The organism is Arthrobacter pascens (assembly GCF_017052465.1).
GTDB classification, from domain to species: domain Bacteria; phylum Actinomycetota; class Actinomycetes; order Actinomycetales; family Micrococcaceae; genus Arthrobacter; species Arthrobacter pascens.
This window is the reverse complement of the sequence record NZ_JAFHKT010000111.1, coordinates 1-57,671: the sequence shown is the minus strand read 5'-3', so window position 1 is coordinate 57,671 and position 57,671 is coordinate 1. Positions and strand designations below refer to the sequence as shown.

Below are 57,671 nucleotides of genomic sequence, written 5' to 3'. Positions count from 1 at the left end.
TGCCTTTCCCTGCTGACCCCGGAGGTTGCTGACTCCTCCCGAGGTTGTCTGACCCCTTAGGAGGTTGCAGGTGGGTGCGTGGGAAGCAGCTTTCCCCACACCCATGCGCCGTCCCCGCACATCGGCCGGCGCCAGCGAAAGGCAATACCACCATGAACACCCCAGCCCTCCACGCCCTCAAGACAAGCGCGGTTCTCGCCGCAACAGCCGGCCTGGCCATCCTCGGTGCCGGAGCCGCGTCCGCCCACGTGAACGTGGACCCCGCCTCAACCTCCGAGGGCGGCTACTCCCAGCTGACCTTCCGGGTTCCCAATGAGTCCGAGACGGCCAAGACGTCCAAGCTCACCGTCACGCTGCCGAGGGACACCCCCTTCACGTCCGTTTCGGTCAAGCCCATGGACGGCTGGAAGGCCGAGATCAAGGAAGCCGACCTTCCCAAGCCCGTAACGGCCAACGGTGCAACCATCACCAAGGCTGCCGCCACCGTGACCTGGACGGCCGACGCCGCCCACCAGATTTCACAGCACGAGTACCAGACGTTCTCCATTTCCGTGGGCCGGCTTCCTAAGGCGGGCACCACGGTGGTGCTGCCCGCCGCCCAGGCCTACACGGACGGCACTGTCGTGAACTGGAACCAGGCCGAAGTCGCCGGGCAGGCAGAGCCGGATCACCCGGCGCCGTCGTTCGTCACCACGGCACCGGCCGGCGAGCACGGCGCCGGTGCGCACGCCGCCGAGGCAGCGCCTGCCGCAGACACCACTCCGGCGTCCGCCACCTCGCCCGCGGAAGACTCCACGCCTGCCGCCCTGGGATGGGCCGGGCTTGGTGCAGGACTCCTGGGGCTGGCCGCCGGCGTGACCGCCCTGATGCGGACCCGGAGCGTCGCAAAGGGCTAGGACCCACCACTGTGGGGGATCGTTGCTGGGGGTGGCTGCAAGGTTATCCCAAGGTTTTCCTGACCGGCCGGGTCCATTATGGGGCAATCGCTCTTTGAAACACGCGGACGCCCACCAGGCAGAAACCTGACAGTCCAATGCATCGTCCATTCAAGAAGTACGACGCCGGTTCGGTCACCTCCCAAGGTGACCGGGCCGGCGTCGTACGTCTTCCGTTAACAGACACCGACGGCGGGAGTAGCGCCGGCGTTGCCGCCAGCCGTCCCGTCGAGCGGGCGGCCGCCCCGCACCCGTGGAGCAGATATGTGGCCCTGGGGGATTCGTTCACCGAAGGCGTGGGAGATCCCGAGCCGCGCAGCCCGGGCGGCCTGCGGGGCTGGGCGGACCGTGTGGCGGAGGAGCTGAGCGTGGGGCATGAGGATTTCGCCTACGCGAACCTGGCCGTGCGGGGCCTGTTGCTGGAGCAGATCCTGGACCAGCAGGCAGCGCCGGCGCTGGCCCTGAACCCGGACCTGATCACACTCTCAGGGGGCGGGAACGATCTTGTCTTCCGGGGCACCGATCCGGACAAGCTTGCCGCCAAGTTGGATGCCGGCGTGGAACGGCTGAGTGCCACGGGAGCGACGATCGTGCTGTTCGCCGGGCCTGACTGGGGAGGGACCCCGGTGATTGGGCACAACAGGGCGAAGATCGCCATCTTCAACGAGAACATCCGCACAGTTGCCCACCGGCACGACGCCGTGATCGCGGACCTGTGGGCGCTGCAGGAGCTCGCCGATCCGCGCATGTGGGATCCGGACCGGCTGCATTTTTCGCCGCTGGGGTACCACACCATCGCCAAGATGGTGTTGGACACCCTCAACGTCCCGCACACACTCCAGCCCAACCTGCCCAAAGACTTGCCGGAGAGCAGTTGGCGCCATGCCCGCGCCGAGGACCTGGTCTGGGCGCGCAACTACCTGGTCCCCTGGGTGCTGAAGCGGATCCGGCACCAGACGGAGGAGGAGCTCAGGGCCAAGAGGCCAGTGGCGGGACCGGTCTTCGGATCGGAACTGCCGGGTTAGAGTCCCAGGCCTCCGAGCTTGTCCCCGGGCCCGCCGGGAAGCTTCGGCGTGGCGTCCCTGGACAGCACCCAGATGTTCGTTCCGTCCTGGCGCGTGAACGTCACGGTCGTGACGAGGGCACGGATGAGCGCCAGGCCGCGGCCGGACTCGGCGTCTTCCGCGGGCATCCCCACTTCCGTCCCGTGGAGCTCGGGGTGGGCGGCGCCGAAGGCACTGATGGTGGCGGTCAGGCTCGACTGCCGGACGCTGATGTCCACGCCCAGTTCAACGGGGGCTGCGGATTCCGGCACGGCATGCTGGACCACGTTGGTGGCCGCCTCGATCACGGCCGTGGCAAACGTCATGCGGTCCATGTCCGGGACGAACGGCGCGTCATCCCACAGGCCGTCCAGCTCCGCGTGGACGGCCTCGACCGCCTCGGGCACAGCGCGGTCGCGAAAGGTCCGGCGGGCGAGGACGCTAGTCATCGCCGAACGCCTCGTCAGCGGAGGCATATGCAGTGAGGACGCGGTCCATGCTGGTCAGCTCCAGCACCATCTGGACCTGGGGCTGGACCACGGCTATGCGCAGGTCTCCGCCCGCCTGCCGGGCCACCTTCAGGCAGCCGATGAGCGCGCCAAGGCCGGAGGAATCCATGAACGGGGTCTCCCCAAGGTTGACCACGATGCGGCTGGAGCCGGAGGCCACCACGCCGGCCACGAACTCCCGCAGCTTCGGGGCGGAGACCATGTTGAGGCGTCCCGCCGCCCTGATTTCGGCGTATGAGTCCTTGACCTCATAGCTAAGTTCCACTGGTCTTCCTCTCGTCGATCAAACCCTCGGCCGGAACGGTGTCCGGTTCAAATCCCTTGTACAGGACAGCCCTGACCAGGATGCTCATCACGGTGATGTCATAGACCACCCAGGCCACGTTGACCAGCGTACCGATGGGTTCCGACAGGCCGGCGGCAAGGCGCGCCAGGCCCACCACCGCAGAAACCACCAGCAGCACGGAGACCACGATCTGCGGCCGGATCAGGCTCCAGCTGGGGCCGCCGGTCTGGCGGTCCTTCGGGGTGACGGCGAACCCCAGGGGGCGTCCGAACCAGACGTTCCGGGCCGCCGTCGTACACGCCTTGATCCACGTGGGAAACAGCGCGAGGCTGTACTGCTGCCCGCGCCAGGTTGGAATGCCGCGGCCCGCGACGGCGAACAGCAGCTGGTTGACCACCATGAACGGAATGAAGCGGATGAAAAAGTCGGTGCTGAGGCTGGTGACCGGCAGAACCCCGAGCAGCAGGTAGACAATGGGGGCGGCGAAGTAGATTACCGCGGCGAATCCGCTCAGATACGTCCACATGGTGGCGAAGTACATGAGCCGCTGGCCCCATTTGAGGCCGCGCTGCACCAGCGGGTTTTCGCGGAGCATCACCTGTATGGTGCCCTGCGCCCAGCGCAGGCGCTGCGTCAGCATGGTGGCCAGGTCCTCCGGAGCGAGGCCGTAGGCGAGGACTTCGTGGTGGTAGACGCTGCGCCACCCCATCCCGTGCATGCGCATGGCAGTGGCCATGTCCTCTGTCACGGAGATGGTGGCCAACGGCATGACGGGCTGGGCCTCGCCGGTGCGCTCCACCGACAGCGCATCCAGCACGGCCTGCACGGATTCGATGGCACCGAGCGGAGACCAGTCCCGGGCGGACATGCGTTTCACGGCATCGTCGGCCACCACGGGAACGCCCGACTCGCCCACATGCGCCAGTTCCATGGCGGCGATTTCCTCGAGGTCGGCCTGCAGCGCGGACACATCCGCCTGGACGAGTGCCTGGACGGCCTGGTCCACCCTCCGGCGGACCCGGTACGTGATCTCGCTGAGCGACTCGCCGCCGTCCAGCTGCTGCCGCGCCTCCCGGGTGGCGGCCTCCACCTCGTCGAGCATCTGCGCCACCAGCGGTGACGCGGAATCGGCCGACTTGCGCGCCTTGCGGATGGCCGACTGGGACGCCGCGAGGGCACGCCGGATGCTCTTTTCCGTCTCCTTGACGTAGCCCACGAGGCCAAGCTGCATGAGGGCCTCGCGGCGGAGGACGGCGTTGGAGCCGCAGAAGAACGCCGCGTTCCAGCCGTCCTTGCCCTGCTGGATGGGTCCGTAGAAGAGCGGCGCCTGGCTGCCCAGGGGATCGTCGGTGGGGACGTTGCTGAAGTACTGGGGTGTCTGCACCAGCGCCACGTCCCGGCTGTTGAAGTACCCCAGCGTCCGCTCGAGGATTTCCGGCTCGGGGATCTGGTCGGCGTCGAGAATCAGCAGGAACTCGCCCTCGGTGACCATCAGGGCGTTGTTGAGGTTCCCGGCCTTGGCGTGCCGGGGCATGTCCTTCCAGTCCTCGCTGCGCGTGACGTACCCCAGCCCGTGCTGCGCGGCGAGGCGGCGCAGCTCGGGGCGGGCGCCGTCGTCGAGAATCCAGGTGCTGTGCGGATGCCGGATGTGCTTCGCGGCGAGGGCGGTGGTCATCACCAGGTCCAGCGGCTCGTTGTAGGTGGTGATGAAGACGTCCACGGTGGCGCCGGGAGGTGCCGGGGGAGCACCCTCACGGAGCTTCAGGCGCCACACGGTCATGCCGAACAGTACGACGTCGATCAGGCTGTACGTCTCCGCCGCCACCAACGGCACCGCTATCCACCAGGCGTCCCAGTTCAGTGATTCCGCCCAGCGCCAGGCGACGTAGTTGATGCCGAGGACGATTGTCAGGACGACGATAAGCCGCGTCCAGAATCGGGTCACGGATGGGCTCCGCCTGCAAGGCGCCGCACCACCACGGCCGTAGCGTCATCCTCGGCGGTTTCCGCGGGGGCCAGCGCCAGCAGCGCGGCGCAGGTGGCCCCGGCCGTGGGCTGGTTGAGTGTTGCCTGCTGGACGGCTGCGGTGAAGTCCTCCAGGGAGGGAAAAGCGTCGAGTATCCCGTCGCTGACGATCACGAGTGAATCCCCGGGGGCAAGCTGCAGTTCCGCTTCCTGCCAGCGGGAGTCCGGCCAGGCCCCGACCGGCGGCCCGGCGGACTTGAGGCGCCGGACCTCACTGCCGGCCCCGACGTGAAGGGCCAGGCCGTGGCCGGCATCGACATAGTGGACCGTGCCGGACGCGGCGTCCACGCGTGCGTGGAACAGGGTGACGAAGGAGCCCAGGGCATCGAGGTCCGAAGCGATCGACTTGCTGGCAACCTTGAAGGCTGTGTCCAGGTCAGGCACGTAGCGCACGGAGCGCATCACGGCACGGGTGGTCGCAGCGACCAGGGCCGCGCCCATGCCCTTGCCCATCGCGTCGGCAAAGGTCAGGTGAAGGCCGTCGGGCATCTCGTACCAGTCGTAGAAGTCACCGCCCACGGCGCGGGACGGGCGGAACGCACCGGCGACGTCGAAACCCTCCAGCTGCACTTTTTCCTTGGGGAGCAGGCTCTGCTGCACCTCGCCGGCATGGATGAGGTCGCTCTGTGCCTGGGCATCCGCGGCAGGGGTGCGCGAGCGGCGGAACAGGGCATTGACGCGGGACTGGAATTCGCGGGGGCTGAACGGCTTGTTGATGTAGTCGTCGGCTCCACTGTCCAGGCCCGTCAGCTTGTCCAGTTCGTCCATCCGGGCGGTGAGCATGATGATGAAGGCTTCGGAGAATTCGCGCAGCTGCTTGCATACCTCAAGTCCATCCAGGTCGGGGAGGTTGAGGTCGAGTGTGACGAGGTCCGGCTTTGTTGCACGGACGGCCGCGATGCCCGCGAGGCCGTCGCCCGCCCCCGTTACCTCGAAGCCCTGTTTCTTGAGGATGCGGATGAGCAGGCCGCGGATATCCGGATCGTCTTCGATTACGACGGCACGGCGAAGCTCGGGGGAAGGCATGACTCCATTAAGTACTCTTGCGCCACACTTGTCACGCTGGAAGCAGCGTTCACACCAGCAACGCGTGTGCACTGGCCGGCTCAGGGGAGCGGGGCGGGGCAGAGAGTCTCGTTCGGTGAATTTTCGCCATTATGCGGAATTCTTGACCAAACGAAAGCGTTACCTCAGTAACGCCCCAAGCTGCTGGGGAGCCTGCGGGCGGCGAGGGAGAGGAAGAAGCGATGAACGCCGTCGGCCGCTTTACCCCCAGCGGTTCCGGCACGCGTCAGGCTCCGCACCCCTGGAGCCGGTACGTAGCCATGGGAGATTCGTTTACCGAAGGTGTGGGTGACCCCGAAGAGCGCAGCCCTAACGGTTTGCGCGGATGGGCAGACCGCGTGGCCGAGGAACTGAGCGCGGGCCACGAGGATTTCTCCTACGCCAACCTGGCCGTGCGCGGCCTGCTGCTCCAGGAGATCCTGGACCGGCAGACGGAGCCGGTCCTGGCGCTGAAGCCGGACCTCATTACACTTTCCGCCGGCGGAAACGACATGGTGTTCCACAACAGCAACCCGGACAAGCTTGCCGCACGGCTGGACGCCGGAGTGGAGCGGCTGAGCACCACCGGGGCCACCATCGTGCTCTTCACCGGGCCTGACTGGTGGCACACGCCCGTACTGGGCCGGAACCGGGCCAAGATCGCGATTTACAACGAGAACGTGCGCGCCATCGCCTACCGGCACCACTGCATCGTCGCCGACCTGTGGGCGCTGCGCGAACTGCGGGACCCGCAGATGTGGGACCCGGACCGGCTGCATTTCTCGCCGCTGGGCCACCACACCATCGCCATGATGGTGCTGGACACCCTGAACGTGCCCCACACCCTCCAGCCCCTCGAGCCGCGGGAACTGCCGGAGAGGAGCTGGCGGCAGGCCGGAGCCGGCGACCTGGTCTGGGCGAGGACCTACTTCCTGCCGTGGGTGCTGCGGTGGCTGCAGCAACAGCCGCCCATTATTCGGCGGAAATACGGGCCTCGGCCTGAGGTGCTGCGGCCGAAGCGGCCGGCGGCGGCGCCGGTGTTGCCTGCCGGACTGCGCTCGCAGAAGCGGCGGACGTTGCCGGCGGCCGGGACCGTGGGCCCGGACGCCCAATACAAGGACGGGCTCAAACAGGCCTAGGCACTGATCGCCACGCCCCCCCAGACAACGGGGGGGCTCTCCAAGGTTTTCTAAAGCTCGCCGACGCACGATGAATTGCTATTGCAGTTCCCGTGGGCCCGGTCATGAGTTGGATGCGGCTTTCACTGATTCCGGAACCCGGCGCTGCCCGATCCGGATGAGGAGACGTTCACTCCCCGACTGAACGGCGACAAAGATGCAAAAGACTCTCCGCTGGCTGAGCCAACTGATCGTTCTATCCGTCGCCGCCGCGGGAGCGTTGCTCGGCGCCGGCCCGGCCCAGGCTGCCACGGTCGGCACACCCAGCATCACGTATTCCGGTGTGAGCAACCCACCGACGGCGGACAAGCCGCAGAGCAAGCTGTGGTGGAACGACGGGTCGTGGTGGGCGAACATGTGGACCACCGGCAGCGGGTGGAGCATTTACCGGTTGGACCGGGGCGCCGCCACGTGGGTAGACACCGGGGTCCGGAGCGACACCAGGGGCACGACGTCGTCGGACACGCTGTGGGACGGGACCCACCTGTACATCGCCTCGAACGTGGTGACCCTTGGCAATTCCGCGGCCGGGCAGCCGGCGCGCCTGTACCGCTACAGCTACTCGGACGGCACGTACACGCTGGACAGCGGGTTCCCCGAGACCATCTCGAACAACAGCAGTGAGTCGCTGACCATTGCCCAGGATTCCACCGGCGCGCTCTGGGCCACCTGGACCCAGGTGGCCGGCGCCACCAGCACCGTCTTCGTCAACAGCTCCGTCCCGGGCGGCAGCGATTGGGGGGCTCCGTTCGTGGTGCCCGGGGCCGCGGACCCGAACCCGACGCCGGATGACCTCTCGGCCATCGTTGCCTTCAAAGGCGATGAAATCGGGATCATGTGGACCGACCAGGCCACGGGGACGGCGTACTGGGCGACCCACGAAGACGGTGAAAGTCCGCAGAGCGCCTCCTCATGGCAGATCAGGGAAGCCATCAAGGGCAACAAGCTGGTTGATGACCACCTGAATATCAAAACGCTCCAGGCCGACCCCACCGGCCGGGTCTACGCGGCCGTGAAGACCAGTTTCAATGACGGCTCGTCCGACCCGAACCTGGCCCAGCTGGTGCTGGTGGTTTTCAAACCCGCCACCGGCTCCTTTGAGCAGACCACGATTGCCCGGACCGGTGATTGCGTCTCCCGCCCGCAGATCATGCTCGACACCCAGAACAACCTGGTCCGTGCGTTCCACACCGCACCCTCCACTTCGGTCGCCGGCTGCACCTTCACCGGAGTGGCCGGAAGCATCTACGAAAAAACCGCCTCCATGGACAACCCCGTCTTCGAGAACGGCCGCGGCACGCCGGTGATCGAGGACGCGAACTCGGCGAACATGAACGACGTGACCAGCACCAAGCAGAGCGTGAACGCCGCGACCGGGCTGGTGGTCATGGCCAGCGACCACGTTGCCAAGCGCAACTGGTTCTCGGACCGCAGCCTCGGCACGGTGCCGCCCGACGGCACTGCGCCGGTCGCGTCATTCAGCGCCAATCCGACATCGGGCACGGCGCCTCTGACGGTGGCCTTCACGGATGCCTCCACCGGCGACCCGACCTCGTGGGCGTGGGAGTTCGGCGACGGCGAAACAGCCACCGCGCAGAACCCCTCCCACACCTACACCGCGGCCGGGACCTACACGGCAACGCTGACCGCGGCCAACGAAGCAGGCTCGTCAACGGCCACCACCACGATCACCGTCAGCCCGGCCGACCCCCCGGAACCGCCGCCCACGCCCTCCATCAACGGACCGGCCGACACCCTGGCCGCAGGACCGGACGGCGTGCTCTGGAACTACCCGGCCAACGGGGACGGCGGATTCCTGCCCCGCACCAGGATTGGCTCCGGCTGGAATGGTCTGAAGGACGGATTCGTCACGGACTGGAACCAGGACGGCGTGTTTGACCTGATCGCCCAGTGGGAAGACGGCCGCATGAGCTATTACGAGGGCAAGGCAACGGGAGGACTCGCCGCAGGACAGGTCATCGGCTCCGGCTGGGGCAGCTACCAGGTGACCGTGGGCCGCTGGCGCAGGGCTGACACCTACCCCGGCGTGGTGGCCTATGACGCCGCAGGTACCCTCTGGCACTATCCCAACACCACTGGCAGGACCCTGGGAAGCCGTATCAGAATCGGTGGCGGCTGGAAGGGGCTCTACATCACCATGGCCGAGTTCGACCAGGGCAGCACCCAGGACATCCTCGCCAAACGCAGCGACGGCAGCATGGTGCTGTACCGCTCAACCGGCTTCGGAACCTTCCAGCCCGGCCCCTATCCCGTCGTCGGCACCGGCTGGAACACCATCAACAGCATCACCAAGCTCGAAGGCTACCAAGGCGCCGGCACGTACGGGCTGATGTCCCGGCTCACCGACGGCCAGCTCGCCTACTACCCGATCCACAATGGGACCTGGGGCACCCGGACCATGGCGGGCGGCGGTTGGGGGGCCTACAAGATCTTCCGGTAACACGGATTGCCATCGCAGTCCCGGATCGGGCGCTCCCCGACCCGGATGAAAAGATACTTTTCACCGCCCAACAGAACGCCGAACAAAATGAAGAAGACCCTCCGCCGGCTGAGCCAATTGGTCGTCCTGTCCGTCGTCGTCGCGGGGGGCCTGGTGGGTATCTCCACCGCCGCCCAGGCGGCCACCGTCGGAACGCCGAGCATCACCTACTCGGGTGTCAATAATCCGCCGACGGCGGACAAACCGCAGAGCAAGCTGTGGTGGAACGACGGTTCCTGGTGGGCGAACATGTGGACCACCGGAAGCGGCTGGTCGATCTACCGGCTGGACCGGGGCACAGCCACCTGGGTGGACACCGGGGTCCGGACCGACAGCCGGGGTACCACGTCGTCGGACACGCTCTGGGACGGCATCCACCTGTATATCGCCTCCAATTACGTGACGACAGGCAGCTCCGTGACAGCCCAGGCCCGGTTGTACCGCTACAGCTATTCCGCCGGTACCTACACGCTGGACGTAAGTTTCCCCACCGTTATCTCGGGCAGCAGCAGCGAGACGCTGACCATTGCCCAGGACTCCACCGGCAAGATCTGGGCCACCTGGACGCAGACGACCGCCACCACCAGCACGGTCTACGTCAACCACTCCCTGCCTGGCGGCACCGGGTGGGGGACACCGTTCGTCGTGCCCGCGGCGGATCCGAACCCGACGCCGGACGACCTCTCGGCCATCATCGCCTTCAAAGGCGACGAAATCGGGGTCATGTGGACCGACCAGGCCACAGGAACGGCCTACTGGGCTACCCACAAGGACGGCGAGGATCCAGTGGCGGCCTCATCGTGGCAGGTGAAGGAAGCCATCACGGGAAACAAGATGGTCAATGATCATCTGAACATCAAATCGCTGCAGGCCGACCCCGCCGGACGGGTGTTCGCAGTAGTGAAAACCGCCCTCGACGAAGGCTTGCACGACCCTAATGCGGCCCAGCTGGTGCTGGTGGTGTTCAAGCCCGGCACGGGTTCCTTTGAGCAGACGGTGATTACCAGGGCCGCGGATTGTGTCTCCCGTCCCCAGATCATGCTCGACACCGCCAACAACCTGATTCGCGCGTTCCACACGGCGCCCTCGACCTCGGTGAGCGGCTGCGCCTTCAGCGGCGTTGCCGGCAGCATCTACGAAAAAACCGCTTCGATGGACAACCCCGTCTTCGAGAACGGCCGCGGCACGGTCGTCATTGAAGACGAAGCGTCCGCCAACATGAACGACGTCACCAGCACCAAGCAGAGCGTGAACGCTGCGACCGGGCTGGTGGTCATGGCCAGCGACCACGTCGCCAAGCGCTACTGGTTCTCGGACCGCAGCCTGGGCACCCCGCCAGATCCTTCGGCTCCGGTGACTTCATTTACTGCGACGCCGACCTCAGGCACGGCTCCCTTGACGGTGGTCTTCACGGACACCTCCACCGGCGGCCCGACGTCCTGGGCATGGGACTTCGGTGACGGGGAAACGGCAACCGCGCAGAACCCGTCCCACACCTACACCGCGGCCGGGACCTACACGGCGACGCTGACCGCCGCCAACGAAGCAGGCTCGACGTCGAGCACCACGACGATCACCGTCGACCCCACCCCGGACACGCCGCCCGCACCCTCCATCAACGGACCGGCCGACACCCTGGCCGCAGGACCGGACGGGGTGCTCTGGAACTACCCGGCCAATGGCAACGGCGGATTCCTGCCGCGCACCAGAGTCGGCTCCGGCTGGAACGGGCTGAAGGACGGATTCGTCACGGACTGGAACCAGGACGGCGTGTTCGACCTGGTCGCCCAATGGAAAGACGGCCGGATGAGTTATTACCAGGGAAAAACCACAGGAGGGTTCCTCCCAGTACAGACCATCGGCACCGGCTGGGGCAGCTACCAGGTGACGGTGGGCCGCTGGCGCAAGAGTGACACCTACCCCGGCGTGGTGGCCTATGACGCCGCGGGCACTCTCTGGCACTATCCCAACACCACAGGAAAGACCTTCGGAAGCCGCATCAGAATCGGTGGCGGCTGGAAGGGGCTTTACCTCACCATGGCCGACTACAACCGGGACAGCGCCCAGGACATCCTGGCTAAGCGCAGCGACGGCAGCCTGGTGCTGTACCGCTCAACCGGCTTGGGAACCTTCCAGCCCGGCCCGTACCCGGTCGTCGGTGGCGGCTGGAACAGCACCAACAGCATCACCAGGCTCGAAGGCTACCAAGGCGCCGGCACGTACGGGCTGATGGCCCGGCTGACCGACGGCAGGCTCGCCTACTATCCGATCCACAATGGAACCTGGGGAACCCGCACCATGGAGGGCGGTGGGTGGGGGGCCTACAAGATCTTCCGGTAGGCCGCTCCACGCAGTTTTTCCATCGACATGAATTGACCGGGTTAGACTGCGGGATGACAAAATTGGGGGCCGTAGGGGTCAGTTTACTGTTGGCGCTATCAATGGCGGGATGCAGCGGCGGAGGCCCTGCCTCCGGGGGTGCAGCATCCCAGCCGCCGGCAGCTTCCGGCAGTTCTTCCGCCACTCCCGCCACTTCCGCACCTGCACAAACGACGACGACGGCAGCGTCGCCGTCGTCCGTCCCCACTCCGACGCCCACGCCGGCCCTGGCCACCTTCACCACGCCGGACGGCTCCCTGAGTTTCACCTACCCGCCGGCGTGGAAGGTCACGGCGGTAGCGGGGCAAAGCGGTTCCTACGCCGTGACGGACGAGGCAGGTGCCACGCGTGCCACACTGCGGGACAAGCTGAAGAGCCTTCCGAACGTCAGTGTGCCCACCGGGCTGGACAGCGGCTTCCGGGCCCCCGTTCCCGGCGTCACGGGGCCGGACGGCAGGGAGGTTGAACTTGTTGTGCACGGGGTCTTCGGCCAAGCCCCGGGTGGCCAGGGCGCTATGTACGCGGTCAGCAGCATCAACGACCCCGAACCGATCGGGCGATCCGCCGTGGAAGTGACCCAGGGCGGCTACTACGTCAGTTTCAGCGGCTTCGTGCCGCTGCGGCGTGACGTAGAGACGCTGAGCAAGGAGGAACTGTTCAGCGCCGCTGCGGAGTTTGCGGGATCCGCCGCGTTCGGGGAAACCGCCAAGGTGCTCACGTCCCTGCGCCTCAACACGGACAGGGTGGTCAAGGCAGGCTGCCTCGGTGAGCGCTACCGGTACGAGAAGATCGCCGGACTCAGCTGTGAGGAGGCCATCGCCGTCCTGGCCCGCGTAGAAAAGACCGGCACCTTCCAGGGCGCCCGGAACATGGAAACCAGCGACTATGTCTGCTTCTACCCCAGCATCGTGGAGAGCCAGAACGGGCAGGCCGACGTCATCTGCCGGAGCAAGGCGTCCGAGGCGGTCTCGTTCGAAGCCTGGAAAAAGTAGCGGAGTTCAGGCCTCCAGCATAGATTTGACGGCCATTTTCCGCTCTGCCTGCCCGGCATGGCGCATACGGAATATGGATTTACAAGTGTTGTCATGATGTGTCTGCCGGCGTAGGATCCGAAACGTTATCGGTTTCCGGCGTCGCGGCCGCCGTTGACCTGTTTTCAGCGCAGGTGCTGGCCGGACCGGTTTGTTGCTTGCGCGTTTTCAGGAACGGAGCAAGCGAGATGACTTTCAACGATCGATTCACACAGCACACCACACCCAGGCACACCACGCCCCGGGCGCGGTCAGGCCGATTACCAAAGCCGGCGGCCCGGGCGGCTGCCGCGGCCGTCGCCGCGGCAGGGCTGGCCGCTGGATTCCTGACGGTCACGGCCCCGGCCCAGGCGGCGTCATCGAAGGGCTGTGTGGGTGGCGGATTCCAGGTTTTGGGGCAGGCCGGCGAGTTCGACGGCACAGTTGCTGCCCCGGGCAGCCGGTTCCTGGTCCAAGGCAAGTACGTCAGGTTCGAGGTGGACCCGGCGAACTTCGCGATTTACAACTACGGCTTCACCGGGGCCGCCAACGAACTGGACATCACCGGAGGCCGGGCGACGCCTGTCTATGCCAGCAAGATCCCGGACCACCGCGGGCTCGCGCTGACCAGCAGCATCACGCTGGAGGTCAAGGACGAGGAAATGACGCTGTTCCGGACGGGCACCGGCGGGCTGGCCATGAAGATCCAGGCCAAGGACTGCGCCCAGGGCGGGCTGTTCCAGATGGAACCCGAACGCGGCGACGAGACCCGGACCCGGATTGTGCACCGACTCGCCGCCGAAGCCTTCTACTTCGACAACCGCAACTTCCGCGCCCGGCTGGGTGATTTTGTCGGCTCCGCCTGTACCAGCGAGCAGACCGGGCCGCCGAGCCAGTTCTGCGTGCAGGTTCGGCCGCGGGTGAACATCGGCAACAGCGTCTCGGCCGAGTTTGCCGTCCGCGACAGCGCCCAGGTGGCCGAACGTGTCCCGCAGCCTGCCTGCGGCCCGGACTTCGCCAACAGCCTGGGCCTCCCGGAGACCCGAGACCACTGCGGCGGCATGTCCATCTGGGATGTGGCCAGCGGCGGCCGAATGGGCATGGTCACCGGTGAGGATGCCGTGGAAGTCGCCAACTCGCCGACCGACTGCGTGCAGGACTGCCAGGCCGAGAACCAGGTCCGCGGCCGGCTCGAGGTTCTTGGCTTCCCCTTCCCCGTAGCCGATGGCAGCCGACTGGCACCGCGGACCTCGACGGATGGACTTACCGCCCCGCTGACCCCGTAACCGGCAGCAGCTCTGGTCGCACGGAGCGCGCGGACTCAGCTTCATAGGGTTTGTCGGGTTTCCGCAAGGTGATTGAGTCAGGCTGTCGGTATCTGGTCGGGGGAGTTGAACCCGAAACTGCTTCGACCAGTACGCCGGGTGTGGCGGCGCTCCCCCCATCAATGCCACACCCGGCGGCCTTTTCATCCGGCGCCGCTCAAGCACCCGTCCAACGACGCAGCGTGCTGTTAATGAGGCCGATGAGCACGGCGGTCCACCAGCAGGTCTGGGAGACGGTGAGTGCAATCATGAGCCGAAGGCGCAGTCTGCGGGTCAGCTCGGTGAAGCGTGTGCTGGGCGGAAGCGCCAGCAGCAGGTGCATGGCCGGCGCGATGCTGAGGCCGTTCAGCATCAGTACCAGGACGCAAACGAGTTTGACCACTGTGACCAGGCTGGTTAGATCGGGATCGATGAGGGCACCGGAGATCAGCAGCAGGGCCAGGCCGCCCCAGATCAGCGGCTTCGCAGCGGCCTCAAGCTTCCCGGACGCGTGCATCTCCACCTTGCCAAACAGCCACAGCAATCCCAGCCAGTCGACCACGAGGATGGTGCCAAAGGACAGCACCAGAGCCAGGATATGAACGGCAAGCCCGATCCGGTGGAGTTCAGGTCCGCAGTCCACATAATGCCCGACGAGCACCGAAGCCAGCCATCCAGCCGTGCACAGCATTCCAAGCACGACCAACCGTTGCTTTTGGCGCCGCGTCAGTGATGCAGGCAGGCTTGCCGGCTGTGGCTGGGGTGGGCCGGTCCGGACCGGTGCCATGCCCATCATCGCGGGAACCCGTCAGCGGGCTGAACCCTGAAAAGCGGCGATGGTGTGGATGAAGTCATCATGATCCTTGATCCTCGACGGACGTTAGGCCTTCACTCCTTGGTCAGCTCGACGTCTTTGAACTCGACAGTCGTGCCCTTGGCCAGGGCGGGTGTGTCGGACTCCTCGCCGTGGCGGTTGAACGTCGGGACGCCGAGGGTGGCGCGCAGTGTGTAGGTCCCGGCCTCGGGCACGGTGAAGTTGTTGGCGTAGTGGTAGAAGGTCGAGTAGTAGAAGTTCAGGTCCAGCTTCTGCACGACTTTGTCCTTTGCGTCGACCACTTCCAGTGTGATCGGCACGTTGGGGACGATCCGGCCGGTCGAGGTTTCGGTCGGAATGATCTCGATGTGATGGGTCTCGCCAGCCTTCGGTGCGCGGAAATGTGCGCCGTGCTTGTCGAACCATGGTTCGGCAGCCTCGGTGATCAGGTTGACGGTCCATTCTCCGGACTCGACTGTTTTGCCCTTTTCGGCGATCTCATCGGCGAGCACCTGGTACTGCTCCTGAACGCCGGCCGGGACGGCGAAACCATCGTCCTTTGTGGCGGCCTGGGCGCCACATCCAGTGAGTGCAGCGAGGACAAGCGGGACGGACAGGACGGTCAGGGTGGCACGAAGCATCGTAAATCCTTAGTAACTGTTGGGGAGAGGAGGTGCGGTGTTGCGGGGAGCCCAGGGGATGGCGGCGACTGCGCTGGCGCGCACCTTAGGGCACCGCCGCCCCCGCAGTGCACCTTGGCTCGTGAGAGCGAGGTAAGGCTCACCTAACTGAGAAGATTACCCAGTATCGCTAATTATGCAAATGTTTCGTGCGCTAATTGCGCGCACGTTACGCGGGTGAACCTGACACGCGAGACGCGGCTGGTCTTGTGGAGGTGGACCCGCAGCGAGGGCCTCCCGCCGGCAAGGCCTGCTACTCCTCGATCTTCAACTACCCGGCCCTGACCCGGGCGGACATGGGTGCGATTGGCTGGCTGGTTGACGGTGCGAGGCCCTCGGGAACTACGCTGGAGGTAACCGTGGGAGCGGAGAGCGGTGTCCCGCAACAGGACTTGGAAGGACGTGCCATGGCCGGTTTCGAGGCAGGTGCCGCCCTCTTTGATCGGGTGGCACTGATCTTCAATCCGACCAAGGCCGGTATGGCCGACCGGATCCGCGATCTACAGCGGGATCTGGCCGCCGAACTGTCGGATTGGCAGGTTGACCTGCTGCCGACGGAGTATGCGGGGCACGCCCGAGATCTTGCGCGGTCCGTGGCCGCGGTAGGGTCCCCGCTGATAGTCTCTGTCAGCGGCGACGGCGGGTACAACGAGGTGGTCAACGGGGTGATGGACGTTCCCGCCAGCAGTGCGGTGTGCACTGTGCTTCCAGCAGGCAACGCCAATGATCATCACAGGAGCATGCCGGCAAGACCGTTGATGGAGGCGATCCGCGAAGGGCGGGTCCATCGTATCGACCTGTTGCGCATAACGTTTGGCGGGGCGCATTGGGGGCAAGTCCAATACGCCCACTCCTATGTGGGGTTCGGGCTTACGCCGCTGATGGCCATCGGCATCGAGCAGGGCGGAAAGGGAAAGTTCCTCGAACTCGTGTCCGTCGCTCGGACGCTCTCTCATTTGAGGCCGTTCGAGCTCGTTCGGGCAGACGGAGCCACCGCTACGTTCGACAGCCTGATCCTGGCCAACATTTCGCGAATGGCCAAGTATGGGACGGTCAGCGAGTCAGACGATCCCGACGACGGTCTGTTCGAGGTAGTGACCCTTCCCCACTCCGGGCGCTGGAAGATGGCGCTAATGACCCTTCGGGCCGTGACGCTGGGGCTCGGGAATCAACCCAGTGTCAGCAGTTACGCCTTTACCACGCGGAACGCTGTCCCCTGCCAGATTGACGGCGAAGTCAGGCATCTCCCCGCGGCCACCCAAGTCCTGGTGGAAAGCGCAAAGGGCGCACTTGCCATTATCTGACGCCGGGCGGGCCGCCTGAAATAGAAGCCCGCGCTCTATTTTCCAACTCCCCGCAGGGGCATAGGCTCCAGCCATGGCTTCCATCATCGTGTGCAGCGCTCCCCATGACGGCCACGTTTCACCGATGCTGGGGGTGGCGCGGCGGCTGATCGCCCGCGGGCACCGGGTCCGGTTCCTGACCGGACCAAAGTACGCAGAGGCCGTCCGGTCTGCCGGCGCCGAGTTCCTGCCGCTCGGGCCAGGGGCGGACGAGCCGCCGAAGTCCACTGACGCCACGGGCATGCAGGCAATCCGCGACGGTGTGCGGCTGCTGGTCGTCGACCCAGCCCGGGGCCAGTACGAGCCGCTGATGGCCGCGGTCGCGGCCGAGCCGACGGACGCCGTGCTGGCGGAGATAAGCTTCATGGCGGCGTCCATCCTTTCCCGGCAGCCCCGGGAGAGCCGGCCACCGGTGATAGCCTGCGGAATCCTGCCGCTGACCCTCTCCAGCCGGGACTGCGCACCCTTCGGGATGGGGCTGAATCCGGGCAAGGGGCCGCTGTCGCGGCTGCGGAACAGGGCCCTCAACTGGTTCGTGGCCAACGTGGCGCTCAAGGACACGCAGCGGCAGGTGAATGAGAAGATGCGCGAGCTCGGGGGAGTGGAGCCCGACGGTTCGTTCTTCCTCGACTGGGCACGCAAAGGCTGACCTCTTCGCCCAGTTCACGGTGGAGGAGTTTGAGTATCCGCGTTCGGATGCGCCGGACAACCTGCGCTTTTTCGGGCCGATGGCCCGGCACGGGGTTTCGGGAGGCGCGAAGCCGGACTGGTGGGAGGACCTGGACGGCGCGCGGCCGGTGGTGTACGTGACGCAGGGAACCGTCTCGAATGAGGACTTCACTGCCCTGGTGGGACCCACGCTCGAGGGGCTTGCCGACGAGGACGTCACCGTGGTGGTCAGCAGCGGCCGCCGCCCGTTGGCCGCGCTTCCTCCGCTCCCGGCCAATGCCCGCGCCGCGGAATTCCTCCCGGATGCGGAGCTCCTGCCGAAGGTGGCCGTCTACGTCACGAACGGCGGTTACGGCGGCCTGCATTACGCGATGGAAAACGGCGTGCCCATTATGGTTGCCGGGGATACCGAGGACAAGCCGGAGGGTGCAGCGCGGGTGGCATGGGCCGGCGCGGGCATCAACCTCAAGACGGGCCGGCCGAAGCCGGAGGCCATCCGCGACGCCGTGCAAAAAGTCCTCAGCGACGGCCGCTACCGGGCCGCGAGCCAGCACATCGGGGCGGCGATTGCCGCTTCCCCTGGTGTGGACGGGCTCATCGATGAGCTGGAAGCAGTTCTGCGCTAGGCGCGTCTGTACCGCAACGGATACTCCATGCTGGCCCTCGCTGTGTGAAGACTTGTCCTGGTACTGGCGTGGGGAGCTGGTTGGGGGTGCCGAGAGCGCGGTAGTCCCAACCGGCGGCGCGGTAAGCCTCGGCATCGAGTGCGTGCCGGCCGTCGACAATGTTGCGCAGCCGGACCAGGGCCCCGAGTGTGGTGGGGTCGGCGCGGCGGAAGAGGTCCCATTCGGTGAGGAGAGCAACGATTTCGGCTCCGGATACGGCGGCTTCGAGGGTTCCGGCGTAGGTGAGCTCGGGATAGCTGCGGCGGGCGTTGTCCATGGCTTTGGGGTCGTACACGGTGACTTTGGCTCCAGCCTGGTGGAGCATGCGGGCGACGTCGAGGGCGGGAGCGTCGCGGATGTCGTCGGAGTCGGGTTTGAACGCGGCTCCGAGGACGGCGACGTGGACGCCGGTGAGGTCGCCGCAGGCCATTTCGGTGATGAGGTCCACCGTGCGCTGGCGGCGGCGCTGGTTGATGGCGTCGACTTCCTGGAGGAAGCCGACGGCCTGCCCGACGCCCAGTTCCTTGGCACGGTGCGTGAAGGCGCGGATGTCCTTGGGTAGGCAGCCGCCGCCGAAGCCGAGGCCGGGTTTGAGGAAGCGGCCGCCGATGCGGTTGTCATAGGAGAGGGCTGCGGCGAGTTGGTTGACGTCGGCGCCGGTGGCTTCGCAGATCTCGGCCATGGCGTTGATGTAGGAAATCTTGGTGGCGAGGTAGGAGTTAGCGGCGGACTTAACGAGTTCGGAGGTCGCGAGGTCGGTCACCACCACCGGCACGCCGTCCGCGATGATCGGCGCATAGCAGGCGGCGAGGAGCGTCCGGGCGCGTTCGGTGGCGGCGCCGAAGACCAGCCGGTCCGGGTGCAGGGTGTCCTCGACGGCGTGGCCTTCCCGCAGGAATTCGGGGTTCCACGCGAGTTCGGCGTGGGTGCCGGCCGGGGCATTGCGGTGCAGGTATGCGGTGAGGCCTTGGGCGGTGCCGACCGGAACCGTGGACTTTCCAACGACGAGGCAGTCACTGTGAAGGTGCGGGGCCAGCAGGGCCAGGGCGGCATTGAGATAGCGCAGGTCCGCGGCCGGTGAGTCGGGTTCCTGCGGGGTGCCGACACAGAGGAAGTGGATGTCGGCGCCGCTGGCGGCCGAGTAGTCGGTGGTAAAGCTCAGCCGGCCGGTGTCGAGCATCCGGCGAAGCAGTTTGTTCAGTCCTGGTTCGTAGAACGGCAGCTGCCCGGTGGCGAGGGAGCGGATCTTCTCGCCGTCGACGTCGATGCCCACCACTCGGTGGCCCAGCATCGCCATGCAGACCGCGTGCGTGGCCCCGAGGTAACCGGTCCCGATCACGGACAGGGAAAGGCTTTCGGCGGCTCCTGATCCTGCCGGGGCTGATGGTGCGGCCATGGCCGCGGTTGACGGAATGTTCATGTCAGGCTCCTATCGGGTTGGGCTGGGCAGGACAGGGCCGGCCAGGGAAATGAGGTAGCTGGCGGCGTGGGGCCCCCATGGCGGGCGGAAGGAGTAGAGGCACGCGAGGCGGAGGCGGGTGGAGGCAGCGTAGGCGGCGAAACGGTGAGGGCTTACATGCAGGTGTTCGGCCGCGGACATGACCGCCGCGTGGGCGACGGCGTATCTGCGGGCCGTGAGCAGATGTTGGCGCCACCTCAGTTCCAGGTGCACGTCGAGGTTGGCCAGGTCCAGGGCGGCCTCGGCCCTGCAGGACTCGTCAAAATCCAGCAGGCCCGGGTTTCCACGGCTACCGGATGCAGCGGAGGACTCCTGTCCCCCCAGCAGCTGCTTGTCGTGCAGATCGCCGTGGGCCCAGCCCAAGGGATCCGGGGGAGAGCTGAGCAGGGAGTCCGTGACCGCCCGGGCTTGGGCGAGGAGCGTGGCGCGGGCAGGAGCGGCTTCCGGAACGCCTTCGCTGTGCCGGAGCCAGTGATCGACCCAGCGCCGCAGGCTCGATGCCTCTTTTCCGGCATCCCGGAGCGGTAGCTGCCCCAGGCTGTTGTCCAGCTGTGGGCGGCAGGCGGAAGCGAGGGTTTTGATCCAGGCTCGTGACCATCCCGCCCACATGGAGGCAAACGCGGCGTCCGTGATTCCGGTCTGGTCCTGGCCGAGCTCGTAGAAGGACCGGCCTGCCAAAGGACTGAAGGCCAGGACATCGGGAGCGGCGCTGATCACGTGCGGCGTGTCGAAGCCGCCTTCGGTCAGGGCGGCCGCGGTGGTCCTGTGACTGGCGGCAGCGGCGGATGCCCGGCCGGACCGGAACACTTTGATGTAGGCGTCGGGCGTGCGCAGGACGGCCCGTTTATGGGCGCGGTGGACCACAAGCTCGCCCTTGGCTGACTCTGCGGCGAGTGCGGGAAGCCGGCGGTCATTCACGGTAACGGCTTCGAACCTGCCCTTGCTAAAGAACCCCGCCTGCACGCCCGGCTGGAGTGGTGAGCGGACTTCCAGGGTGTATGTGCCCGCTGAAGCGTCGGGCCAGGCGCGCTGCACCGACCACACCGTTCCGGCCGTGTCGCTTACCTGGTGGGGGACGGGCGGATGCCAGGTCATGGGATCAACTCCTTTGCCCGGCTCAAGTGCCAGGACATGTCAGCGGCCCATTCCGGGGCCCGGTCGCGGAAGGTGTCGACACTGCTATTGAAGAGCCGGAAAGCTGCCCACACGTCCACTTCGGACTGGATAAGCCTTCCGCCGGCGTCGAGGTAGCCATCGGCGAGGAGGGCCGTCTTGGGCCCACCAGCGGGTGCTCCGCGGGCCCGAGAACCGGAGTGTGAGGACAGCCCGGCCTCTTCCGCGGCGGCGAACGATCCGAGGTCGGCCTCGGCCATTCCAGTTCGCGCCCGATCGAAGTCGATGAGGCGCACCTCCGAATCCCCCACAAGTACTTGGTCCGCGGAGAAGTCACCGTGCACCAGGACCGGCGCTGTCCGGGGACGTTCAAGCAGCAGGCTGGCGAGCCTGCTTTCGAGCTGCCGGGCGAGAGGTTCCTGTTCCGGGAGCAGCGCGGAAACCATGGTGCGGGTGGCCTTCAGCTGCGCGGTGTGGTCTTGGAGCCAGTTGCCGGCAGCTTCAGGGAAACCGGTAGGGGCAGTGCCGGCAGCATCGGCGGCGGGGAAGCGGTGCAGTGCGGCGAGGGCCTGACCGGCCTTGTAGGCGAGCGCGTCGGTGTGGCCCTTGGAGGCACTCAGGTCGCCGGTGCCCCAGGCGGTGCTGGCGCTGACGCCGTGGGCGAGGCATTCGGCGTTGGCGAGTTGGGGAAGGATGGGGACGCCGTGGTGGCGGAGCCGGTCCAGGAACGCGGCCTGCTGTCCGGGAGTGGCGCGCTCGGCCGCGGTCTTGATTACGACGTCGGCGCTCGCGTTGCGGGCGAGAAGGACCAGGCGCCGTTCCGGCTTGTAGCGCAGCACGGCGCTGCCGCCGGGCAGGGCGGTACGCGCCCCGGCGTGCAGCCCCAGCTGTTCGGCGCCGCTCTGGCGCAGCCACTTGAGGTTCCTGCGGAGCGCCCAGTCGTCCCCTATTTCACCTACCGCCACCAGCACTTCGTCCCGGCTGTGTTGGATCCGGAGGATGCGCATGTTGCCGCCGCGGGACCGCGAGGTGCTTTCGCGGCGGAGCAGTTTCTCCGCCGGGGCGGTCATCGTGTACGCCCAGCCATAGTCGAACGTGCCGTTGCGCAGGCGGCGGAAGGCCACGAGCAGAGAGTGTCCTGGCTTGTAACGGACGCGGGTGACGCGGACGGTTTCGCCGAGGAGTTCGGACAGCCGGGTATTGTCCAGGAGCCAGGGAAGGCCCGGCAGCGCGGCGTCGCGGTGGGCGAGAGACCGGTCAGCGTGGGTAGCGGCGGGCGACAGGACACTCATGGCACATTCACCGTGACGTCATCTGTCTTTTCGCCTCCGTACTGGGCGGGATCTTGGTCCTCAATCCAGCGGGCGAACCTGGACACGGGGTCCCTGAGCAGTTCCTCTGGGCGCCCTGCTTCCAAGATGCGTCCGTGTTCCAGCCAGATGATCCGGTCACAGGAGCGGGCGGAGTGGGCGTCGTGGGTGATGGTGATGGAGGTCCGGTCCCGGGTCAGGGCGGCGAGGGCCTGCAGGACGGAGTTCCGTGAAACGGGGTCCAGCCCGGCAGTGGCCTCGTCGAGGATGATGATCGGCGCCCGCCGGAGAATGGCTCGGGCTATCGCGAGGCGTTGACGCTGGCCACCGGAGAGGTCCTTGGCAGCTTCGCCCAGGACGGTGTCGTATCCGTCCGGCAGGGCACGGATGAACCCGTCGGCCTGCGCCAGAGTGGCGGCCTCCTCGATGTCGTGATCAGTGGCATCCAGCCGGCCAAAGCGGATGTTGTCCCGGACTGACGTGCCGAAGAGTACGGAGTCCTGGAGGAGGATGGACACGTGGGAGCGGACGGAGGCGATAGTGAGGTCGCGGAGGTCGTCCCCGCCTATCCGGACGGACCCGCTGCTCGGATCGATCATGCGCAGGATCAGGCTGGCGAGGGTGGATTTTCCCGCGCCGGAGGGACCTAGGATAGCCAGATGTTCTCCGGCGGGGATGGTGAGGTCGATGCCGTGCAGCACGGTCCCTTCGCCGTGGCCGGCGGAGACGTTGTCCAGGACGATGTCCGGGCGGCTTCTGTTCAGGTGCCGCGCGTGGGCGGCCTCGGGCAGGTCGGTCTGGGCTTCGAGCAGGTCGGCTACCCGTTCGCCGGAGGCAGTGGCTCGGGCGATCCGGCCGGTCTGCTTGGCGAGGTCTTTGAGCGGTTTCATGCCGGTCTTGAGGTACATCAGGAACACCACGAGGTCGCCGGGGGTAATGGCGTGCTCCAGTACGCGCCAGCCGCCTCCGGCCAGGACAACCGCGGTGGCAACGCCGATCAGCACATCGGTGCGCCGTTCGAGTCCGGCCGCCAGCCGCAGCGCAGCGACGCCGGTGCCAAGTGCGGCCTGGTTGCTCTTGCGGAAGCCGGAACTGATGGTGTCCTCGAGGCCGTAGGCCTGGACTTCGCGGATGGCGCCGAGTGTTTGGGCGGCGGTGGTGGCGAGTTGTCCTTCGCCTTTGCGGGAGTTGCCTGCCGCGGCGGTGATCTGGCCGGAGCTGGCGCGGGAGAGCAGCACGAACACTCCTCCGGCGAGGAACACGACCAGGGCGAGCAACGGGTCGAGCCAAAGCAGGATGCCGGTCATCAGGACCAGGGTGACCATGTTGCCCAGCAGCGGCAGCCCAGCGGTGACTGCGACTTCCTGCAGGCGGGAGACATCGCCCACCAAGCGTTGGACGGTGTCGCCGGTGGAGGCACGGGTGTGGTGGCGCATGGACAGGCTCTGGACGTGGCGGAAGGTGCGGGCCCGCAGGTCCGCGGCCATCCGGGACCCGACGAGGGCGAAGCAGACTGCGGACCAGTAATTGGCCACCGCCCGGCCCAACGCGATGGCCACCACGGCTGCGCCGCACAGCACGAGTGCCTGCAGGCTGGCCTCCATGGCGGGACCGGGCTTGTGCAGGGTCGCGCCCAGGGCACGGGAGACGGCGTCGACCACCAGCTTCACCGGCCACGGCTCCACCAAGCGGAAGACCACATCGAATGCGAGCGCGGAGAAGCCGCCCGACATCAACAGCCGGTGGCCCCGAAGGTGCGGACGCACACACCGCAGTGTGCGGCGCAGCCCCGATTCTGTGCCGCGGGCCGGGCGCTTTTTCTGTGCTTTTAGGTTCATTGTCAGGCCACCCTCATGTCATTCATCAGTGCTTGGTGGATGGTTGCCAGTACGCTGTCCCAGCTGTAAAGCGCGACGGCGGCGGCCCTCGCCTGGGCGCCGAGGCGGGCCTGCAGCTCCTCGCTGGACGCCAGCCTTGCCAGCGCAGCCGCGAGTGCAGCGGGATCGGACGGCGGGACCAGGATCCCGGTGTGCCCGTGCTGCAGGATGGCGGGAATCTGCCCGACCTCCGAGGCGATCACCGGCATGCCCGCGGCCAGGTACTCGTAAACCTTCAGCGGCGAAAAGTAGTCATCCCGGCCGGGCACGGGCTGCGGGTATGGCGCGGCGGCGGCGTCGCACGCATGCAGCAAACCCGGCACGGCGGCCGGAGGTACTGCCCCGGTGAACTCTGCCTCCACGCCGAGCTCCGCGGCCTGCCGCTCGAGATCCTGGCGGCATGGTCCGTCGCCTATGATCGTCGCCGACCAGGTGTGGCGGGCGGTGCCGGCATTGGCCAGGGCCACGGCTTCGAGCAGATAACCGACGCCGTGCCAGGGCTTGAGTGTTCCCACGAAAGCTACGGTCAGGGGGCCGGAGCGTTTCCGGCCGACGACGCGGGGCGTGACGCGTTCGGTGTTGACGCCGTTGGGAGCCAGCAGGGTCCTGGCCCCGGGAACCCTGCGCTCCACCCACTGCACGACGGGCTCCGAGACGCACGCGACGACAGTGGCCGCGGCGGCGTTCGTGCACAGCATTCCTTTCGCCAGCCCGGCATCGTGGAGCTCACGGTATTGCTGCTGCTCCTCGATCAGCGGCGCGTTCACCTCCAGCACAGCCGGGACCCGGAGGACCTGAGTGACCGTGGCAAGGGCGGCGCTGAACAGCGAATAGCGTTCATAGGCAAGGTCGCAGCCGTCCCGCACAACAGCATGGGCGAGCGCGGCGGCCGCTTCCCGGATGGCCTTTTCCCGCCCCGCCCCGGACGCGGATTCCGGCCGGATCTCGACGACGGGCAGGTCCGCCAGGTCCGCAGGCCGCTCAGTACCCCGCCGGGTGCAGTAGACCGTAACCTCGGCCCCGGCCCGGCGCCAGGCGCGAACGATCTCCTGGACGTGGACGGAGGAACCCTTGGTGCCAAAGACAGGCACTCCGGGGTCCGCGCAGATGTAGGCGACACGCATCAGGCCACCGCCTCTGGATGTTCGCGACGATCGGGGCGTTGCGGAAGTGTCTGGAGCGAGAGGCGACGCAGGGCAGTGGCCTGCCGCCCGGCGTCGTACTCCTGCTCGATGAGGGCCCGGGCGTTGCGGGCCAGCAGCGTCCGGTCCGCCCCGGGCAAGGTGATCCGCCGGATCGCCGCGGCCAGCGCGGCGGGGTTGCCGGGTTCGACGAGGACACCGGTGCTGCCGTCGCGGATGACCTCGGGTATCCCGGTAACGGTGGTGGAAACGCAGGGCGTGCCCGTCGCCATTGCTTCGAGCAGCACGGTGGGGATGCCGTCGGCGTTGCCGTCCGAACCCACCACGCACGGTGCGACGAAGACGTCGGCCCAGTCAAGCAGTTCGTGGATCTGGTCCTGGGTCTGCGGGCCGAGCATCCGGACATGGCGGCTGAGCCCGAGCCCGTCGAGAGCGGACTGCAGTTCCTCGGCCATCGTGCCGGTGCCGGCGATGCGGACGTCGGCACGGACACCCGAGCCGATGAGGGAGGCCAGCGCCGGCAGGAGGTGCTGGAACCCCTTCTTTTCCACGAGCCGTCCGACGGCGGCCATCCGCACCGTGGTGCCGACCGGCCTGGGGTCGCGGTAGGTGAAGCGGGCCAGTTCCAGGCCGTTCCGGACCAGCCGGAGCCGGTCGGCCTGCTGCGGAAAGTGGTGGCGCAGATACCGCAGGTTGTAGTCGCTGATGGTGACCACGTGGTGGGCGTCGGACAGCTTTGCCCGCAGGTCCTCCCGGCTGACGGTGTCGCGGAAAATGTCCGCTGCGTGCGCCGTGAACGAGTAGGGGATCCCGGTGATCAGGGAGGCGAGCCGGGTGACGGCGGTTGCTGCGGAGGCGAAGTGTGCGTGCAGGTGGCGGACGTTGCGACGCTGCAGTTCGGTAGCCAGGTTGATGGCCTGGACGGCATCGTCGGGGTCGGCCGCGGCGAGTTCGCCGAAGGCCCGCGCCACGTCGTCGGTAAGGCCTGCCGAGGCAGCTGTCCGGAAGCTCTCCCACACCCCGCTGCTGGACTGCGGCCGGCCAAGGTAGGTGACGGGCGCCTTGACGCGCGCCAGCTCGGGATGGAACCTGGCGTCGGTGGTGGGACGGAGGGCAAAGATTTCAATCCGCTCCCCACGGGCCTCCCGGGCCAGGATTTCCGAGACAATGAACGTCTCGGAGAAGCGGGGATACACCTTCAGGACGTAGGCGGTCACCGGCTCAGACGGCTGCATGTGCCGCACCTTTCCGTAGGCTCTGCGCCAGCCTGTTGAGCCGGTCGCTTGTGATTTCGTCGTGCAGCGGCGGAATGAGCCCGGGTTCCTGCAAGAGGTCTGCGGCGAGTCCCGGCACCCGTGCCAGCCCGTTGAGTTGCGCGGATCGGCGGTCCACCCGGGTGCCCGCCCGGCCGGCGATCCAGGTTGCCAGCACGTCAGGCGTCAGTGTGGCCAGGTCGTGCTGCTCCAAATATCCGGCGGCGGCGAGTGAGGCGGCCCGGATCTTCTGCTCACTGCGGGAGTGGTCCCGCGGAACGATCAGGGCTGGAGCCGCCGTGCTGAGGATCTCGCAGACCGAGTTGTACCCGCCCATGGAGACGACGGCGTCAGCGTTGCTCAGGTGCGCCAGCATGTCGTCGAGTGCCTTGACAATGACGACGCCGGGACGCTCCTGCCGCCTCAGATCATGCCGTTGTGCTTTGGGCATCTGGGGTCCGGCGACAATGAGGTGCCGCAGTCCGGCGGGCAGCGGTGCGGCTGCGGCCAGCCGGGCCAGCGCGTAGCCGTCGGCTCCGCCGCCGACGGTGGTCATGACGTACCTGCCGGTAATCCTCAGCTTTCCGGAACCCTCAGGGCGGCCGGCGGCCAGGTAGCCGGTGTAACTGACCATCCGCCGCAACGCGGCCGGAATCTCACCGGCTGCCACAGGATCGTGAACCAGGCGGTCTCCATAAATCCAGACTGCGTCAAAGAGTTCCTGGACCCGGCGGGCTCCGCCGATGCAGTCCCACTCGGCGATCGCCGCTTCGGGGGAGTCGAGAACTTCGCGCAGCCCCAGGACCACCCGGGCTGAACTGCGGGCGCGGAGCCGGCGCAGTGCTCCGTCCAGTTCCAGATGGATTCCCGTCGGGTGCCGGTCAACAATGACCAGGTCCGGGTTGAAGCCCCGCAGCAGCGAATCCAGCAGCTGTCCGCGCAGGGACACGAGGTCCTGCATGGGAACGGACAGGTCCCGGGGCTGATACCCGCCGGGCCCCTTCATGACTCCGGGCAGGATCACCCAGTCCCATCCGGCGGGGATTCGGAATCCCGGCGCGAGGGCAGTCCCTGCCACCAGGATGCCGGTGACCTGCCGCCCCGTCAGACCCGGAAGCCGGCGGCTCAGGGCGCTGGCCAGTGAAAGGTTTCGCCGCACGTGGCCCAAGCCGAGAGAATCATGCGAATACAGGACAATTCTTAAGTGTTTCATTTCTGGCCCCCGCAGCCTGCCGAAAATCTACCAACCGAAAAGTGATTCACTGTGCGGACAGAGTGAGACTCTGACGCCGTGAAAAATAGCCGCGAAAACAAGAAACTTGCGCCTGCAAAGCGTCCTGTCCGCTGCTTCAGTCGAAGTATTTAGGCAGTCCGTTCAGAAAAACTTGTGCGTGGGCCAGCCTTGAATGGGGGGCGGCAGCCCCCCATTCCCCTCTTGTGGACCTTCTGGGCCGCCGCGGCGCTCACATGGTCGGGTGGTTTGCTTTTCCTGCGAAGCGTTAAGTCTCTGGACAAGACAATCTTTGAGGTCGAAGATTTGCCTCACAAGCCACAGCACTTGGCCCCGTTCACTGATGACAAATAAGGGTAAGTGATGAATGAGAGCGTCAACTCAGCGCAGCAATCCCGGAAGAATTCCGGCATTCTGACGGAAATACGCGTGCATGGGGTGGGCGGAACGCCACCGGAAGAAATTCTCGTCGATATGCACCCGAAGAAGGTGGCGGGTGACAAAATTGCGGGTTTCTACCGGACAACGGACGATGGGGGACGGCATCGCGAGGCTTACTCATGGGGAGGGCTGACATCACACTCACCTCTTCGTGTCCTGTGGACGGCCTTGCTGCCGTCGATGCTGGCAAATATGGCGGGATGGATGGCACGCCGGTCCGTGAAATCCGGCGAGCATGAAGGATCCGCAGAGCCGACCACGCCGTCTTTCCGGTGGCTGGCCCGGCTGGCAGCGTTGGCGTTGACGATCAGCAGCGCGGTGATGGTGTCCATCCTTAGCTTTGACGTGATCGCCTACCAATGCCTGGGGCTGGACGCCTGCCGCGCCCGGCTGGGTTTCATTCCGTGGCTGGCCACACTGGCACCCGAGCGTCCGGGTATGCGGCTCGCCGTGGGTATCTCCGGGCCCGTTGCCATTGCCGTTCTTTTTTACTTTTTGTCACTCAGATCCCGTAACAGCTATGAGCGCGTGGAACCGCCGACTCCGGAAGACTCCTTGCCTGCTCCCAGCAGCATGTGCGCGGCCGCGCAGAAGGGAGGGCTGCGGCACGTGGACTTCTGGTCGGGACGCCGGTGGCATCAGCACCTGTCGGACCTGCACCTCGCGGCCTTCCTGGCGGTAACCACCGGGCTTCTGGGGTGGGGCGTGTTCAAGCTCGCAGAGTTCCGGCCCCTTTCCAGTGCTGATGCTGCCGGGAGCGCCCTGTTTGCCGTCACCGCCTCGGTTGCCATGCTGATTGCTGTGTCCCTGATGCTCCGGTGGGACAACGTGCGCGAGGACTGTGCCAAGGCCGCACTCATCGTTTCCTGGCTCATCCTGCTGCTCGCAGTCATTGCTGCAGGGCTGCTTCCCGGATTCACGGCTGCCCCGAGCGGATCTGCTGCCCAGGGTGGAACAGGGGTCTCGGCTCAGCCCGCGGGAGTGCTGCCAGGGCTCGGCTCGTCGGTCACCGTGGCGTGGATGTTTGTCCTGTTTCTGCTGGTCCTATTGGGCGCCCACCTCGTGTATGCCTGGGGCGCCCGTTGGCGTAAAGCGTGGAGGGAGACGCAGCATGAAACCCATCGCCTGAGGGCGGCGCGAAAACAGGCAAACGGTTCACTCAAAGTGTTCCCGTTTGCGGCTCCCCTGGTCTTGAATGTTGTGGCCCTCATTGTTGCCAATGCCGTGCTGCTGTCACTGATGGCGCTGGTGATCCAGGGCCTGGGCGAGGTCAGGTACGGCTACGGGCCACACGACGTCGAGCCCCTGCTCTCAGGAGGCGGCGCGGCACCAGAGGGAGGAGACGGCTCGGGTCCAATCTTGTGGGTCCCTGGTCCCATCATTCAGGTCACCGCGGCGCTGTCACTCGCGCTGATCATTGTGCTTGCGCTTTTCGGCATCACCGTCCTGCTCGCGCTGGTCATCGGATCGAGAATAACGGCTCGGAAAGTCATGGAGCGGTTGAAAGGTGACTACGAGTTGGAAGACAGGCGGGCGGGAGTGCGTTTCGCCCATCAGGAATTCTGGGAGGGATCGTCCGCAGAGCGCAGAGCCGCATGGGATGTCTCTGCGTTCGAAGTGGACTTTTCTGGAGACAGAATTGACAACGTTCAGTCACAGAACGCTGCAAGAAGCAGCAGCAGCCCGCGTCCAACTGCATGGGTGCGGGGCGTGGCCCGGGCTCACCTTATCGGTAAGTGGGCTCCCGCCGCTGCAGCCGTGCTGACGATCGGAATCGCTGTGGGGGGCACCGTCGCCGTGGCCCTCTTCATCACCAGGGTCTATGTTCCTCCTCCCTGGGTCATAGGGCTGACGACGTCGGTAAGTGTGCTGTTGCCTTTGCTGTACGGGGCGGTGGTCAGGGCAATGTTCCGGCGGGAGAAGGTACGGAAGGCGCTGATGTCAGCGTTTGACGTGGGGACCTTCTTTCCGCGTTCCTTCCACCCGTTCGCGCCGCCGTCGTACACCGAGCGGGCGGTGCCGGAGCTGACGCGCCGCATTTGGTGGTTGCATGATTTCGAGGGTCCGGTGGTGTTGGTGGCCCACTCCCAGGGGAGCGCGCTCGCAGCCGCCGTGCTGGCACGCGAGTCTAAACGCTCACCGGAGGACCCCGCCGTCGGGCTGGTAACTCTGGGTTCGCCTCTGGCAAAGCTGTACCGGTGGGCCTTTCCCGCGCTGCTCAGCGATGAGCTCTTGCAGAACCTGGCCCGGGGCAGAGGCGGAACTGCCCAGGTCCGGTGGCGCAATGTCTACTACGCCACGGACTACATTGGCGGGCCTGTTGTGACGGACGGCTGGGAGGTCCGGAACATCGACGTGCGCCTGGCCGATCCTGCGACCGACAGGTTCGTGTTCGGCCAGCCACGTCCTCCGGTGCTGAGCCACACCGGTTACTGGCATGACCCCAGGTTCTGGCGGGCGGTCAACGATATGAGCCAGGAAATTGCCCCCCGGGTGAACGGGGAGCCGGGCGGCGGCGCTGTCCCTGGGCCGGACCTCGGCGCCGTGGAGGCGCTCGACTCCGCCGCCCTCGACCCCGACCTGCCGGTGTCCTACCGCTGAGTGGTTCCTAGCCCGGCAGCAGAGGTTGTGGCCACTCCGCCAGCCGCCAGCCTAGGCAGCGTCTTGGGCTAGAACAATCTTGAGCAAGCGCCCAAGCGGTGACGAACCGTGTCAGCAGCGGGCGACTCCTGACTTCGTTGAAAAGCTGTGGTTACCGGAGGGACAACTCGAGGCGCTCTGCAGCACCTTCGACAACTAGATCCAGCAGATACCGCCCGTAACCGCTCTTGGCCAGCGGCTCAGCTCGTTCCTGCAGTTCGTCGTCGCTTAGGAAGCCCAGGCGCCAAGCAATTTCTTCGGGACAGCCAATGGAGAGTCCTTGCCGCTTTTGAACAGTACGGACGAACTCTGAGGCTTCGTTCAGAGAGTCGAAGGTACCGGTGTCCAGCCATGCAGTCCCGCGCGGGAGGATCTCGACCTGGAGTTTGCCGCGCTCGAGGTACTCGCGGTTGACGTCCGTGATCTCGAGTTCACCACGCGGGGAGGGCTTGAGGTTCCGCGCGATTTCGACAACATCGTTGTCGTAAAAATAGAGACCCGGTACCGCGTAGTGGCTTTTCGGCTTTTCGGGCTTTTCTTCCAGCGAGATCGCCCTGCCGGTCGCGTCGAACTCGACCACGCCATAGGCGGTGGGATCCGCAACACGGTAGCCGAAGACTGCGCCGCCATCAATGTTGGAGAAGCGCCGGAGCTGCGTGCCCATGCCCTGGCCGTAGAATATGTTGTCGCCCAGAACTAGGGCCACAGGACCGTCGCCGATGTGCTCTGCGCCGAGGACGAACGCCTGGGCAAGTCCGTCCGGAGAGGGCTGCTGGGTGTAAGTGATGTTGATGCCGAACTGGCTGCCGTCACCGAGCAACCGCTGGAATTGGTCGGCATCGTGCGGAGTGGTGATGATCAGGATGTCGCGAATGCCGGCGAGCATCAGGGTGGACAACGGGTAGTAAATCATTGGTTTGTCATAAACCGGGACCAGCTGCTTGCTGATGCCCAATGTAATCGGATGAAGTCTTGAACCGGTCCCCCCGGCGAGGATAATTCCGCGCATGATTCCAAGTTTCCGGGTCATTCCAAGTTCAACCAAATCAGCGGCGTTATGGAACTATGGAAATCATGCAGAAATTCCTCGTGACCGGTGGCGCAGGCTTCATTGGTTCCAACTTCGTCCACTATGTTCTGGGGCACACGGACAACCATGTCACGGTCCTCGACAAGCTCACTTACGCGGGAAATCGGGCCTCCCTCGCTGGCCTGCCGGCCGATCGATTCCACCTCATCGAAGGGGACATTGCAGATGCATCCGTCGTTGACCCCTTGGTAGCTGACTGCGATGTGGTAATTCATTACGCGGCAGAGTCACATAACGACAACTCCCTGCATGATCCGCGCCCCTTTTTGGACACGAACATCATCGGCACATACACGCTGATTGAGGCGGCACGGAAGCACAACAAGCGCTTCCATCACATCTCCACCGACGAGGTCTACGGGGACCTGGAGCTGGACGATCCGGAGCGGTTTACCGAGGACACGCCCTACAACCCATCCAGCCCATATTCCTCAACTAAAGCCGGCTCGGACCTGCTGGTCCGGGCGTGGGTTCGGTCCTTTGGCCTTCAGGCAACGATCAGCAACTGCTCGAACAACTATGGTCCCTACCAGCACGTGGAAAAGTTCATCCCGCGCCAGATCACCAACGTGATCGACGGAATCCGCCCCAAGCTGTACGGCAAGGGTGAAAACGTCCGGGACTGGATCCACGCCAACGACCACTCGTCTGCGGTTCTAGCCATCATCGCGAAGGGCCGGATCGGCGAAACATATCTGATCGGTGCCGACGGTGAGAAGAACAACAAGGACGTTGTGGAGCTGATCCTTAAGCACATGGGAGAGTCGCCCGAGGCCTACGAGCACGTGGTGGACCGCGCAGGCCATGATTTGCGGTACGCCATTGACTCGTCGAAGCTCCGTGACGAGTTGGGCTGGAAGCCGCAATTTTCAGATTTCGAGGCTGGCATCGAAGACACCATCGCCTGGTACCGAGACAACGAGGACTGGTGGCGACCCCAGAAGGCTACTACCGAAGCCAAGTACAAGGAACAGGGCCAATAGGGCATGGCACTCGAATTTTCGAAGCCCCTCAGTTCGCATACAACGCCTATTCCCGGCGTCGTCCTGTATGACCTCCCTGTGCATGGGGACAACAGGGGATGGTTCAAGGAAAACTGGCAGCGCGAGAAGATGATCGACCTTGGCCTGCCCGATTTCCGACCTGTCCAGAACAACATCTCCTTCAACGAGAAGGCAGGAACCACGCGCGGCATTCACGCCGAACCGTGGGACAAGTTCATCTCCGTCGCCACCGGCAGAATTTTCGGGGCGTGGGTTGATCTGCGGGAAGGTCCGTCCTTCGGTGCGGTATTTACAGCTGAACTGGATGCCAGCCAGGCAATCTTCATCCCGCGCGGCGTGGGCAACGCATTCCAGACACTCGAAGACAATACGGCGTACACCTACCTCGTCAACGACCACTGGTCCGCTGATGCGCAGGGTCAATACACATTCCTCAACCTGGCCGATGAAACAGCCGCCGTTCAATGGCCGATTCCACTGAGCCAGGCGGAACTGTCGGACAAGGACAAGGCCCACCCACGGTTGGCCCAAGTTCGACCGATGGCGCCCAAGAAGATTTTGGTGCTCGGAGCAGGCGGCCAACTAGGCAAGGCGCTTCGGCAGGTCTACGACGGCGACACGTCGGTTGAGTTCGTGGGGCGGTCTCAGTTTGATCTAGCCTGCGAAGAGTCATTCCGCAACATGAATTGGAAGAACTACAGCACCATTATCAATGCGGCTGCATACACGGCAGTCGACACGGCGGAGACTCCGGAAGGCCGCGCCGCGGCGTGGGCGGTCAACGTCAATGCAGTAGCCCGGCTGGCCCGCGTCGCTGTGGAGCATGACTTGACCCTTGTGCATGTTTCGTCGGACTACGTTTTCGATGGCACTCTTCAGGCGCACAGCGAAAGCGAGCCGTTCACTCCGTTGGGCGTCTATGGACAGACCAAGGCGGCAGGGGACGCAGTGGTCAGCGTGGTGCCGCACCATTACATCTTGCGCACCAGTTGGGTCATCGGAGAAGGGAACAACTTCGTCCGCACCATGGCCACTCTGGCGCAAAAGGGTATCCGTCCCTCCGTGGTGAATGACCAGGTGGGACGCCTATCCTTCGCTCAAGACATTGCGGCCGGCATACGGCACCTGCTCGACAGTGATGCGGCATACGGGACGTACAACCTCAGTAATGACGGCGAGCCGCAGTCCTGGGCAGAAATTGCTGCCGACGTATACGAACTGACCGGTGCTTCCAGGGACGATGTAACGGGTGTCAGCACCGCCGAGTACTTTAAGGGCAAGGCAGCCGCGCCCCGGCCGCTGAACAGTGCACTGGAACTCAGCAAGATCAGGGCTGCAGGCTTCTCTCCCCGGCAATCCGGCGAGGCTCTAACCGCATATCTCAAGTAGGCCCACACAACTCAAACCGGTTCGTTGCCGTGTAGCGCCGCTGTCTTCAAGGGAAGACAGCGGCGCTTTTTTGTCTCAGCTCTGTGCTTGACGCCCTCCTCGGCTTCCGCATATCCTGAACGAACGGTCGGTAAATAATTTCCGAGTACGGACGTGAATGCATAGGAGCAACCATGGCATCGCAGAATCTGCAGTCAGTGCCTGACCAGCCGGCGGGCCCCGGGGCCGGCGACGCTCAGGACCAGACGGCACAGCTCGAGGCGGAGGGGCAGGCGTACTTTGACCGTGTCATGGCCGAGGACTCCCGGATCGAGCCGAAGGACTGGATGCCCGCGGCGTACCGCAAGACGCTGCTGCGCCAGATCTCGCAGCACGCGCACTCTGAGATCATCGGGATGCAGCCGGAGGCCAACTGGATCTCCCGCGCGCCGAGCCTGAAGCGCAAGGCCATCCTCATGGCCAAGGTCCAGGACGAGGCCGGCCACGGGCTCTACCTCTACTCCGCCGCCGAGACGCTGGGCCAGAGCCGCGACAAGATGATGGACGACCTCATCGCCGGCAAGGCCCGCTACTCTTCGATCTTCAACTACCCCGCTCTGACCTGGGCCGACATGGGTGCCATCGGCTGGCTGGTTGACGGTGCCGCGATCTGCAACCAGGTGCCGCTGTGCCGCGCGTCTTACGGACCGTACGGCCGCGCCATGGTCCGAATCTGCAAGGAAGAGTCCTTCCACCAGCGCCAGGGATTCGAGATCCTGCTGGAACTCTCCAACGGCACGCCCGCGCAGAAGCAGATGGCCCAGGATGCCGTGAACCGCTGGTACGCCCCGGCCCTGATGATGTTCGGCCCGCCGGACGACGATTCGCCCAACTCCAAGCAGTCAATGGCCTGGAACATCAAGCGCTTCAGCAACGACGAACTGCGCAGCCGCTTCGTCGGCATGATGGTGGAGCAGGTCAGGGTCCTCGGCCTCACCCTCCCGGACAGCGAAGTCCGCTTCAACGAAGAGACGAAGAAGTGGGAGCACGGCCCGCTGGACTGGGAGGAGTTCAAGGAAGTCCTCGCCGGCCGCGGCCCCTGCAACGCCCAGCGGCTGGAACGCCGCAGGGAAGCGCACGACGACGGCGCCTGGGTCCGCGAGGCAGCGGCCGCCTATGCGGCAAAACAGGCACGCAAGCACGCAGAAAAGGAATTCGCAGCATGAGCCCCCACGGCAACCCGGAAGTACCGGCCAGCTCCGCCGGAGCAGTAGAAAGCACAGCGGCCAAGGTCCCGGCAGGCCCGGAAACTAGCAGCGAGAGCAGTGCCCCCCGCAGCGTTTGGCCGCTGTGGGAGGTTTTCGTGCGGTCCAGCCGCGGGCTCAGCCACGTTCATGCGGGAAGCCTGCACGCGCCGGATGCCGCCATGGCCCTCCGCAATGCCCGCGACCTCTACACGCGCCGCAACGAGGGCGTGTCCATCTGGGTGGTCCCGGCGGACGCCATCGCCGCCAGCGATCCCGATGCCAAGGGTTCCTTCTTCGAATCCCCGCAGGGCAAGGACTACCGCCACGCCACGTACTACACCAAGAGCGAAGGAGTGAAGCACCTGTGATCCCCACCGGCTCCCACAGCTCGCAAGCTCGCACCGGGTCCCTCGCCGGCGTGGCCCCTGATACCGAAGGCCACGGCGACATCTCCGTCGGCGTCGCCGGCAGTGGCGACTCCTCCGCCAGCGCCACCCGCATCACGCCGGGCAACGCGCTCCGGCCGGAGGACATCGCGCTCGAGGTCCGCACCGGCCTGGTGAAGCCGTCCGAGGACGCGGCCGAGTACGCCCTGCGCCTGGGCGACGACGCCCTCATCCTGGCCCAGCGCCTGGGCCACTGGATCTCCCGCGCACCGGAGCTGGAGGAGGACGTGGCCCTGGGCAACATTGCGCTCGACCAGCTGGGCCACGCCCGGTCCTTCCTCAGCTACGCCGGGGGAGCGTGGGAGAAGAGCGAGGACGAGCTCGCGTACTTCCGCCGCGAGCATGAGTTCCGCTCCGCCCACCTGTTCGAGCAGCCCAACGGGGACTTCGCCGTCACCATCGCGCGCCAGTTCGTGGTGAGCTACTACCAGTTCGAGCTTTACCGCCGGCTGACCGAGTCCACGGATGCCACGCTCGCCGCGATCTCCGCCAAGGCCGTCAAGGAGGTGGACTACCACCGCGACCACAGCGCGCAGTGGATCCTCCGGCTGGCCCAGGGCACCGAGGAATCCCGGCGCCGCATCACCCACGGCCTGCGGCTCATCTGGCCGTACGTCGAGGAGCTCTTCGTGGACGACGAGCTGACCTCCCGCCTGGCTGAGGCCGGCACCGCCGTCGAGCCTTCCAGCCTGAGGGCTGACTTTGACCGCCTCACCGGAGCGGTCTTCGCCGAAGCGGAGCTGGAGGTTCCCAACGTTCCGGCAGCGCCGGGCGGCGGCCGCCGCGGCAAGCACTCCGAACACCTGGGCTACATCCTCGCCGAGATGCAGGTGCTGGCCCGCGAGCATCCCGGAGCAAGCTGGTGACTGTCGTGTACGTTCAGGAGCCGGGCACCCGTCACGCGGGGGTCACCGCCGAGCAGAAGGCGTGGGCCATCGCGGCCACCGTCTGCGATCCCGAGATCCCGGTGCTCACCATTGAGGACCTGGGCATCCTGCGCGCGGTGCGGCTGTTCGACGACGGCGGGCTGGTGCCCGCTGTGCAGGTCACCATCACGCCCACCTACTCGGGCTGCCCGGCAATGGACGCCATCCGGGACGACCTCAAGGCGGCCTTCCACAAGGAGGGCTACCCCAGCGTCCACGTTGAGCTGGTGCTCGCCCCGGCCTGGACCACGGACTGGATGACGGAGGCCGGCAAGGCCAAGCTGCAGGAGTACGGCATCGCCCCTCCCAGCGGCCGCGCTGCGCTGGGCCACAACGGCCCGGTGCGCCTGAGCATCGCCGTGAAATGCCCGCAGTGCTCGTCGCTGAACACCAAGGAACTCACCCGCTTCGGTTCCACCTCCTGCAAGGCGCTGTACGTGTGCCAGGACTGCAGGGAACCGTTCGACTACTTCAAAGTCCTGTAAGGAAACTCCCATGCCTGTTGTCCGCCAGACTGCCGCCGAAACGGCGCAGGCCACCGGCCGCCGTCGTCCGTCCTTCCACACCCTCACCGTCGCGGAGGTGCGCCGGCTCACCGAGGACGCCATTGAGGTGACCTTCGCGGTGCCGGCCGGGCTGGCCGGCCACTTCGACTACCTGCCGGGCCAGTACGTGGCCCTGCGCACCACGCTGCCGGACGAGACCGGCGAGCCGAAGGAGATCCGCCGCAGCTACTCCATCTGCGCCGAGCCGCGCAGCTTCGAGGACGGCAGCAGCGAGATCCGCGTGGCCATCAAGAAGGACCTGGGCGGGCTGTTCTCCACGTGGGCGAACGCCGAGCTGAAGGCCGGGGACACGCTGGACGTGATGAGCCCGATGGGTGCGTTCGTCTCCAAGCACGGCCGCGACGGCCAGGCCGTGGAGCAAAATGTGATGAGCTCCATGAACCGCCCGCAGGAGATGGCAAGTGAGCTGGCGGGGGAGCCGGGGACGTTCGTCGCGATTGCCGCGGGCTCGGGCATCACCCCGGTGATCGCGATCGCCCGCACGCTGCTGGCCGCGAACCCGGACACCCGCTTCGACCTGATCTACGCCAACAAGGCCGCCATGGACGTGATGTTCCTGGAGGAGCTCGCGGACCTGAAGGACAAGTATCCGTCGCGCCTGGCGCTGCACCACGTGCTGTCCCGCGAGCAGCGGATCGCGCCGCTGCTGAGCGGCCGGATCGACGCCGAGAAGCTCCGGGCGCTGCTGGGCACCGCCCTCCACGCGGACGACGTGGACGAGTGGTTCCTGTGCGGGCCGTTCGAGCTGGTGCAGCTGTGCCGGGACACCTTGGCCGAGCGCGGCGTGAAGCCCGAGCACATCCGCTTCGAGCTGTTCACCTCCGGTAAGCCGGACCGGCCCGAGGGCAACGCCGGCCGTCCCGTCGTCGAGGACGAGTCCAAGGAGACGTACAAGATCACGTTCAAGCTGGACGGCCTGCAGGGCGAGGTGGCCAGCCCCACGCACGCCCGCGAGTCCATCCTCAACGCGGCGCTGCGCGTCCGCCCGGACGTGCCGTTCGCGTGCGCCGGCGGAGTGTGCGGCACGTGCCGCGCCAAGGTGGTCACCGGCAGCGTCACCATGGACGAAAACTACGCGCTGGAGCAGGATGAGCTGGACAAGGGCTACGTCCTGACCTGCCAGTCGCACCCCACCAGCAAGGAAGTCACAGTCGACTTCGACGTGTAACTACACCGGTGGTTTCGCTGATTGAGCTTGTCGAAATCAAGAAATCGAATACCGCCGGTCGAGCCCGCCGAAACCCGAAAGAAGGAAACAATGATCTCCCTCTCCATCGACAACGGCGTCGCCGAAGTCGTCCTGAACGCCCCGTACAAGCTGAACTCCCTCGACGAGCACGCGCTGGCGGATTTAACACAGGCGTACGACGACGCCGCTGCCGCCGCGTCACGCGGTGAGGTGCGGGCGCTGCTGCTCAGGGGAGAGGGACGCGCCTTCTGTGCGGGCCGGGACATTGCGGGTGTGACGCCGGAGAGCGACGATGCCGAGGCGTACCTGGGCGGGCTAGTGCAGCCGCTGTTGCAGAAGATGGCTTCCTTCCCGGCGCCCACGTTCGCCGCCGCCCAGGGAGCCTGTTTGGGCGTGGGGCTCGGGCTGCTGCTGGCCACGGACGTGGTGTACGTGGCGGAGAACGCGAAGTTCGGCTCGCCGTTCGCCAAGCTGGGCGCCACGCTCGACTCCGGCGGGCACTGGTACTACACGGAGCGGCTGGGCATGCACCGCACGCTGGACCTGATCTACACAGCCGAGCTGATTTCTGGGGCAGAGGCAGTGGCCCAAGGAATGTTCAGCCGGGCGATGCCAGCCGGCGAGCTGCTGGAGTCGACGCGAGCCATAGTCGCTAAGGTTGCCACCGGCGCGACGGGCGCCTTCAAGGCGAGCAAGGAGCTGGTGGCGCACATCCGCGACCAGCGCCTGGGCCTGTGGACCTCGATGCAAGAGGAAAATGCTGAGCAGGCAAGGCTCTGCAAGAGCGAGGACTACGCCGAAGGCTTCCGCGCGTTCCAGGAAAAGCGCGAACCCAGATTTGCTGGTGATTGAGCCCTGGCGGTTGAGCTGGTCGAAACCAGCCTGTCGAAATCACCGGTGGTTGAGCCTGTCGAAACCAGCTAGTCGAAACCAATCTTCGGAGGCCGGTCGGGTTTAGGCGGCAGTGCTGGTTGAGCCTGTCGAATCCACCGGTGGTTGAGCTTGTCGAAACCAGCCTGTCGAAACCGTTCCTCCACCTCGCCTAAGATCCAAAGCCCCAGCATCGCGCCGCTGGTATTGGCCACGAGATCCATGGCGCTCGGGAATCGGTCGTGCAAGAACAGCAGCTGGCCAGCCTCCATGCAGCAGGACGCCAGGAAAGCAGCCATGATGATCCGTCCGCGATGGAATGCCGGAAAAGCCAACGCCGCCATCGCCCCGATCGGCGCGAACATGAGGATATTAGACGCGAACTCAATGAAGTTGTAGTTGATCAGCTGCGGGAGACCGGCCGCGTGGAGGGCGAAGAGCGCTGCCTGCAGCTTGCCAGCGACCGGCCGGTCAACGGGGGAGGGCCAATACGCCACTAGGGCCAGGCCGGTGAGGTAGATGGCCAAGAGGCTTCGCGCCACGCTCACGGCGTCGAAGTCCTCCCATTTACCCATAAGGAAAAGCTACGGGACTCTTTGTCCGCGTCGAAATCCGTGGACTCGAATTTTGTATTCGGCAAGTCAATTTATAGGGTTCGTTCATGAAAACATTGGGGAAATCAGTTCGTAAGGCCGTCATTCCTGCGGCTGGCTTGGGCACTCGCTTCCTGCCAGCCACCAAGGCGATGCCGAAGGAGATGCTGCCGGTGGTGGATGCGCCGGCCATCCAGTACGTCGTGGAGGAAGCCGTCTCGGCTGGCCTCACTGACGTCCTGATGATCACGGGCCGCAACAAGCGGGCCCTGGAGGATCACTTTGACCGCGCGCCCGCTCTGGAGCGCACGCTGGAACTTAAGGGCGACCAGGTACGGTTGGACGCCGTTCAGCATGCGTCGGGCCTCGGGCCCATCCACTACGTTCGTCAGGGCGAGCCCAAGGGCCTGGGGCATGCTGTCCTGTGCGGCCGTCAGCACGTGGGTGATGAGCCCTTCGCTGTCCTGCTGGGTGACGACCTCATCGACGAGCGGGACGAGCTTCTGACGACCATGATGGACGTCCAGGCGAAAACCGGCGGTTCGGTGATTGCCCTGATCGAGGTGGAGCCGTCCCAGATCAGTGCCTACGGCTGCGCTGATATCTCGGCGATTGAGGGTGAGGACTACGTACGGGTTAACAGCTTGGTGGAGAAGCCGTCCGTTGACGAGGCGCCGTCCAACCTGGCCGTCATCGGGCGCTACGTGCTGCACCCGGCGGTGTTCGACGTTCTGGAAGAGACGGAACCTGGACGGGGCGGCGAAATTCAGCTGACCGACGCCCTGCAGACGCTCGCCGCAGGGGAGGGGGAGGGCTCTGGCGTCTATGGCGTTGTCTTCCGCGGCCGCCGCTACGACACTGGCGACAAGCTGAGCTACCTCAAAGCCGTGATTACCCTGGCTTCAGAACGTGCCGAGTTTGGTGAGGACCTGAAGACCTGGATGAAGACGTTCAGCGGCTAGCATTCAACGACTTATGAATTGAGGCAGGCTCTACGCGGAGAACCGCGGATGGCCTGCCTCTTTTTGTCTGCAGGCTGCACGGCACACAGAAAAGCGGGTGGCTCTCCGGTTTCCCAGAGAGCCACCCGCTTCTTTAGAGCGTGTGTAACTTAGCGCTTAGGCCGAAGCTTCGGCGTTGGCACGGCGGCGAACTACTACCACCGAAGCAGCACCGGCAACCAGTGCGCCGCCACCAACGAGCGACCACAGGACCAGGCTCGAGTCAGCACCAGTGTTAGCAAGGGCCGCCCCGTTGCCACCGGTGTTGGCCAGACCGGCACCGGAGTTGCCGCCCGTGTTGGACAGGTCGGTGGCCGCCCCTGCAACCGTTACTGTAACCGGATCGCTGGTGACGCCCGATTCCAGGCCGGTTGCCGTGATCGTGTATACGCCGGGCTCGTTGATTGTCAGCGGCAGTGCGACTGCGCCGGAGGCATCTGCGGTGGCACGCAGTTCCTGTGCTGCGAGGACAACCTGAATCTTTCCGGGAACCGAGCGGCTGCCATTAGCGATGCTTGCGCCGTTGGATGCCGGCGGGACACCCGGCGTAACGCGGATAATAAGGGGCTCGCCAGCGCGGAAGTTACGTGCCGAGAAAGTAAAGGCTTCACCGGGTCCAACAACGCCGTCAGAAACGGCGGCGTTGGCAGGCGGTGCTGGGTAGCGTGCGGCCATGGCCGGTACCGCTCCCGTGAGTGCGATGGTACCTGCGAGCGCGAGCGCAGCAATAGACTTCTTCATTTATGTCCCCCTGAGACCTTATTACCTGGTTGTCACATTATTTGTGGAGATTCCCCATCCCCATGTGACCGTGGGGTGAATCTCGTTGTCTTGCCCAATGAGAGGTTATCACCCCGAAGGCGGCGCCTCCAAAGTGAATCCAGACACTTTACATACTGTTAATCAGCTGGCTATGAGGCGGGGACGCAGTTCCCCTGAACTGTGTCCAAAACTACTTCCTCGCGGGTCTGAATAGTGGGGGTCACGGCGAGTCGTGGCTCGGAATGTTGCACTATCTTGCCAAACGAAAATTCGACAACGGAGGTTTCGCCCGGCGCTAACCGCACGGTCAGGGCGCCTACGGGCCTACCTTGGTGCCGCTGCGAGGCAAATGCAGTCTTTTTCCCTGCCAAGAACGTCTCTTCGATATTGGATTGGACTGGACCGTAGGCCACGATGTTCGTCTGTACAGTGCCTTCGGGTATCCCGAAGGCAGCTCCGCCCGTCACGTATGTGGGCAACGAGGTTGCGGCATCCGCAGGGGCAAGGTTGGTGCTAGTCACCCTGACCTTAAGTTTGACATAACCGTCGGTGGTGCATTCTTGGATCAACTGAGCGGTCCGCTTCACGTAGTAGTCCATCTTGGCGCCAGTGCCATCGTTGAAGTAGACCCCAAACTGTGCCGGCGATATATTTTTTCCAGCGATGGAACCGCCAATAGCGTAGTCGGATATCACCGACTGCTCTCTAGGAACGGCCGACCAGAGCAAGATTCTGCCCTCGTCGACGCCTTTGGTGGCGCCTGCAATCAACTTCCGATTGTCATTCTTTCCTGCTGACAGCGCTTCGAAAATTTCCTTTGCGACTCCAGCGAAGTACAAGTCTTGCATCGCCGGCTCTGGGACGTCAGCGTATACGTCCGAAAGTAGGGTTTTGACCACGTTCTTGGTCGTGAGCTCACTAGGTAATCCATTACGAATCAGCTGCTCAAGCTCAGTACCCTCCAGACGGACTGGTCCGGTCCCGTCGAGTAGATAGCTAAGTGCAACCGGATCAATTGAAATCACTCCATCGAGGGCAGTTCCGGTTTTTTGCTTCCACATAGCCACTGCGGTACTTGCTGAGGACGGAAAATCGGGCGAGAGGTTTACGTCTTGCATGAATTTACCCATGCGTCCGGAGTATATTTGCTGCTGCTCTGGCTCGACCTCGATTGCGGGTGACATCACCCCCAATTCAGTGGCACTGGTTTGAGCAGTCAAAGTTAGTTTCCCCTTGTCGACCTCCAGTACCGCGAGTGCTCCAGGAATCCCTCCCGTGGCGCGAGATTCGGCGTTGTTCTGGATAAGCAGCAGGTATCGGCGGGGCGTTGTTGCTCCCATCATGTTGGGCGCAATGGTGGCGGCGTCCGCTGCCGCGTCGAGGTCTCCGCGCAAAGAGTTGAGCTGATCGCGGGCCTTAATCAGCGGCGCGGAAACTTGCGGCAGCAAGGAGTCTGCGTCCAAACTATTCAGCCTCTCGGCAGACTGGTTGACAGCATGAGCGGAGGACATCAGCCTGGGCTGTGCTGCCACCAATGGGGCTAGGTCCACGCCTTTTCCACTCGGCGCAAGGGACTCCCAGTCGAGCGATTGAAAGGCATTAACCAGCGGGCCGGCGCCTAAAGTGGCAACATCGTCGGCTGACGTCGCAACCGTGGTAATGGCTTGGATATTAGGACCAATCCATGGGAGCGTCCCGGCAATTGTCCACAGTGGGTCGGAAGCTGCCTGCCGCGCCACTCCGGTGTGGCTCCTCAATTCGTCGAGTGCGAGAGTGGCCGCAGCGGAGTCGTCCCGGATAATATCCCCCTTCAGCCTGGGAACGAGGTTCTCAGCTGCTGCGAGATGGTTGCTTATGGTTGTGGCCGTAATGCCAAGCCAAGTGCCGGCCGCCGTGAGCGATAAAAATGCGAAGACTGAGAAGGATACTATGCTCAGCCGTCTCCGAGAACGCGCGGAGACGGGCGTAGGCCACAGTGAGACACCTCCGCGACTGTTGTGTCTCACATTATTGGGTTCCGTCATAGCGCGGCGGCCTTCCTGTGTGCAATGCGTAGAGTGGCGAAAATCAGTAGGCGCCCGTGCCATGAAACACGGCGCGGAAGGTCTTGAACATGATGATTACGTCGCCAGCCAAGGACCAGTTCTCAACGTAATAGAGATCAAGCCGAACGGAGTCCTGCCACGATAAGTTCGATCGCCCGCTCACTTGCCACAGACCAGTGAGACCTGGCTTCACTAGCAGGCGGCGCCGGACGTCGTTCTCATATGCCTCCACTTCTCGAGGGAGAGGCGGACGGGGTCCAACAAGGCTCATCGATCCAGCCAGGACGTTCAACAGTTGAGGAAGTTCGTCCAAGCTAAATTTCCGAAGGAGACGTCCGATCGGAGTCACGCGCGGATCGTCCTTAATCTTGAAAAGGAGACCATTGCCCTCATTCTGACTGGCAAGGTCAGCAAGCCTGGTCTCCGCGTCGGCAACCATGGATCTAAATTTGAGCATGTAGAAATGATTTCCCTCAATTCCCACGCGTTCCTGCCTGAATAGTACGGGGCCGGGCCCGCTTAGCTTCACCAAAATGGCGATAGAAGCCATGGCAGGCAGTAGCAACATAAGAAGAAGACCCGCAATCAGAAGGTCGAACAGCCTCTTGGCTACACGCTGCCCTCCCTCAAGCGATGGAGTTGTAACGTGAATGAGGGGAAGCCCCGCTACTTGTTGAGTGTGGATTCGCGGACCAGCGATATCCGTGAGCGCAGGGGCCATGATGAGACCGACATTTCGCGATGCAAGTTCCCAGCCCAAATGCCGGAGGGTCTGCGGATGCAGTTGGACACCGGCGGAGACAGCAACAGCATCCGCGCCACAATCTTCGATTGCCCGCAATATTGACCGCGTCGTGGAGTCGGATCCGAGGATGGGCAGCCCTGCCTCGACGTTGGGAAGACCGGGGTCCTGGTTCCCGGGCACATATGCAGCAACTGGAAGGTATCCTGCATGCTTGGCAGTGGCAAGCGTTGAGGCCAAATGCGCTACCGCGCTTCGACCACCGATCAACAGGAGTCTCGACATACTGGATCCCCGTTGTCTGTCAACGCTTAGATGCTGTCGCACTAGCCACCGTGCAGCTAGAAGACCAGCGAGTCCACACGGTAGAGCAACGCCGACGTATCCCCTCGCAGTGTCGATTCGTAGCACATAAGAAACGATGGCCAGCAACCCAAACAACCAAAGCGACGCAGCAGCGACTCTCTTGTACTCTTCCGGGCCAGCGCCCAGAACATGGCTCTGCCGACTATGCCAAGCACCCAGCATGGCCCACCAGACGATCGAGAGAGCCGCAGACAGCCATGCGTAGTTCACTTCTTGTCCGGAGACAACAAATCCTGGTTCAATGCCGAATCGAATTACGTATGCCCCGTAAACCGCCCAGATTATGACGAAGCCGTCCACAATTCGAAGTGTGCGCGACGCTCTTGTGCGCCAATCCATGCCATTCCCCAAAAGTTTTCCCCGTATGTAATATTTGCAAAGTTTGGAGGAACGGCTATATCGACGCCCCAGCCGAGTAGATAAGGGCCCATCGATAGTCGATGTCCTTAAAACCTCATGGAAGGCTGCCCTTTGCCCCAGAAGTCATGCTCTCGCATCTCAACTTGCCGCCGCTCGTGACAGTAAGAATCACTTGAGTGCGTTGCTTAACATTGGAGCGCGCTCCTGTAGCATCCGCAGAATGATTGCAGCAGCATGTCTTGCGTTTTGATCAGCGTCAAAATGGAGCCTTGCTTTGTCCCGGGACGATAAATCTATTCGGTTTCCCTTTATGTCTTGAACGACACGTCGAATCTCTGAGCCCCATTTTCCGCTATCACAAGGAGAGATAGCATCGTACTCAGTGCAAAGGCGTGCATTCATTCCAACAGGTGACACGATCGCGCGCATTCCTGCGCACAAATACAGAATAGCCTTGTACCCAGATTTCCCACGTTCCCATTCCGTATCAGGGAGTGGCATGAGCCCAATGCTGGCCTCGCCGAGCAACTTGGCCTCTCGGTCCTTTGACCATCTATGCACGCGGAGGCGAGGATGGGCCTGCAGATCATTGACGTTGGCACCACCCAGGACATCCAGATAGATGTCCTCTTGATCGCAAGCCTCAAGAACTTCCGGGAGCACAGATTTGAGGCTCCCGAGAGTGCTCTGACTTCCTGTCCAAAGCAATGAAATCGTTGCAGGCTCATCTCGGGATACATCAAAGGTACTCACGGGCGGACAAGTCGGCTGATACTCGGACAGAGCCGTTGAAGTCCCATATGTTTCGACCAAGGCCTCATTCCCGCAAAGGATAAGGTCAAAAATATCGGGAAATTTGAGAGCCTTACTTGGATCGCGCAGCAGGCTTCGCCAATCCTTTATGTGAGTAGGATGAGCATGGATCGCGTCGTCGATGTCCAGAACTGCCAAGGTTGAGCGTCGTACGGCAAGACGTTCTAGAAGTGGCGTGAAAAAAGGGAATGCCTCCCTGTGGACAATAAGAATATCGCAACGCTTGAGTATGAAGAAAACGCGGGACACGATCTTGGTCATTAACGCGGTTGCCGCATAAACTCGCGCAATCCCGCGTTCATTTTTCCGAGAAAAGGCTATGTCTGAAAACAGTTCATGGATGGTAACATTGACGCCCTGCCGCGTCAGCTCGGCCACGAGGGGCTCAATCCGCAGCCGACGGCTAGCATCGCTTTTCGGGTAAGTTGTAAGGACGTGGGCGCGTCTCAGCTCTTTAGAAATCTTCTTCTCCAATAATCGTCAGAACCAGCAAATGTGGCCACAAGGGCAAGTCCGTATCCCCTGGCCTTTGCGAAGAGCATACTGCGCTCATCGCCAGAGCGAAGCCAAGCCTTGGCAGTGAGTGCAGTGAAGTGGGTCAGTACACTTATCCAGGCCGCCGTAAGAATTACGGGACGGATCGGGCCAGAGGCAAACTTTCGGTGATAACGCCGGCGACTGTTCTCAATCCAGAATGTGGTCGCGGTTCGATAATGTTTCGCGGTGCCCTCGCCATCGTGTATGGCTTGACTGTCTGTTAGCAACACGATTCGCCCCTTAGTTCTCAGACGTGCGCACAAATCAACGTCTTCGAAGTACATCGGAAACGCGACATCGAAGCCTCCAATTGCGCGCAGCGTTTCTGTTCGCACTGCTAGGACAGCTGCGGCAGGTTGCTCGACCTCAAGAGGACCAATGCCGGGAGTGACGCGAACTAGGGTTGACCACCGCGAATTCGGCCTTCGGTCAGCTCCTATCATGCGAGCCAATTCAGTACGGGCCGAGGGGAGGCGTCGGACAGATAGCTGCTCTGTGCCATCGGGGTAGATTAGGAGTGGGGCCGCGCCGACCGTTTGGTCCTCACGTAAGGCGGATGAAAGCGAGATGAGGGCTGCGCCGTCGATGGAAACGTCTGGGTTCAGGATCAGGAACGTGTCATAGCTCGCAAGGTTCAAGTTTGCGTTATGTCCTGCGCCGAATCCGAGGTTGTTGGGGCTCTTGAAGATGCGCACATAGTCAGGCCAGTCGGCTCCTGGCGCGGGTTCGGATCCGTTATCGTGAACTAATACCTCAATTTGGAGGTCGCTGTGCGAATCAATGATTGATGCGATGCAAGTCGTCGTCCGCTCCCACGTGTTATAGGTGACGATGCTAACCGAAATCCCGCTCTGCAACATTGTTACTTCCTCAAGTTCTATGTGCCGCACGTACTTAGGCGACGACGTGTTGGTCGCCGCGCAGCGTTCGCACCCGTGAATGATATCCGAAGAAATGACGCGGAGGCCAAGTCAAGCCGCGTCGCCGTAACCTGTGCGCTTGCAGTTGGAAAACACGGCGGCATGGAGGTCTAAAAGTGCAAGACGGAACCATCGCGGGTTCGCAAAATTCTTATTCTGCGCGTATCGCGGATTGGCCCGCGGAGTCCCTCTTGTTCGTTCTCCCCAGAGTCAGCCACTTGCTCTGAGTGTGCTCGGTTTAGTCACTCGCGCCCTTCGGAGATACGGTGGCGGCTGCCTTGCCTGACCTTCGGACCGCGGACTACCAGAGAATCGTCGAGGGACTCACTGGCACCCACTGTTGGTGAGTTCTGTCTGCCCTTCCAGAAGTGAACCGTAAGGACCATTAAGCACCAAACCACCGGCGACTGAAGCAGATCGAGTGTGGCCGCAGACGCGGATAGCCCAACGACGGTTGAAGCCAAACCTGGCGCCACACGGATGGTTCGGGCGACGGCAACAAAAACTGCTGTAAGAACTAGCAGTAGTGCTACAGCTCCACCTTCGGCGCCGACGAGCAAGTATGTGTTCAACGGGTCTGTCTGGGGTAGGAAGGCGCTGACACCGGACGCATTCAGCGGCACAAGTGCGTGAGCTAACGGCGCAAGGTACGACTGTAGGTTGCCGAAGCCCAAACCTGTGAGCCAGTTATCTTGAAAGAGTTCCAAGGCAGCAGCCTGAAGGACAGACCGCGAGCGTGTACTGGCGTCGACCCCTGAGAATCGGTCGATTAGAGGCTGACCTACAGGCGAAAAGGCGAGGACCAAAGCTAGGGCGCTGAAACCTAAGACAATTCCTACGAGTCGGGATGGCCGCATGATCTTTGAATACTTTCGGCACATATACAAAGACGCCGCTATCAGTGCTCCGAGGAATGCGCCGCGAGAAAATGTAAGAATGAAAGCGGATGAATAAAGGGTCCAGACTGCAAGCCGTGGAATGAGTTCCCATTTTCGAGCGATAGCGGCTACACCAGGGGCTGCACAAAGTAGGGTAACAGCAAGGTAGTTTGGGTCCCCGATCGTTGAAGCGGCTCGACGTATCCCCCCGACATCAGCCGCGGTTTGGTCCTTCCATGCAGTGTAGATAAGGGATGTGTGGGAGATGCTTTCGTAGAATCCGATCGCGGCGTGAAAAATACCAGCTATGCCCAGTATCCATAAAATAGATACCATGTTCTTTTTGACCATAAAGTAAACCACAGTTGCTGTGAGTAGAGGCGTCGATAAACCCGAAAGGGATGACGGGTTAGTCGGGCTTATCAATATGACGATTCCAAACAGTAGTGACCAAATAGGCCACCTCACCACTGTGCTTCGTGAGCTTCCAACAGCATCGTGAAGAACGAGAACTGAAAGACAAACAACCAGGCAAACGTTAATGAGAGTGATGCCGCCAACACGAGGGGGTTCAACGGCGCCAATGCACAGTGTGGCCAAAACGACCACCGCCGAGCCGACCACTGCGTTTTTTAGTAGCAGGGTAAGCAGAACCAGGCCTCCGCAGACTGCCACGGCAGTCGGCAACCCGTGGCCTGCTACAGTGCCCGCACCGAAGGCCAGTACTCCGAAGGCCAAGTAAATCGGCGATACTCGATCTAGTGCCAGCCTTCTTCCGGACACGAAATTACGCCCAGAGCGACTATCTCTGGGCGTTCGATGTTGCAGCAAGTTCAGCTCTTTTCAAGGGTTACAAGCAACTGGCGCTGCGGACGGGCATGCGGGTACCCTGTCAAGCTCGCCGGGGCAGGAGCAAAAGCAGTCTACTACGAAGCGCTGCTTCCCATTGCCCGCCCATCCGAACTAAAGTCATGTTGGTCGGAGTAGGCCTTTGACTCAGCTCAAAGACCTACCCGAAGCCCTAATCTTGGAAGTACTCGATGGCGGCGCCAATTGCATTTAGCCGCTCGGCAAGGTCTTCATACCCTCGTTCAATGACGTAGATGTTCCGCAGTTCAGATGTCCCCTTTGCAGCTAGCATAGCAATCAGGAGGCAGGCGGCTGGCCGCAAAGCCGGCGGGCATCCGATTTCTGCAGCACGCCACCGCGTCGGTCCGGAAACGTCAATCCGATGTGGGTCTAGAAGTCTTATTCCAGCCCCCAACCGGTTCAGCTCGGTAAGGTATATCGCCCTATTCTCATAGACCCAATCGTGAATTAGAGTCGAGCCCTCAGCACACGCCGCAACAACGGCAAAGAATGGAAGGTTATCGATATTGAGGCCAGGAAAAGGCATGGGATGAATCTTATCCGTCGAAGCCCGTAAAATCGATGGTAACGTCGTTATGTCGACTAGACGCGTTCGGCCGTTGCGTGCCGCATATTCATCGGATTTCCTGTATTTCAAACCCATAAGTTCTAGAACGCTCAGTTCTATCTCCATGAATTCGATAGGAACTCGGCGGATTGTCACCTCGGAATTTGTCACGATTCCCGCGGTGATGAGACTCATCGCCTCGATTGGGTCTTCAGACGGTGAGTATTCTATGTCGACGTCGATGCGTGATCGGCCTCGGATTATCAGCGTCGTGCTTCCGATGCCCGTCACATCGACGCCAAGCTCTTGCAGGTAGAAGCAAAGGTCCTGGACCATGTAGTTTGAGCTAGCGTTTCTTATAGTTGTCGTGCCTTCACGGTGCGCGGCTGCCATGATGGCATTCTCAGTGACAGTATCGCCCCGTTCCGTAAGCACGAATGTCCTGTCGCGGGCGTCGGGATCCGGAGCATGGACTTCATATGAGCCGGCATGGGCGTCGACCCTGAGCCCGAATTCGCGTAGCGCGTGCATGTGCGGTTGCACGGTGCGAGTGCCCAGGTCGCAACCGCCGGCATAAGGCAGACTGTAAGATTTGCTTTCATCTAGAAGTGGTCCAAGCAACATGATCACACTACGAGTCCGCCTGGCTGCTTCTACATCCATGGACTCCAGATCCAACATTGCAGGCCTGCGGATTTGAAGATCGTTAGCATTAAGCCATTTGCACTCCACACCGATGCTAATTAGAAGCTCAACAATCCTGTTGACCTCCTCGATGCGAGCAAGCCGACGGAGCGTAGTCGTTCCCCTGTTTAGTAGGCTTGCGCATAGTAGGGCTACACCGGCGTTCTTGCTGGAGTTGACGTCGACGGCCCCCGACAACTGTCGGCCGCCATGAACGCGCAGGTGCGTGATCTGCGGCTTGGCACCAACTTCGAGCGATGCGAAGCTTCGACCGAAGATTGCCTCCAGGCCCTGGAGCATTTTTGTGTCAGGGTCTTGAAGGTTTTCTTCAATATTTTGAATTGTGACACTCGTCGTGCCTAATTCAGCCGCAAGCTGGTCCTGAGTCCATCCCTTTTCAAAGCGTGCGCGGCGCACGATCACCCCAGCGTCTGCGGTTGTCTGCTTGTTCATGCATCCACTAATACCATGAATAGATTCGGCGCCGACCATGTTCTGCAGTGGCATAAGCTGAACCGGGTTGGCCTCCCATAATAAAATGTGGCCGCAATGGTAGCGGAATGTGCATGATGCCGCCTTGGAATCCGGCTAGCCTAGCAACGCGTAAACTTGGACGGGGCTGGCTCGCGCAGCCGCCGTCGAGACTATGGAGAGGCTCTGCTGTTGGAACCCAAAGACTACGTTGTGCTCGTGCGCCGGAGCTGGCTGCTGATTACCTGCCTTTCCCTGCTGGGGCTCCTCGGGGGTGGAGCAGCGGCGCTGGTTGTGAAACCAACATATGAATCTGAGGTACAGCTTTTTGTAGCAATACAAAACTCAGGAACAGTCCAAGAGCTGCAGCAGGGCAATACTTTTAGCCAGGCTAGAGTTCAGTCTTACGTCAAGACTGTCGCTACGCCGGCCGTCCTGCAGCCAGTGATTGACAGCCTTGGATTGTCCGAGACTCCCTTGCAACTAGCGCAACGGATCAAAGCCACTTCTGATCTCAATACCGTCTTAATCAGTGTCACAGTCGAGGATCCCTCGCCTGTGCAGGCTGCTGCGATTGCGCAAGCCACGGGAACAAGTTTGAATAATGTGGTGGACTCCCTAGAACGTTCCGGCAAGACATCTGAGTCGCCTGTGAAGTTGTCGGTTGTCACGCCTGCAGTAGCCCCGACTCTGGCATCAAGTCCCAACACCAAGCTGAGTTTGGGTGTGGGTCTCTTAGGTGGCCTAATCGTTGGCCTTGGCGCAGCGGTACTCCGACAGAGGATGGACAGCCGGATAGGTGGGGAGTCAGATCTTCGGAATATCACCGAGTCGCCAGTTCTGGGAAGAATTTCCTTCGAGCAGGATGCCAAGAACAAGCCTCTGATTACACAGATACCTGGCCAGAGCCCGCGTGCTGAGTCGTTCCGTCAATTACGTACAAATCTGCAATTTGCGACAGTCGGACAGAAATCCACTGCGGTACTCATCACGTCGTCTCTGCCAGGAGAAGGCAAGACCACTACAGCAACCAATATGGCCATCGCGCTTGCCCAGGCAGGTCAGTCTGTAGTGCTGGTGGACGCAGATCTGCGCAGGCCGATGGTATCCGAATATTTGGGACTGGAGCGAAACGTCGGACTCACGACCGTTCTTGTCGGTTCAGCTGAATTGAGTGACGTATTGCAGCCCTGGGGTGAGGAAAACCTCTATGTCGTTTCTTCTGGCCGTATTCCACCGAACCCTAGCGAACTCCTCGGATCGGAAGCCATGGTGGAAATTATCAAGCGACTCGAGAACACATTCGATGTGGTGATTATTGATTCTCCTCCTATCCTCCCCGTGACCGACGCCAGCGTCCTGTCTCAAAACGTAGGAGGTGTGATCCTGGTCGTTGACAGCAAGAGTACGACCAGGATGAACGTCTTAAAGTCGTTGCAGTCGCTGACGATGGTTGACGCTCACGTACTTGGCATCGTCTTGAATCGACTTCCAATAAAGGGTCCTGACGCCTACAGCTACGCCTACCCTGCCTATGCTGCAAGATCGGACGAAGTCATGCTTGAAAGTTCTTTTGCAACGAAGTCACGGTGGGCAGGGGGTCGCCGAGCGGCCACAGCGGAACGCCGTCCAATTGCGGGGCCTGATGTTGGAGTCGCGTCGGAAGTCACCGACCCAGTGTTTTTCGATGACGTGGTGGAGAACAGAACCCGGTCGGCTGCAAAATTCCCGGGTAGCCCCGACCAATCCTGAGCAGAGAACAAGCCGATTCACCCCTTTTAATGCCACGCCGTGGCAGAAAAAAGTCGCTACGACGAAGATTCAGGAGACTCAATGACGGAACCAACGAAGGATGATGCCCCAGGCTGGCAGGGCGAAACGGTGCTCATTTCCGGGCTGTCTGTTGCGGACGCAACTCAGCAAGAGCTCGTGGATTGGCTTTCTAGCCAGAGAAATCCGGCTAAACCACTACTGGCATATGCCCTACATGTCGGCGGGCTTGTTGCCCTTCGAGAGAACGACAAATATCGCAAGACTATGGATAAAGCCTCGGTTATCTATGCCGACGGAATTGGGCCTGTATTGCTCGGTAGGTCGCGGGGTGGTCGTCTCGGTCGCTCTGCAACGACCGACATCGCCCCTGAGCTCTTGAGGCGGTGGGCTCGGGAGGGTGAACCACCGCGAATTGCGCTTCTCGGCGGGCCGCCAGGATTGGCGTCTGCAGCCGGCCACGCTTTGAGTGATAAGGGTCTCGGCAAAACGGTCTATGCCGAGAGCGGATTTCAGGCTAATTACGATGTTGCCTTGGCAAGTATCAAGACTGCGACGCCTGACGTTCTATTCGTCGGTATGGGTGCACCCAGAGAAATGGAATGGTGCGAGAATCATTATCTACAACTTCCGGATTGCGTTGTCATTACCTGTGGTGGATGGTTCGGATTCTTAACGGGCAAGGAACGACGCGCCCCGCGGTGGGTGCAAAGGGCGGGGGGGGAGTGGGTTTGGCGTTTGGCGCAAAGCCCCTCGCGTTTGTTTGGTCGATACTTCAAAGGCCTGTTAGTGCTCGGTCATGAACTGGTAAAGCGGACATCCTGAGGTGCCAGCGTGAGCACACCTGCTATCCACGCAATGACAACGGTCGGTCTGGTGGGCTGAGAACCCCCTGGCGCGAGACCTGGGACGCACGAACAGATAAACATGCGGGACGTCGGAATGCGCGTGGGACGTCAGGACGGCTCTGGTAGGTCTAGATGTTCAACTCGGTCGGATAGCTGGTGACACGGCTACGGGTGAGGCGTTTTGAAGGATTAGCCACTGATCTGGCCGGTCCGTAGGGCAGCCCTCGTCCAGGGTTCCTTTCTGGAGCTGAAGTTCGGTGAGCGGAGCGCCGGACGCAGATTCGGATGTCCTCCTCCGATCGGAGGAGGTCCGCTGTCAATGGCCATTAGCTTCTGCCCACGGGCGGCCAGTTAATGTGCCCGCTGGTGGCCAGTAAAACTGCCCGGTGATGGCCAATAGATCTGCCCACCAGGTGCTTCGGCGGGATTGGCCATCGTTTGGGTCTTGTTAGTTCAGTTGGGTGACTCCTTTTCCGGCGAGGGCCTGGGTGAGGCGGATGGAGTCGCCGCTGGTTTGGCAGACGTGGGCGTGGTGCAGGAGCCGGTCAACGGTGGCTGTGGCGAGGGTTTTGGGCATGAGCTCATCGAAGCCGGCCGGGTGCAGGTTCGAGGAGATCGCTACGGAGCGTTTTTCGTAGGCTGCGTCGACTACCCGGTAGAGGCCTTCGGCGGCGTCGGTGGCCACAGGCAACAGGCCGATGTCATCGATCACGACGAGTTCGGCGCGCAGGATCCTGGCGACGGCCCGGGTGACGCTGTCGTCGGTGCGGTGGGCGCGGATCAGGGCGCCGAGGTCCTCGAGCCGGAACCAGGCCACGCGCATGCCGGCTTCGACGGCTTGCTGGCCGAGGGCTTCGAGGAAGAAGGTTTTCCCGGTGCCGGAGGGTCCGCAGACGACCAGGTTTTCCCGCCGGGTGATCCATTCCAGGGTGCGCAGGGCTGCTGGGTCGGTGCCGGGATCGAGGAGGCTGCGGGGTCCCAGGCATCGAAGGTTTTCCCGGTTGGGAATCCTGCTGCTTTGCGCCGGGTGGCGAGCATGGACCTGGCCCGGCCGGCGGCTTCCTCGGTGAACAGGGCCTTGATGATTTCGGCCGGTTCCCAGCGCTGGGCGCGTGCGGTCGCGATAAGTTCCGGGGCCAGTGCACGGGCGTGGGGCATCTTCAGCTGGCGCATCAGGGCTTCCAAGTCCACGGGCAGGGCCGGTGCTGTGGTGTTCGTGGTGCTGACCGGGCTCATCAGCTCTGCTCCTTCACGGTGCCGGAAGTTCCGGTGCCCAGGCCCGCCCAGGCGCCGGTGCCTTGGGTCAGTGACCGGGTTTCGTCCGCGGCATGGGTGGTGGTGCGTCGGCTGTTGGCGTTCAGGATCGAGGCCAGGTCCTGGTGGGCGAAGCGGCCGTGGAGCGCGGCGTCGCCCAGGGCGCGGTCCACCGCCTCGGCGCCGGCGATCTTGGCCAAAGTCACGGCCTCTGCCATTTTCACGTTCATCCGGGCCGTGCCCGCCGCAGCGGCTTCCAACAGCCAAGTCCTGGCACCTTCACCGATGGCCAGGAACGCGGCCTCGTCAGCGCTGCGGGCCCGGGGCGTGTAGTCACCCGGGATTCGGGTCCTGGCCCGGGGAAGTGTTCATCGATGATCGCTGGGCTGCCCGGCCTGGCACGGTCAGGCCGGGCGACTTCCACCGGTCCGGACGCGCCGTGGTGAACGATGATGACCTGCTCGTCGGGTCCGGTGCCATGGGCGCGGACGAACACCCGGGCCCCGAGCAGCTGCGCGGGCACGGAGTACTGGGCGTTCTCGAAGGTGACCATCGGCGTGTTCTCCGGAACGATGCGGGCCAGTCCGAACGCGACCGTGTGCGCGGTCTCAGGGATGCGGTGCAGCCGGGGTGATTCTTCGGCCAGCAGGGCCGCCGGTTTGCGCCGGGTCACCCGGTGTTCCCGGTTGTTGACCTCGTCCATGAACGCCTGGCAGGCGACCTCGAGCTCGGCGAAAGAACCGTAATCCGGGCGGAGGTTGGTGTCCGTGGGCACGAGGTCGGCCTTGGCCAGTTTCACGGACGCTTCGATTCCGCCCTTCGTGGCAGGGTCCGCGGGCTGGCAAGTCAGCACGGTGATCCCGTAGTGCCGGGCGAAGTCCAGGGTCTGCTGGTTCCGCACCGGCACCCCGGCGACGTGGACGCTGGTGACAGTTTTCTCGTTATCCGTCAGGACATAGGTCGGTGCCCCGCCCAGGACCCGGAAGCAGCGGTCCAGGGCGGCGAACACGCTCGGTGCGGTCCGGTCCCGCAACGGGATAACGATCCGGAACCTCGAGAACGCCAGCCAGGCCACGAAGAGGATGGTCTTCACCCCGCCGACGCGGGGCCCGTCGCCGAAGTCGTACTGGAGCCACATCCCTGGCTCGGTGATCCACGGCCGATGGACACGGATATGGCCCAGCCGCCACGCGGCCTTGACTTGCGCGATCGCCCGGCGGGTCGAGCGTTCCGAACCCGCATAGCCCAGGCCCTGGAGCTTTTCGTGGGCCTTGTCAGCGCGGATCCGTCCCTTGGAAGCCTCGACCCATTCCTCGATCTTGGGCAGGTAGGCGTCCGTGACCCGGGGTCGGGGTGCCGGTCCGGCGATAGGCCGGCCGGCGTCCCGCGCCGCGACATGCCTGGCAACAGTGTGGTGCGAGCATCCCGTGAGCTCCGCCGTGGCGCGCAACGATCCGGTCAGATCGTAGGCAGCAAGAATTTCCATGATTTCTCCGTCATGCTTCATACAGGGCCTCTTCCTGGGGCGACATTTGGTGCGACTAGACACCGTCATCAAATCCCGGGGAGAGGCCCCCGCCGCTTAAGACGCGGCAGGTTCAGTAAGGAAGTGGGCAGATCTCATGGCCACCGGTGGGCAGTTTTACTGGCCGTCAGTGGGCATTTTCGTGGCCCCTATGGGCAGTTTTTCATGGCCGCTAACAGTCCGCGGACGCGGCATCGGAATCGACTACATCCATCCAGCCATCGATGACCGCACCCGGCTGGCCTACACCGAGATCCCGACGGACGAAAAGGCCGACCGCGGCCGCTTCCTCCTCAGAGCCGCTGTGTTTCTTCCATGCGCAGGGTATCGGGAAATCCAACGCGTCATCACCGACAACGCATTTCGCCTACCGGAAGTCCCCGGCTTTCAAGGCCGCTGCCACACACTTCGGCGCGCAATAGCGGTTCACTTAACCCCACTGCCTTGGGTCAACGGTGAAGATCGAGCGTTTCAACCGGACCCTTGCCGCAGAATGGGGCTACGCCAAGCCATTTGCCGGCAACAGCGAACTAGCCGCGGTACTCGACCCTTGGCTGAACTACGACAACACTCAACGCATCCACGCCGCCATCAGGGCCACTCCGACCACGCGACTGTCACCAACCTGAGGCCTGGTGCAGGTAGGTGGCCGCATCAATTAGCCGGGCCACAAACCTATTGGGTCAGTACATCTAGAGTTCGACGCCGATCAGCAGGGGCTCCGGGTGGAGTTCAATGCCGAAATGCCCGACGACGCCGTCTCGCACCTCGCGCGCGATTGCCATCATGTCGGCGGCGCTGGCGGAGCCGCGGTTCGTGATGGCCAGAGTGTGCTTGGTGGACAGTGAAGCCCGGCCGCCGGACACGCTGCCGGCGTCCAGCCCGAAGCCTTTTCCGAACCCGGACTGGTCGATCAGCCACGCCGCGGACAGCTTGACGAGGCCGTCCGAACCACCCGGGTACCGGGGCGCATTCTCCGGCAGGCCGCCCGCCACTTCTTCGGGGACCATCGGATTGGTGAAGAAGGACCCGGTGGAGTACGTGTCGCGGTCTGCGGGGTCCAGGACCATGCCCTTGGACGCGCGCAGCCGGAGCACCTCCCGGCGGACGTCGTTGGAGTAGGCCCGCT

48 protein-coding genes and 2 pseudogenes (1 of these 50 running past the window's edge) are annotated in these 57,671 nt (G+C 63.6%); 24 read left to right on the top strand and 26 right to left on the bottom strand.

Annotated features, from left to right (window positions below; genetic code table 11):
• The 3 genes from JYA52_RS04035 to JYA52_RS04025 all read left to right on the top strand — a co-directional run.
• A protein-coding gene (locus tag JYA52_RS04035; protein ID WP_240459932.1) for a hypothetical protein crosses the window boundary here: on the top strand, positions 1 to 16 show its 3' portion. Its footprint begins 629 nt before the window's first position; 16 of the gene's 645 nt are visible here — the last part of the coding sequence; the start codon falls outside the window, past its left edge; the stop codon is at positions 14 to 16.
• Between the two features lie 136 nt (positions 17 to 152).
• Positions 153 to 896, top strand: a complete 744-nt coding sequence (locus tag JYA52_RS04030) for a YcnI family copper-binding membrane protein (protein WP_205651916.1) — start codon at positions 153 to 155, stop codon at positions 894 to 896.
• Positions 897 to 1,033: 137 nt separating this feature from the next.
• Complete coding sequence (locus JYA52_RS04025; protein WP_205651915.1) at positions 1,034 to 1,960, top strand: SGNH/GDSL hydrolase family protein; 927 nt, start codon at positions 1,034 to 1,036, stop codon at positions 1,958 to 1,960.
• Here the strand turns inward: JYA52_RS04025 and JYA52_RS04020 are convergent.
• Genes JYA52_RS04020 through JYA52_RS04005 form a run of 4 tightly spaced genes read right to left on the bottom strand, consistent with a single transcriptional unit; the run spans position 1,957 to position 5,824 of the window.
• A complete protein-coding gene (locus tag JYA52_RS04020; protein WP_205651914.1) occupies positions 1,957 to 2,427 on the bottom strand; it encodes an ATP-binding protein in 471 nt (156 codons plus the stop codon). The two genes, JYA52_RS04025 and JYA52_RS04020, sit on opposite strands and share 4 nt — an antisense overlap.
• Positions 2,420 to 2,752: an STAS domain-containing protein gene (locus tag JYA52_RS04015; RefSeq protein ID WP_205651913.1), complete on the bottom strand. Its 333-nt coding sequence runs from the start codon at positions 2,750 to 2,752 to the stop codon at positions 2,420 to 2,422. Before JYA52_RS04015 ends, JYA52_RS04020 begins: the two co-directional genes overlap by 8 nt.
• On the bottom strand, positions 2,742 to 4,718 hold the full coding sequence (locus JYA52_RS04010) for a glycosyltransferase family 2 protein (RefSeq protein WP_205651912.1): 1,977 nt from the start codon (positions 4,716 to 4,718) through the stop codon (positions 2,742 to 2,744). Before JYA52_RS04010 ends, JYA52_RS04015 begins: the two co-directional genes overlap by 11 nt.
• Entirely contained in the window at positions 4,715 to 5,824 is a 1,110-nt protein-coding gene (locus JYA52_RS04005) for a PP2C family protein-serine/threonine phosphatase (protein ID WP_205651911.1), read from the bottom strand. The genes JYA52_RS04010 and JYA52_RS04005 overlap by 4 nt, the downstream gene beginning before the upstream one ends.
• A 221-nt stretch (positions 5,825 to 6,045) precedes the next feature.
• Here JYA52_RS04005 and JYA52_RS04000 point away from each other — a divergent pair, with 221 nt between their 5' ends.
• The 5 genes from JYA52_RS04000 to JYA52_RS03980 all read left to right on the top strand — a co-directional run bounded on the left by JYA52_RS04000 (position 6,046) and on the right by JYA52_RS03980 (position 14,195).
• Positions 6,046 to 6,981 carry an SGNH/GDSL hydrolase family protein gene (locus tag JYA52_RS04000; protein ID WP_240459931.1) on the top strand — a complete coding sequence of 312 codons (936 nt, stop codon included), beginning with the start codon at positions 6,046 to 6,048 and terminating at the stop codon, positions 6,979 to 6,981.
• Between the two features lie 196 nt (positions 6,982 to 7,177).
• Complete coding sequence (locus tag JYA52_RS03995; RefSeq protein WP_205651910.1) at positions 7,178 to 9,481, top strand: PKD domain-containing protein; 2,304 nt, start codon at positions 7,178 to 7,180, stop codon at positions 9,479 to 9,481.
• 87 nt (positions 9,482 to 9,568) lie between these two features.
• The gene (locus JYA52_RS03990) at positions 9,569 to 11,860 is read left to right on the top strand and encodes a PKD domain-containing protein (protein WP_205651909.1); all 2,292 of its coding nucleotides are present in this window, start codon (positions 9,569 to 9,571) and stop codon (positions 11,858 to 11,860) included.
• A 101-nt stretch (positions 11,861 to 11,961) separates the two neighbouring features.
• Positions 11,962 to 12,891, top strand: a complete 930-nt coding sequence (locus tag JYA52_RS03985) for a hypothetical protein (protein ID WP_205651908.1) — start codon at positions 11,962 to 11,964, stop codon at positions 12,889 to 12,891.
• 227 nt (positions 12,892 to 13,118) lie between these two features.
• Positions 13,119 to 14,195, top strand: a complete 1,077-nt coding sequence (locus JYA52_RS03980) for a hypothetical protein (RefSeq protein WP_240459930.1) — start codon at positions 13,119 to 13,121, stop codon at positions 14,193 to 14,195.
• A 196-nt stretch (positions 14,196 to 14,391) separates the two neighbouring features.
• On the opposite strand, the gene JYA52_RS03975 is transcribed toward JYA52_RS03980, so the two are convergent.
• Together JYA52_RS03975 and JYA52_RS03970 are read right to left on the bottom strand one after the other, a co-directional pair.
• Positions 14,392 to 14,904, bottom strand: coding sequence for a hypothetical protein (locus JYA52_RS03975; RefSeq protein WP_205651925.1), 513 nt, complete (start codon positions 14,902 to 14,904; stop codon positions 14,392 to 14,394).
• 197 nt (positions 14,905 to 15,101) lie between these two features.
• Entirely contained in the window at positions 15,102 to 15,668 is a 567-nt protein-coding gene (locus JYA52_RS03970; protein ID WP_205651907.1) for an iron transporter, read from the bottom strand.
• Positions 15,669 to 16,114: 446 nt separating this feature from the next.
• On the opposite strand from JYA52_RS03970, the gene JYA52_RS03965 reads away from it, so the two are divergent.
• The 3 genes from JYA52_RS03965 to JYA52_RS03955 all read left to right on the top strand — a co-directional run bounded on the left by JYA52_RS03965 (position 16,115) and on the right by JYA52_RS03955 (position 18,345).
• Complete coding sequence (locus JYA52_RS03965; RefSeq protein WP_205651924.1) at positions 16,115 to 17,011, top strand: diacylglycerol/lipid kinase family protein; 897 nt, start codon at positions 16,115 to 16,117, stop codon at positions 17,009 to 17,011.
• A 73-nt stretch (positions 17,012 to 17,084) separates the two neighbouring features.
• A complete protein-coding gene (locus JYA52_RS03960; protein ID WP_205651906.1) occupies positions 17,085 to 17,699 on the top strand; it encodes a glycosyltransferase in 615 nt (204 codons plus the stop codon).
• Positions 17,700 to 17,718: 19 nt separating this feature from the next.
• Positions 17,719 to 18,345: a glycosyltransferase gene (locus tag JYA52_RS03955; RefSeq protein WP_307869305.1), complete on the top strand. Its 627-nt coding sequence runs from the start codon at positions 17,719 to 17,721 to the stop codon at positions 18,343 to 18,345.
• Here JYA52_RS03955 and JYA52_RS03950 read toward each other — a convergent pair.
• From JYA52_RS03950 to JYA52_RS03915, 8 genes are all read right to left on the bottom strand, one after another.
• Positions 18,314 to 19,804, bottom strand: coding sequence for a UDP-glucose dehydrogenase family protein (locus tag JYA52_RS03950; protein WP_205651904.1), 1,491 nt, complete (start codon positions 19,802 to 19,804; stop codon positions 18,314 to 18,316). The two genes, JYA52_RS03955 and JYA52_RS03950, sit on opposite strands and share 32 nt — an antisense overlap.
• A gap of 9 nt (positions 19,805 to 19,813) precedes the next feature.
• Positions 19,814 to 20,938 (bottom strand): aminoglycoside phosphotransferase/kinase family protein, encoded by a 1,125-nt coding sequence (locus tag JYA52_RS03945; RefSeq protein WP_205651903.1) that lies wholly within the window; start codon positions 20,936 to 20,938, stop codon positions 19,814 to 19,816.
• Positions 20,935 to 22,248 (bottom strand): aminoglycoside phosphotransferase family protein, encoded by a 1,314-nt coding sequence (locus tag JYA52_RS03940; RefSeq protein ID WP_205651902.1) that lies wholly within the window; start codon positions 22,246 to 22,248, stop codon positions 20,935 to 20,937. Before JYA52_RS03940 ends, JYA52_RS03945 begins: the two co-directional genes overlap by 4 nt.
• Positions 22,245 to 24,032, bottom strand: a complete 1,788-nt coding sequence (locus JYA52_RS03935) for an ABC transporter ATP-binding protein (protein WP_307869304.1) — start codon at positions 24,030 to 24,032, stop codon at positions 22,245 to 22,247. Before JYA52_RS03935 ends, JYA52_RS03940 begins: the two co-directional genes overlap by 4 nt.
• Before the next feature lie 74 nt (positions 24,033 to 24,106).
• The gene (locus JYA52_RS03930; RefSeq protein WP_205651900.1) at positions 24,107 to 25,267 is read right to left on the bottom strand and encodes a glycosyltransferase family 4 protein; all 1,161 of its coding nucleotides are present in this window, start codon (positions 25,265 to 25,267) and stop codon (positions 24,107 to 24,109) included.
• Positions 25,267 to 26,520, bottom strand: coding sequence for a glycosyltransferase family 4 protein (locus JYA52_RS03925; protein ID WP_205651899.1), 1,254 nt, complete (start codon positions 26,518 to 26,520; stop codon positions 25,267 to 25,269). Before JYA52_RS03925 ends, JYA52_RS03930 begins: the two co-directional genes overlap by 1 nt.
• Positions 26,507 to 27,751: a glycosyltransferase family protein gene (locus JYA52_RS03920; protein ID WP_205651898.1), complete on the bottom strand. Its 1,245-nt coding sequence runs from the start codon at positions 27,749 to 27,751 to the stop codon at positions 26,507 to 26,509. The genes JYA52_RS03925 and JYA52_RS03920 overlap by 14 nt, the downstream gene beginning before the upstream one ends.
• A 572-nt stretch (positions 27,752 to 28,323) precedes the next feature.
• On the bottom strand, positions 28,324 to 28,542 hold the full coding sequence (locus tag JYA52_RS03915) for a hypothetical protein (protein ID WP_205651897.1): 219 nt from the start codon (positions 28,540 to 28,542) through the stop codon (positions 28,324 to 28,326).
• Between JYA52_RS03915 and JYA52_RS03910 the strand changes: the two genes are divergently transcribed.
• Positions 28,532 to 30,811: a hypothetical protein gene (locus JYA52_RS03910; RefSeq protein ID WP_205651896.1), complete on the top strand. Its 2,280-nt coding sequence runs from the start codon at positions 28,532 to 28,534 to the stop codon at positions 30,809 to 30,811. The genes JYA52_RS03915 and JYA52_RS03910 overlap by 11 nt on opposite strands.
• A gap of 151 nt (positions 30,812 to 30,962) precedes the next feature.
• Here the strand turns inward: JYA52_RS03910 and rfbA are convergent, their stop codons facing one another.
• Entirely contained in the window at positions 30,963 to 31,859 is an 897-nt protein-coding gene (gene rfbA, locus JYA52_RS03905) for a glucose-1-phosphate thymidylyltransferase RfbA (RefSeq protein WP_205651895.1), read from the bottom strand.
• 65 nt (positions 31,860 to 31,924) lie between these two features.
• Here rfbA and rfbB point away from each other — a divergent pair, with 65 nt between their 5' ends.
• The 8 genes from rfbB to JYA52_RS03865 all read left to right on the top strand — a co-directional run bounded on the left by rfbB (position 31,925) and on the right by JYA52_RS03865 (position 39,538).
• Complete coding sequence (gene rfbB, locus JYA52_RS03900; RefSeq protein WP_205651894.1) at positions 31,925 to 32,923, top strand: dTDP-glucose 4,6-dehydratase; 999 nt, start codon at positions 31,925 to 31,927, stop codon at positions 32,921 to 32,923.
• 3 nt (positions 32,924 to 32,926) lie between these two features.
• Positions 32,927 to 34,333, top strand: coding sequence for a sugar nucleotide-binding protein (locus JYA52_RS03895; RefSeq protein WP_205651893.1), 1,407 nt, complete (start codon positions 32,927 to 32,929; stop codon positions 34,331 to 34,333).
• Positions 34,334 to 34,506: 173 nt separating this feature from the next.
• A complete protein-coding gene (gene paaA / locus JYA52_RS03890) occupies positions 34,507 to 35,538 on the top strand; it encodes a 1,2-phenylacetyl-CoA epoxidase subunit PaaA (RefSeq protein ID WP_205651891.1) in 1,032 nt (343 codons plus the stop codon).
• Positions 35,535 to 35,927, top strand: a complete 393-nt coding sequence (gene paaB, locus JYA52_RS03885; protein ID WP_205651889.1) for a 1,2-phenylacetyl-CoA epoxidase subunit PaaB — start codon at positions 35,535 to 35,537, stop codon at positions 35,925 to 35,927. Before paaA ends, paaB begins: the two co-directional genes overlap by 4 nt.
• Before the next feature lie 50 nt (positions 35,928 to 35,977).
• On the top strand, positions 35,978 to 36,871 hold the full coding sequence (gene paaC / locus JYA52_RS03880; RefSeq protein WP_205651923.1) for a 1,2-phenylacetyl-CoA epoxidase subunit PaaC: 894 nt from the start codon (positions 35,978 to 35,980) through the stop codon (positions 36,869 to 36,871).
• Positions 36,868 to 37,416: a 1,2-phenylacetyl-CoA epoxidase subunit PaaD gene (gene paaD, locus JYA52_RS03875; protein WP_205651887.1), complete on the top strand. Its 549-nt coding sequence runs from the start codon at positions 36,868 to 36,870 to the stop codon at positions 37,414 to 37,416. Before paaC ends, paaD begins: the two co-directional genes overlap by 4 nt.
• 10 nt (positions 37,417 to 37,426) lie before the next feature.
• The gene (gene paaE, locus JYA52_RS03870; RefSeq protein ID WP_205651885.1) at positions 37,427 to 38,665 is read left to right on the top strand and encodes a 1,2-phenylacetyl-CoA epoxidase subunit PaaE; all 1,239 of its coding nucleotides are present in this window, start codon (positions 37,427 to 37,429) and stop codon (positions 38,663 to 38,665) included.
• A 90-nt stretch (positions 38,666 to 38,755) separates the two neighbouring features.
• A complete protein-coding gene (locus JYA52_RS03865) occupies positions 38,756 to 39,538 on the top strand; it encodes an enoyl-CoA hydratase/isomerase family protein (protein WP_205651883.1) in 783 nt (260 codons plus the stop codon).
• A gap of 68 nt (positions 39,539 to 39,606) precedes the next feature.
• Here the strand turns inward: JYA52_RS03865 and JYA52_RS03860 are convergent, their stop codons facing one another.
• Complete coding sequence (locus JYA52_RS03860) at positions 39,607 to 40,131, bottom strand: VanZ family protein (RefSeq protein ID WP_205651881.1); 525 nt, start codon at positions 40,129 to 40,131, stop codon at positions 39,607 to 39,609.
• A gap of 86 nt (positions 40,132 to 40,217) precedes the next feature.
• On the opposite strand from JYA52_RS03860, the gene galU reads away from it, so the two are divergent.
• A complete protein-coding gene (galU, locus tag JYA52_RS03855; RefSeq protein WP_205651879.1) occupies positions 40,218 to 41,111 on the top strand; it encodes a UTP--glucose-1-phosphate uridylyltransferase GalU in 894 nt (297 codons plus the stop codon).
• 156 nt (positions 41,112 to 41,267) lie between these two features.
• Here galU and JYA52_RS03850 read toward each other — a convergent pair whose 3' ends face one another.
• The 7 genes from JYA52_RS03850 to JYA52_RS03820 all read right to left on the bottom strand — a co-directional run bounded on the left by JYA52_RS03850 (position 41,268) and on the right by JYA52_RS03820 (position 51,127).
• Positions 41,268 to 41,891: an LPXTG cell wall anchor domain-containing protein gene (locus tag JYA52_RS03850; RefSeq protein ID WP_205651878.1), complete on the bottom strand. Its 624-nt coding sequence runs from the start codon at positions 41,889 to 41,891 to the stop codon at positions 41,268 to 41,270.
• Between the two features lie 170 nt (positions 41,892 to 42,061).
• Positions 42,062 to 43,651, bottom strand: a complete 1,590-nt coding sequence (locus tag JYA52_RS03845) for a DUF4012 domain-containing protein (protein WP_307869303.1) — start codon at positions 43,649 to 43,651, stop codon at positions 42,062 to 42,064.
• A gap of 328 nt (positions 43,652 to 43,979) precedes the next feature.
• Positions 43,980 to 45,404, bottom strand: coding sequence for a sugar transferase (locus tag JYA52_RS03840; RefSeq protein ID WP_205651875.1), 1,425 nt, complete (start codon positions 45,402 to 45,404; stop codon positions 43,980 to 43,982).
• 189 nt (positions 45,405 to 45,593) lie between these two features.
• Positions 45,594 to 46,616: a glycosyltransferase family protein gene (locus JYA52_RS03835; protein WP_205651873.1), complete on the bottom strand. Its 1,023-nt coding sequence runs from the start codon at positions 46,614 to 46,616 to the stop codon at positions 45,594 to 45,596.
• 68 nt (positions 46,617 to 46,684) lie between these two features.
• Positions 46,685 to 47,635 carry a glycosyltransferase family 2 protein gene (locus tag JYA52_RS03830; RefSeq protein ID WP_205651872.1) on the bottom strand — a complete coding sequence of 317 codons (951 nt, stop codon included), beginning with the start codon at positions 47,633 to 47,635 and terminating at the stop codon, positions 46,685 to 46,687.
• 302 nt (positions 47,636 to 47,937) lie between these two features.
• A complete protein-coding gene (locus JYA52_RS23055) occupies positions 47,938 to 48,909 on the bottom strand; it encodes an O-antigen ligase family protein (RefSeq protein WP_372433718.1) in 972 nt (323 codons plus the stop codon).
• Positions 48,910 to 49,594: 685 nt separating this feature from the next.
• On the bottom strand, positions 49,595 to 51,127 hold the full coding sequence (locus JYA52_RS03820) for a UDP-N-acetylglucosamine 1-carboxyvinyltransferase (protein ID WP_205651869.1): 1,533 nt from the start codon (positions 51,125 to 51,127) through the stop codon (positions 49,595 to 49,597).
• Between the two features lie 210 nt (positions 51,128 to 51,337).
• On the opposite strand from JYA52_RS03820, the gene JYA52_RS03815 reads away from it, so the two are divergent.
• Together JYA52_RS03815 and JYA52_RS03810 are read left to right on the top strand one after the other, a co-directional pair.
• Complete coding sequence (locus JYA52_RS03815; protein ID WP_205651867.1) at positions 51,338 to 52,897, top strand: tyrosine-protein kinase domain-containing protein; 1,560 nt, start codon at positions 51,338 to 51,340, stop codon at positions 52,895 to 52,897.
• A gap of 39 nt (positions 52,898 to 52,936) precedes the next feature.
• Entirely contained in the window at positions 52,937 to 53,740 is an 804-nt protein-coding gene (locus tag JYA52_RS03810) for a WecB/TagA/CpsF family glycosyltransferase (protein WP_205651865.1), read from the top strand.
• A gap of 471 nt (positions 53,741 to 54,211) precedes the next feature.
• Here JYA52_RS03810 and JYA52_RS22770 read toward each other — a convergent pair whose 3' ends face one another.
• Positions 54,212 to 54,664: an ATP-binding protein gene (locus JYA52_RS22770; RefSeq protein WP_276208534.1), complete on the bottom strand. Its 453-nt coding sequence runs from the start codon at positions 54,662 to 54,664 to the stop codon at positions 54,212 to 54,214.
• A gap of 334 nt (positions 54,665 to 54,998) precedes the next feature.
• Positions 54,999 to 56,524: pseudogene (istA, locus tag JYA52_RS03800) on the bottom strand (IS21 family transposase).
• Positions 56,525 to 56,997: 473 nt separating this feature from the next.
• On the opposite strand from istA, the gene JYA52_RS22370 reads away from it, so the two are divergent.
• A complete protein-coding gene (locus tag JYA52_RS22370; RefSeq protein WP_205651864.1) occupies positions 56,998 to 57,171 on the top strand; it encodes an integrase core domain-containing protein in 174 nt (57 codons plus the stop codon).
• Between the two features lie 63 nt (positions 57,172 to 57,234).
• Here the strand turns inward: JYA52_RS22370 and JYA52_RS03790 are convergent.
• Positions 57,235 to 57,671, bottom strand: a pseudogene (locus tag JYA52_RS03790) (UDP-N-acetylmuramate dehydrogenase); the annotation flags it as partial.

Excerpts from the sequence above, each read along its gene's own strand:
- JYA52_RS04020 (WP_205651914.1), bottom strand. The coding sequence starts at position 2,427 with ATGACTAGCGTCCTCGCCCGCCGGACCTTTCGCGACCGCGCTGTGCCC.
- JYA52_RS03945 (WP_205651903.1), bottom strand. The coding sequence starts at position 20,938 with ATGACCTGGCATCCGCCCGTCCCCCACCAGGTAAGCGACACGGCCGGA.
- JYA52_RS03970 (WP_205651907.1), bottom strand. The coding sequence starts at position 15,668 with ATGCTTCGTGCCACCCTGACCGTCCTGTCCGTCCCGCTTGTCCTCGCT.
- rfbB (WP_205651894.1), top strand. The coding sequence starts at position 31,925 with ATGCAGAAATTCCTCGTGACCGGTGGCGCAGGCTTCATTGGTTCCAAC.
- JYA52_RS03990 (WP_205651909.1), top strand. The coding sequence starts at position 9,569 with ATGAAGAAGACCCTCCGCCGGCTGAGCCAATTGGTCGTCCTGTCCGTC.
- galU (WP_205651879.1), top strand. The coding sequence starts at position 40,218 with ATGAAAACATTGGGGAAATCAGTTCGTAAGGCCGTCATTCCTGCGGCT.
- JYA52_RS03865 (WP_205651883.1), top strand. The coding sequence starts at position 38,756 with ATGATCTCCCTCTCCATCGACAACGGCGTCGCCGAAGTCGTCCTGAAC.
- JYA52_RS04025 (WP_205651915.1), top strand. The coding sequence starts at position 1,034 with ATGCATCGTCCATTCAAGAAGTACGACGCCGGTTCGGTCACCTCCCAA.
- paaA (WP_205651891.1), top strand. The coding sequence starts at position 34,507 with ATGGCATCGCAGAATCTGCAGTCAGTGCCTGACCAGCCGGCGGGCCCC.
- JYA52_RS03830 (WP_205651872.1), bottom strand. The coding sequence starts at position 47,635 with ATGTTGCAGAGCGGGATTTCGGTTAGCATCGTCACCTATAACACGTGG.
- JYA52_RS03925 (WP_205651899.1), bottom strand. The coding sequence starts at position 26,520 with ATGCAGCCGTCTGAGCCGGTGACCGCCTACGTCCTGAAGGTGTATCCC.
- paaE (WP_205651885.1), top strand. The coding sequence starts at position 37,427 with ATGCCTGTTGTCCGCCAGACTGCCGCCGAAACGGCGCAGGCCACCGGC.
- paaB (WP_205651889.1), top strand. The coding sequence starts at position 35,535 with ATGAGCCCCCACGGCAACCCGGAAGTACCGGCCAGCTCCGCCGGAGCA.
- JYA52_RS03910 (WP_205651896.1), top strand. The coding sequence starts at position 28,532 with ATGGTGTCCATCCTTAGCTTTGACGTGATCGCCTACCAATGCCTGGGG.
- JYA52_RS03850 (WP_205651878.1), bottom strand. The coding sequence starts at position 41,891 with ATGAAGAAGTCTATTGCTGCGCTCGCGCTCGCAGGTACCATCGCACTC.
- JYA52_RS03995 (WP_205651910.1), top strand. The coding sequence starts at position 7,178 with ATGCAAAAGACTCTCCGCTGGCTGAGCCAACTGATCGTTCTATCCGTC.
- JYA52_RS03960 (WP_205651906.1), top strand. The coding sequence starts at position 17,085 with ATGGCTTCCATCATCGTGTGCAGCGCTCCCCATGACGGCCACGTTTCA.
- JYA52_RS03965 (WP_205651924.1), top strand. The coding sequence starts at position 16,115 with ATGGCCGGTTTCGAGGCAGGTGCCGCCCTCTTTGATCGGGTGGCACTG.
- JYA52_RS04000 (WP_240459931.1), top strand. The coding sequence starts at position 6,046 with ATGAACGCCGTCGGCCGCTTTACCCCCAGCGGTTCCGGCACGCGTCAG.
- JYA52_RS03975 (WP_205651925.1), bottom strand. The coding sequence starts at position 14,904 with ATGCTGTGCACGGCTGGATGGCTGGCTTCGGTGCTCGTCGGGCATTAT.
- JYA52_RS03895 (WP_205651893.1), top strand. The coding sequence starts at position 32,927 with ATGGCACTCGAATTTTCGAAGCCCCTCAGTTCGCATACAACGCCTATT.
- JYA52_RS03980 (WP_240459930.1), top strand. The coding sequence starts at position 13,119 with ATGACTTTCAACGATCGATTCACACAGCACACCACACCCAGGCACACC.
- rfbA (WP_205651895.1), bottom strand. The coding sequence starts at position 31,859 with ATGCGCGGAATTATCCTCGCCGGGGGGACCGGTTCAAGACTTCATCCG.
- JYA52_RS03915 (WP_205651897.1), bottom strand. The coding sequence starts at position 28,542 with ATGGACACCATCACCGCGCTGCTGATCGTCAACGCCAACGCTGCCAGC.
- JYA52_RS03860 (WP_205651881.1), bottom strand. The coding sequence starts at position 40,131 with ATGGGTAAATGGGAGGACTTCGACGCCGTGAGCGTGGCGCGAAGCCTC.
- JYA52_RS03985 (WP_205651908.1), top strand. The coding sequence starts at position 11,962 with ATGGCGGGATGCAGCGGCGGAGGCCCTGCCTCCGGGGGTGCAGCATCC.
- JYA52_RS03840 (WP_205651875.1), bottom strand. The coding sequence starts at position 45,404 with ATGGATTGGCGCACAAGAGCGTCGCGCACACTTCGAATTGTGGACGGC.
- JYA52_RS03820 (WP_205651869.1), bottom strand. The coding sequence starts at position 51,127 with ATGAACAAGCAGACAACCGCAGACGCTGGGGTGATCGTGCGCCGCGCA.
- JYA52_RS03930 (WP_205651900.1), bottom strand. The coding sequence starts at position 25,267 with ATGCGTGTCGCCTACATCTGCGCGGACCCCGGAGTGCCTGTCTTTGGC.
- JYA52_RS04005 (WP_205651911.1), bottom strand. The coding sequence starts at position 5,824 with ATGCCTTCCCCCGAGCTTCGCCGTGCCGTCGTAATCGAAGACGATCCG.
- JYA52_RS23055 (WP_372433718.1), bottom strand. The coding sequence starts at position 48,909 with ATGGTATCTATTTTATGGATACTGGGCATAGCTGGTATTTTTCACGCC.
- JYA52_RS03950 (WP_205651904.1), bottom strand. The coding sequence starts at position 19,804 with ATGAACATTCCGTCAACCGCGGCCATGGCCGCACCATCAGCCCCGGCA.
- JYA52_RS03920 (WP_205651898.1), bottom strand. The coding sequence starts at position 27,751 with ATGAAACACTTAAGAATTGTCCTGTATTCGCATGATTCTCTCGGCTTG.
- JYA52_RS04030 (WP_205651916.1), top strand. The coding sequence starts at position 153 with ATGAACACCCCAGCCCTCCACGCCCTCAAGACAAGCGCGGTTCTCGCC.
- JYA52_RS03940 (WP_205651902.1), bottom strand. The coding sequence starts at position 22,248 with ATGAGTGTCCTGTCGCCCGCCGCTACCCACGCTGACCGGTCTCTCGCC.